Here is a 55839-nt window from a genome sequence, read left to right on the forward strand (position 1 = left end):
GCCTCGCGCAGGTCGACGCCGGTGAGGTCGAGGCGCGCCAGGCTCCCGCCCCGGACCGTCACCCCGAGCCAGGACCCGCCGGTGACGGTGAGCGGGCGCAGGGTGCACTCGGCGAAGGTCGAGCCGACCAGCTTGCAGCCGTCGAGGGTGGCGTCGAAGAACGACGTGCGCCGGAAGTCGCAACCGACGAACGCCGTCGCGGTGTGCGTGGAGGCGTTGAACCTGCCGCCGTGGAAGGTGCACCGCTCGAAGACGGCGCCGGAGGTGGTGGCCTCGGAGAGGTCGACGTCGGTGAACGTGCAGTCGGTGAACCGGGCGGCGCCGAGGTCGTCGCCGTACCAGTCGTCGCCGCGGAAGTGCTGGTCGGTGGCGTTCTGGGGCTCGGTCACGCCGGACACCGTATCCGCGCGGCGACGGCTAGGGTCTTCCCGTGATCGCGTCCCACCTCCACCGCTTCATCTTCCTCAAGACCCGCAAGACGGCGGGCACGAGCGTGGAGATCGCGCTGTCGCAGGTGTGCGGCCCCGACGACATCATCACCGAGATCAGTCCCGAGGACGAGGCGCTGCGCGCGGCCGCCGGCGGCCGCGGACCGCAGAACTTCCAGTCGCCGCCGCTGCCGCGCAAGGCCTACAACCACATGGGCGCCAAGGCCACCCGTGACCTCGTCGGCGCCGACGCGTGGCGCGACTACTTCACCTTCGCGATCGAGCGGAACCCGTGGGACGCGGTCGTGTCGCTCTACTTCTGGAAGTACAAGGACCGCCCGGAGCTCCCGGACTTCGAGACCTACGTCCAGGAGATCTGGATCGAGCAGCTCTCCAACAACCGTCGGCTCTACCGGATCCGCGGGAAGATGGCCCTCGACCGGGTCCTGCGCTACGAGAACCTCGACGCGGAGCTGACCGACGTCTGGCAGCAGCTCGGCCTGCCCGGTGAGCCGGACCTGCCGCGCGCGAAGGGCAACGCCCGCCCGGCCGGCCACTACCGCGAGCTCTACACCGACGTCTCGCGCCAGCGGGTCGCCGACGTCTTCGCCGACACCATCGAGGCCTTCGGCTACGAGTTCTAGGCCGGCACCGCCGCGAGCACCCGGTCACACTCGGCGAGCAACCGCGCCCGCAGCGGTGCGCCCCGCTCGGCGAACCCCCTCTGTGCCTCGACGTAGGCCGCCTTGCCGGCGCTGGTCTCGATCCGCACCGGCTCGAACCCGAGGTCGGCGAGGTCGTACGGCGAGGCGCGCATGTCGAGCACCCGGATGTCGCGCGCGAGCTCGAAGCAGTCGGCCACCAGCTCGCTGGGGACCATCGGGGTGAGCCGGAAGGCGTGCTTGTAGAGGTCCATCCCGGCGTGCAGGCAGCCCGGCTGCTCGAACGCGGGTCGGTCGTCGCGGCCGGGCTGGAGGGTGTTGAGCGGACGCGCGGTCGGGGTGAAGAAGCGGAACGCGTCGAAGTGCGAGCACCCGATCCGGTGCGACTCGACGACCTCGTCGGTGCCGGCCGGGCCGAGCCGCAACGGCCAGTCGTGGCGGGTGCCGTGCTCCACCGAGCGGTGGACCATCGCCCACTCGTGCAGGCCGAAGCAGCTGAGCTGTGGTGCCCGCGCCGCGGTCGCGGCCAGCAGGCCGCGCAGCTGGCGCAGCAGCCGCTGCTGGGAGACGACGTACGCCGTCGTCACGGCGACCGGGTCTCGTGACGGGCGCGGGGCGTCCTCCTCGACCAGCGACACCGGGCCGTAGCCCTTGAGGGCGGCGTGCTCGGGCGCGTCCTCGAGCGCGACCCCGGCGCCCGGGTGCCAGCGCCGCAGCTGGGCGGGGCGCTGGGAGTAGTAGGTGAAGAGGAAGTCGTGGACCGGGTGCTTCACCTGGTCGGCGCGGCGGGCGAGGTGGGGCGCGACCAGCGCATCGACCCGCGCGGCGTGCGCCTCGTCACGAGCGCGCCACGTGTCGCGCGAGAGCACCTCCATGACGCTTGACTCTAGAGAGGGCCTCGGACGGGCGTCGGGTGGGGGAGCGTGTGCCACAGCACCACCGCGGACGTCCGCGCCGGTCTCGATGCGCTGGGGCGTGCGGCCGCTCGATAGTCTCGGCGCATGCGCATCTGCAGGTTCAGCACGGGCGAGGAGCCACGCTTCGGCGTCGTGACCGGCGAGGTCGACGAGCACGGCCAGCCGGCCGAGGACTCGGTGGTGGTGGCGCTCGCGGGCGACCCGCTCTACGTCGGGGTCAAGCTGCTCGAGGAGGAGCACCGGCTCGCCGACGTACGCCTGCTCGCGCCGGTGATCCCGCGCAGCAAGGTGGTCGGTATCGGCCGCAACTACGCCGCCCACGCCGCCGAGCTCGGCCACGACCTGCCCGCCGAGCCGCTGATGTTCCTCAAGCCCAACACGACGGTCGTGGGGCCGGGCGACCCGGTCTACTACCCGTCGCAGACCAGCGACCTGCACTACGAGGGCGAGCTGGCCGTCGTGATCGGCCGGATCTGCCGCGACGTCCCGCCCGAGCAGGCCACCGACGTGATCTTCGGCTACACGATCGCCAACGACGTGACCGCGCGCGACCTGCAGAAGTCGGACGTGCAGTTCACCCGCGCGAAGGGCTTCGACTCCTTCTGCCCGCTCGGCCCCTGGATCGAGACCGACCTCGACCCGCAGGCATTCGCCGACGGGCGCGAGGTGCAGACCTACCTCAACGGCGACCTCGTCCAGGACGGCTCGACGTCCGACATGATCTTCGACGTGCCGACCCTGGTCGCCCACGTCTCCTCTGTGATGACGCTGCTCCCGGGCGACGTCATCCTCACCGGCACCCCCGAGGGTGTCGGTCCGATGCAGGTGGGCGACGAGGTCGAGATCTCGGTCGCCGGCATCGGATCCCTGGCCAACCCCGTCGCGAAGAGGAACTGAGCATCCCGATGACCACCCCCGTCCGCGTTCGCTTCTGCCCGTCCCCGACCGGCTCGCCCCACGTCGGCCTCGTGCGTACGGCCCTGTTCAACTGGGCCTTCGCGCGCCACCACGGCGGCCAGATCGTCTTCCGGATGGAGGACACCGACAAGGAGCGCAGCACCCGGGAGTCCTACGACGCGATCCTCGAGCTGTGGCGCTGGCTGGGCCTCGACTGGGACGAGGGCGTCGAGGTCGGCGGGCCGCACGGGCCGTACCTGCAGAGCGAGCGCGGCGACATCTACCGCGACGTGCTCGACCGGCTGCGCGCGTCGTCCTACACCTACGACTGCTACTGCCGCAACGAGGAGGTCGACGCACGTCGCAAGGCGGCCGGCTCCAAGGTGCAGGGCTACGACGGCTTCTGCCGCGACCTCTCCGACGAGCAGCGCGACGCGTTCGTGGCCGAGGGCCGGGCGCCGATCGTCCGCTTCCGGATGCCCGACGGCTCGATCACCTGGGACGACGCCGTCCGCGGCGACATCACCTTCGAGACCGAGAACGTCCCCGACTACGCGCTCTCGCGCGCCAACGGCGACCCGCTCTACACCCTGGTCAACCCGGTCGACGACGCGATGATGCAGATCACCCACGTGCTGCGCGGTGAGGACCTGCTGTCCAGCACGCCGCGCCAGCTCGCGCTCTTCGAGGCCTTGGTCGAGCTCGGGATCGCGACGAGCGTGCCGGTCTACGGCCACCTGCCCTACGTCATGGGCCAGGGCAACAAGAAGCTCTCCAAGCGCGACCCCGAGGCGCACGCGCTGGCCTACCGCGAGCAGGGCTTCATCCCCGAGGGCCTCCTCAACTACCTCGCGCTCCTCGGCTGGTCGATCGCCGGCGACCGCGACGTGTTCTCGATGGCGGAGATGGTCGAGGCGTTCGACATCAAGGACGTCAACCCCAACCCCGCGCGCTTCGACCTCAAGAAGGCCGAGGCGATCAACACCGCGCAGATGCGGCTGCTGTCGCTCGACGAGATCACCCACCGCGCGCTGCCGTTCCTCAAGGAGGCCGGCGTCGTCGGCGACCCCGTCTCCGACGCCGACGCGCAGCTGCTCGAGCTCGCGATGCCGCTGGTCGGCGAGCGGATCAACAAGCTGGGCGAGGCGGTGCCGATGCTGGGCTTCCTCTTCGTCGACGAGGCCGACTTCGAGCGCGACCCCGACGACGCCGCCAAGGCGTTCGACGAGCAGGGACTCGCGGTCGTGCAGGCCGCCCACGACGCGCTGGCGGACGTCCACGAGTGGTCCACCGCCTCGATCGAGGAGGCGCTGCGGGTCGCGCTGATCGAGGGCATGGAGCTCAAGCCGCGCGTCGCCTTCGGCGCGGTCCGGGTCGCGGTGAGCGGCAAGCGGGTCAGCCCGCCCCTGTTCGAGTCGATGGAGCTGCTCGGGCGCGACCGCAGCCTGGCGCGGCTCCGGTCCGCGCTCGGCTGAGGGGCGTACGCCGTGGCCGCGCCGCTCAGCCCCGACTTCCGACCGCAGTACCACCAGCTGCACCGGGTCGGCCGGCCCGGCGTGTGGCGCTCGCTCGTGGGCTCGGTGCTGGTGCTGGTCCTCGTGTTCGCCCTCGTACCGCTGCTGGCGGGCCTGGTCGCGTTCGCGCTGCTGATGGCGACCGGCCGCGACGCGGCCAGCGCGCAGGCCGCGCTCGACGTGACCCAGGAGGCGACGCCGACCGGGCTGGCGCTGCTCAACGTGGTGATCGCGATGGCGATCCCGGTGACCTTCCTCGTGACGTGGTGGCTCCACCGGCTCAAGCCGCGCTGGGTGTCGTCGGTCACGCCGCGCCTGCGCTGGCGCTACCTCTTCGCCTGCCTCGGGGTGTCGCTCGTCGCGCTGCTCGCCTCGCTGCTGGTCGGGATGCTCCTGCCGCTGGCGCCGGGCGAGGCGCCGGTCGGGCAGGTCAACGAGTTCACCACTCGCACCCGCGACTTCCTGCTCGTGATCCTGCTGCTCACCCCGCTCCAGGCGGCGGGGGAGGAGTACCTCTTCCGCGGCTACCTCACCCAGGCCTTCGGCTCGCTGATGTGGGGACGACGCGCCTCGCAGGCTCTCGCCGTGCTCGGGCCGGCCTTCATCTTCGCGCTGTTCCACGGCCTGTCGCAGGACGTGCCGGTCTTCTTCGACCGGTTCGCCTTCGGCGTGGTCGCGGGCATCCTGGTGATCCGCACCGGCGGTCTCGAGGCGGGCATCGCGATGCACGTGCTCAACAACTTCCTCGCCTTCGGCCTCGCCCTTGCGTTCGGTGACCTCACCTCCGCGCTCAACGCGACCGGCGGCAGCAGCTGGTGGATGATCCTGTCCACGCTGACCCAGTCGCTGGTCTACCTCGCGCTCGCGTCGTGGGTGGCGAAGGCGATGGGCCTGGTCAACGAGGGACCGCCGGTCGGGGGCGCGCTGCCGCCGCCGACGGGGCGCCCCGAGTTGGTCGGCCAGCCACCTCGCGTGTAACGTTCGGGTCCGGTTCCCCCGGGAACCGCGTGGGTGGTCGGAGACGATCCGATACCCCCATGGGGTATGGTGTAATTGGCAACACGGCTGATTCTGGTTCAGTTGTTCTAGGTTCGAGTCCTAGTACCCCAGCAAGATCCGGGCCCTCGGGCCAGGATTTGGAGCAGCACTCCGGCACCGCTAGAGTTTCGCTCCGTTGCTCACCAGAGCAGCACTGCAAGCCCCCGTTGTGTAGCGGCCTAGCACGCCGCCCTCTCAAGGCGGTAGCGCCGGTTCGAATCCGGTCGGGGGTACAGCACAGAGAAGCGGCCCTGACCAGCGGAAACGCTGGGAGGGGCCGCTTCGTCGTTGTCGGGCGACATCGCTTCGGGCAACGCTCGGGCAACACGAAGCAACACATCGCGACGCTGTCTGGCGTTCTCGCGTGCCCGGTCCATCGCCTCCCCCACCTCGTCGAGCCGGTCCTCGAACAGGTGGCCGTAGGTGTCGAGCGTCATCGTCGCCGAGCTGTGCCCGAGCATCTGCTGGACGACTTTCACGTCGGCCCCGCTGGCGATCGCCAGGCTGGCGGCGGTGTGCCGGAGCTGGTGCGGGTAGAGATCCGGGACCCCGATGACGCGCGCGGCCGCCCCGAAGGCCGTGCGGAACGTGCTGACCCGCAGCGGCTGGCCGTTGCGGATGCCAGCGAAGACGAGGTCATCTGGTGCTTTGTCGGCCACGTGGTCGGCCAGCTCGGCGACCAGGAAGCGGGGGATCGGCACTTCGCGACGATCGTGGGTCTTGGGGGTGCCCCACACCAGCCCCTGTCCCTGAACCGGCGTCACGGACTCGGCGATGACGGCACGGTGGCGTTGCAGGTCCAGCCGGGCGACGCGCAGTGCGGCCATCTCTCCGAATCGCACTCCGGTGTAGGCCAGGAAGAGCACGACGAGCCGGTAGGTCTCGTTGGTGCGAGTGTCGAGGCTGCTGAACTTGCTCGCCCCGGCCGGGTAGCCGGTTGCCGTGGCCAGGTCATCGACCTGGTCGTGGGTCAGGTAGCGGTGCTCGTGCTTGACGGTCCGAGGCAGGTTGACTCCGGCGGACACGTTGCGGACCAACCGGCCGTCCTTGACCGCGAGGTCGAGCACCAAGCTGAGCACGCGATGGATCTTGTGGACGGTGGCGGGGGAGTGTGAACCTGCGAGGTCGGTGATCCAGGCCTGGACGTCGCCGTGGGACACGTTGGCGAGCTTCACCCGCCCCCACCGCGGCTGCAGGTGCTTGCTGATGATCCCGGCGTACCGGGATCGGGTGGTCGGCTTGAGATGCGTCTGCCCCGCGAGCCACTGCTCCGCCCAGTCGCCGAGGGTGATCTGGGAGAGAGACGGGTCGACATAGGTGCCCACGACCTTGGCGTTCTCGACCCCAGCCAGGAACCTCTGGGCGTCGACCTTTCGGGCGAAGGTCTTGTTGCGCTGGGCGCCCGCGGGCGTGCGGTAGTGCGCCCGCCAGGATGTTTGGCCGTCCCGGACCCGCTTCTGGATGCTGGCCATGGGCTCATCGTGCCCACGTGGACGAGCGACTGTCGACGCTCATCTCCCGTCCTGTGGACGGTTGGTCTGCTCGGAGAGCCAGAGCGTGAGGTCGGCGCGCCAGTAGCGGACGTGGCGGCCGACCTTGAAGCTGCGGGGGCCGCAGCCGAGGTGGCGCCAGTAGCGCAGCGTGCCCTCGGGGACGCGCAGGAGGCTGCAGGCTTCTTGGAGGGTGAGCATGTCGTCGCCGGGGCTCCGGCGAGGATTGGGTGTCTGCGGTTGGGCGGTCACGGGATGCTCCTCGCTGATGGCGGTAGTCGGGATGTGCGACGTCGGTTGGTGCGGCTCGGCCACGGACGGCATTGCCGCGTCGCGGGTGGTTGATGTCGACCAGCGTGGACGCTGAGGTTTACCGGGTCACGGTGCCGTCGGCGAGGAAGGCTGAGGGGGAAGCCTGCAAACGCGCAGGTCAGCAGGTTTCCCCAACTTTCTGGCGGAGGGGGTTGTCAGAGCCCGATTCCGGAGGGTCGAGCGGCGGTCGGGCTGCTGTGGTCGATGGGGGAAGGGTGACCGTTCGGTCGCGGAGAGTCAGGTCCGTAGCGGTCGATGGCGTCGAGTGCGAGGTAGCGCAGGTGGGCGGGGCCGAGGTCCGCGCGGTCGCGGGTGAAGACCTGGCTCCACTGCTGGCGGGCTTCGTCGAGGGTTGCGGCGACGAGGTGCGCGACGTTCGATTCTCGTCCTCGGGTCATGGCGACGTACGCCGCCGCTGCTCCGGTGGTCTCACCGATGGCGACGTGGGCGTGGTCGACGGTCTCGCCCTGTGCGCCATGGATGGTCGTGGCGTAGGCCAGTTCGACGTGGTCGCGGACGTACGCCGCTGGCAGTTGCCGGTCGATGTGTCGGTCGGGGGAGTGGACTATCAGGTCGCCGGCGGTAGTGGTTGCGGTGACGGTCCAGGTCTGCCGGTTGGTGACGCCAAGGGTTGGGTCGTTGCGGCGGGTGGCAACGCACGCTCCGACGTCGAGTTGCTCGCCGCGGTGCGTGATCACACTGACGGACCGTGAAGAGTGCTCGTGCCCCAGGTTGTTGCTGATGGCGGCGTTGAGGGCGGCGACCTGTTCGCGGGTGTCCGCGACCACGAGTGCGCCACCGGCTCCGGCCTCGGTGAGTGCGGCGGTGCGTTCGGCTTCGGAGGGGTGGACGACGATCTGGCCGCGTTCGGCGAGCTGGTCGAAGACGGCGTCGGGGTCTCGGCCGTCGCGCATGCGGAGGCTGAGGTCGGCGTAGTCGGGGTCGGTGAAGCGGTGGATGCGTTCCAGCGTGAGGACGGCGCTGGGGTGTGCGCAGGCGAGGGCGTGGTCGAGGACGCCGCCGCGACCGACGGCGGGGAGCTGGTGTCGGTCACCGAGAAGCGCGATCCGGGCACCGGCTTCGTCTGCCAGGGTCAGCAGCGCCAGGGCGTCGTCCTGGGTGACCATGCCCGCCTCGTCGACCAGCAGCAGGTCCCCGCGCCGCAGGCGCGCCTCCGGGCACGGTTCGCTGGGCTGCCGGTTCCAGTGGCCGTCGTCATCCCAGCGCCAGCCGTGCTGGTGGAGCAGCCATGCGATCGACTGGCCTGCTGCGCCTGTTTCACGTGAGGCGACGTCGGCGGCCTTTCGGGTCGGGGTCACGACCATCAGTCGGCGACCGCTCCGCGCAAGCTGCGTTCGGACCTCGGAGAGGGTGGTCGTCTTGCCGGCGCCGGCAGCGCCCTCGATGACGACCAGCGGACTCCGGCCGGTCAGGGCCGCAACCACCCGCGCCTGCTCCGGCCCCAACCGAGCCAGGGTCGCGCGGTCCATCCGAGGGTGCTGGGCATGCTCGGAGCGTCGCATGAGCCGTTCGAGGATCTGGGTCTCGACGGCGAGCACCGCTGGTGAGGTCAACGCGCGTACGTGTTCGGGGACGTCGGGACGCAGCAGCAGGGAGGTGCAGCAGGCGGACGCGCGTTCGGTGAGGTCCTCGGCGAGCTCGAGCCGGACGCCAGGGGTGGTGACGACGCCGGACTGAGCGATCAGGGTCTCGACCTGCCCTCGGATGTCGGCGGTATTCCAGGCGGACCGTCTTGCACCCAGGCGCGCGAGCACGAGTTCGGCCGCCCGGTCGCGGTCGATGTCCGAGATCGACGCCGCCTTCAACGGGGCAGCGGCGATCGGGTCTCGGTATCCGAGCGCGTGCAGGTCCATATTCCACCCCTGGATCACTTGGGTGCCGTCAGTCGGGACGGCCTTGTCGGGTCGGGCTTCGGCCCACGCACGCCGGTCCCAGACCTCCCGCAGCTGCGGTCGTGGCTCCTCGCCGGGGTGCTCGGACCGCCAGGCGGCTTCGTACCGGTCGGCGTTGGCCCGGATCTGGGCGCTGCGGGCGCTGAACGCGCCCGAGAACGGTTCGAGCTCCTTAATCTCGCCGGACTCGGGGTCGACCGTGAAGCCGGCGTCGGCGAGCGCGGTGCGGAGCTCGGGGTCGGTGGCGACGGCGGCGTGGCCGATCCCGTTGATGGCCTCGATCATGTCGCGCACCCCGACCGAGTGGAGCCCGCGCCATCGGCCGGCCGCGAAGACACGGGCGTTGATCTGGAGGTGCAGGTGGCGGTGCGGGTCGCCAGCGCGAGACGTGTAGTGCCGGATCACGGCTGCCTCGAGCTGCTCGACAGGTACCTGCACCTGGCGTCCGCGTGGCCCGATCCGGGTGGTGGCGTGTGCGGTGAGGTAGGCGATGATCTGCTCGGCGGCACGATCTTGTGCGGCATCCAGCGCGGCGGAGACCTCGGGATGCAGAGCGGCAGCGAGGGACCAGGTCTTGGGCCCGTTGATGGTGACCTCGACGAACCGCAGCCCGTTGGCGTCCGTGCGTAGGCGTCCCTTCGGCTCGCCGGTCTCGACGTCCATACCCGCGACCCAGATCTCGTAGGCGGCGCCGTCGAGGTTCGGTCGTCTGGTGACTCTGCTCAGACCGTCCGGGGAGCGCGCGCCCGTGAACCGCTTCGCGATGCCGGCGCCTTCGGCCAGGTAGTAGTCGTCGTAGCGGGCGCAGTCCTGCTCGACGTAGGTACGCGCGGCCTTCGGGGTGCCGCGGTAGAACTTCACGCCACCATGCACCGAAGTCACCGTCCTCGACGTCGTCCGTCGACAACCAACGGACCCCCAGAAATGCCGCGTGGGCCGCTCCAACTGGAGCGACCCATCTACGGACCTTCGTAGCATGCGTGCCGCTTGGTAGGTAGGGGTTGGAAGCCGGCGACGAGAGAAAGGAGGGGTCAGATTGTGGGTGCTGGGGCTGTCCGGTGGTGTTCAACGTTCTGGGACAGTCCGGGCATTCTGGAGGACTGGGCTGAGCGGCTTGCCGGTCAAAGCGGTGTCGGGCGTGGGTCGTGGGACGACGCGGGGCTCAGCCTCGAGCCCAGAACTTCGGACCGCCCGGAAGGAGAAGCCAACGGGCGGTGACGACGGATGCGTCTCCCGACGAGACCTCCTCGAGCCTGCGCAGTAGCCAGCTCAACAACGCGCAGTCGACGGAGTAGGGCCACTCTGCAACGAGTGGCTGGCCGAGCTCGTGCCACGGTCCCAGTTCCATGTCGTCGATCGCGCTCGGAAGATCGCCGTGGACTGCCTCCTCACCCCCATAGACCACGGCGTCGTGGATCCTTCGCATCAACTGCATCGCGGCGCTGAACAACTCGTCCTCGTCGAACGTGGTGAAGAGCTCAAGCTGCTCGTCAAGTGTCATGGCGCCATCACAGGCAAATGTGTTTGTGTTCGCTCGCCATACGGTCGCTAGTTGTGAATGGAGTCCACTTCGCGTGCACATTGGCTCGCGAGTGAACGGCAGGGGCGGACGTCCGGATCTGGCACCAGATGCGGTCTCAGCGGCCGCGCTGAAAGAGTGGCAGCATCGGCGCGTGGCTCCTGTATCGCGTCGCGTGGCGCGACGGATTGAGCAAGACTTCAACCCGGACGTCGCAGAGACTGTCACCCGGGTTGTCGCACGTACTTCGCGGTCCGAGAGGGTGCAAGCAGCGATCGTGCTTGCCGCCGACGGCGACGCGCGGGAAGTTTTTCTGTTGTCAGGTCGGTGGTGCGACGCCGATGTTTCGCAGTTCGGGGGTGGTGCGGAGCTGGTCGGCTGTCAGTGGTGGCGGGTTCTGGCGCAGGGTGTCAAGGGTCATGATCGCGCTTGCGAAGTCTGCTCGGGCGGCTGCGAGGACGTGTGGGTCGGTCCAGTCCGGCCAGGGGCTGTTGAAGTCGCTGACGTAGTGAGGATCCGGATGGAGCCAAGGCATGGGGTCGACCGCAGTGACGAGGTATCGGTCGTGTGCGAGGTCTCGAATGTTCCAACGCTCGGCGGGCAGCGTGGTCTTCGCGAGCTGGCTGGTGGTGAGGACCTGGGCGACGCCGGCATCGAAGACGTAGTCGGGTTCAAGGTGCTTGAAGGTGTGCGGGTGGGTCACGTCGTCGAAGAACGGGGTCTTCGGGAAGATCCGCGCTGTCATGCTGATGGCAATCATCTGGATGCCTAGCTCGCGGATCAGCGCGTACGCGAGGTCTGGCGCGAGTCGGGTGGCAAGGTCGGTGAGCGAGTCCAGCTGTTCAGCGCGCGGCTGGTCGGGGTCGTAGTCGCAGACGATGACCTCGGACTCGGCAAACCGCACTTGTCGTCTGGTGCGCCGGTCGGGACTGGTGGCACTGATCCCGAGGAGTGGTTCATCGCGAAGTGCCCGGGTGAGGTACGGGACCAGCGCGTCCGGGGTCGCTTCGATTGTCGCGGTGGTGTGGATCAGGACCGTCCCCTGGACATGGGTGACCCAGTCGACGAGCGCTGTGATGACGCGACGGTGTCGTGCTTCGTCGACCCATGAGCCGCGGTTTCCCGGGTGCTTGCGCCAGTCATCGAAGGCGGCGTACATGGCGTCGGTGTCGTTGAGGGGGCTGAGCAGCATGCCCAAGGCGGGAAGTGCGTTGTTGCCGAAGGGGGAGTCGTCCTTGAACGTCTTGGCCGGAACCAGCCGGCCGGTGATGCCGCGCGAGGCGAGGTCGGCGGCAAGGTGGTCGAGCATCAACGGCAGTGCCTTGGCGGGTTCGCAGTCCCGTACCCGCGCGATCGGTCCTGCCGGGGTGGGGACGGCCCCGTCGAGGGAGATGTAGGCCTCGTCGCGGTGCTCGTACTCGAGCAGCTCCTCGGTGACGGCGTTGGTCGCCGCCTGCAGTGCGTCCAATGCCGTGTGCGGGTCTTGGTCGGCCATCAGCAGCAGGTGCTGGTCGCCGCCAACGAACCCGGCGCGCTTGAAGGCCGAGAGCGTGTAGGTGACGCCTGGCTGGTCGGTGGTCACGAGAAGGCTCCGGTCGCGTTTGGTGAAAGTTTTGCGGCAACTGTAGAGGTCCCCCTAGGGTCGGACCGCATCATCCCGTCAGGGATCGGTTGACTAGGGGGAGTCATCGTGTTGCTGCTGGGTTGTCATGGTGTCGTGACGCGTTCCGTCGTGCTAGCGATCGTCCTGACCGGAGTGCACACGTTGGCTCTGCCGCCGACTGCCACGAACATGGCGAATGCAGCAACTACCGCGACCGAGCCCTGCAGCACCGATCGCACTCAGCCCGGCTGCTCAGGCAAGAACTACCGTCCGGCCTGGAGCAGGTAAATGAACTTAGCGAGAACTCGTCGTTCAACTACGAGCTGGCAGAAGGAGTTGCAGCCGGATTCAACAAGGTGAGTGTGCCTGGCGTGCGGCGCGACCTCTCGGACCCGGATGACCCGCGTCTGACGCGTGCGCGACTGGCACGAGATTGCCTCACGCCGGAAAGCCTTGCGTCGATCTCGGTGTACTTGTGGTACCAGTGCGGGTCGGGTCCGGGGCGCGGCGTCGAGGCCATCGCTCAGGCCCGGTTCATTGCTGCCAACAACGATGACGAACGCCTCGGGCACGTCTCGCCGAACATTCAATGGGAAGTTCAGACCTCGGCAGGAACAGCAGACATCGTCCTCTATCCCGTGCAGAACCCCGTGGAATCGTCGTACCCGGCAACGGACGGCCCTGCTGAGGTGATCGAGGTAAAGCAGGAGGGGACCAAGAGTGAAGTAGAGACGCAGAGTCAGGCGAACCGCTATCGCCTTGCACTGACTTCACGTCGAGGACTTGCGGAATTTCGGAACTTTGCGGCTCATCCGTACTCCGACACGTTCAAGATCCTGCACCGGCGCGGCGGTCAGGGCTTACAAGTCGGGGACACTCGATGTGTCGGTGCTGAAGCGATGTTGGCCACGTATGACGCCAAGGGACTGGGCGGTGTTCCCGGTGTGTTGTGGGTGACCGAGGACAAGGACGAGCGCCAATGCCTTGATGCCGAGGCAGCCGAAGCACCATTCAAGGAGGCCCTCGCCGGCATCGAAGTTGAGCGACTTGAGAAGGCGGCCGCGGTTGAAGCGGAGGGCTTCAATGGCTCTATCGACGAGCTGATCGAAGTACTCGCACAGATGATGCAACGCGATCTTGCGAGGATCCTACGGAACCACGCCGGCCTGTTGACCGCACGTCAGGAGGTCCTCCATCTGACAGCTCGTCAGGTCTACATTCTCGCGCAGAACACAGAGATCCTCCTCCGGAACCTCGTCCGCCGCGAAGGCGCGGCAGTCGGAGGGGCTCGGGTCGTCACGACACTCGAAGGCAACCTGCTCTCGGCATTGAACGCAAGCGCCAAGGTCGGCGCCCGCGGTGGCCCTGGAATGTCGGCGGCCGTGGTCGCGAACTTCAGCGCCGTCGAGGCTCGTACTGCCGCAGCGGCGGCAGCGCGGGCACCCTTCACCAATGCCATGGTGGGAGCCCTTGAACGCGCGCTCCTGCGTCACCAAGCGTTCGTGCGATTCGCGGGGCTCGCAGCACGCTACGTGGGTATCGGGGTACCGATCGTCGGGTGGGTAATGACGGCGTGGTCTGCCTGGGAAATGTATCAGCTCGCGCGTGACTCGACCGAGATCGTGTCTTGGGGTGATCCGCACCTGGTGACCTTGGACAAGCGAACCTACGACCTGCAGGCCGTAGGTGAGTTCACTCTGGCGGCGAACAAGGCAGCGACCTTCGAGGTCCAAGGCCGATACGTCTCGCTGCCGGGCCGCCAGGCCTCGGTCATGGACGCCCTGGCAGTGCGGACCGGCGAGAACACGTTCGAGATCGACGTCCGCGGGCGTCTGCTCGTCGACGGCGAAGAGACGACCATGGACGAGCTGGACTCGGTCGTGCTCGACGACGGGTCGGTCCTGTTCCGCAAGAACGGCGAGTACGGAATCGTCACCGACGAGGACATCACGCTGCTCTTCGATACCCGTGATGCCACCCTGCGGATGGGCGACCCCAACCATCAGATCAGTGGCGGGTTGCTGGGCAGCCACGACGGCGACCCGGGCAACGACATCGCCTCTTCGAGCGGTGTGGTCTACGACAATGCCACCCCGGGACAGATCCACGGGCCGTTCGCGAATTCGTGGCGTGTCACGGACGAGTCCAGTCTGTTCACCTACGCCGAAAGCGAGTCGACCACAACATTCACGGATCTCTCCCATCCCGACAACATCGTGACGGCCGCGGACTTCGCGCCGGTTGACATCGAGTCCGCGACCGACTCGTGCCGCAACGCTGGGGTGGAGATGGGTCCGCAGTTCGACGACTGTGTCTTCGACTTGCTGGTCACCGGGCAGACCGACTGGGCCGACGTCGCAGCCGGCGTCACCGGTGACCTGAGCGACCCCAACACCAGGCAGTTCGACCCTGCCGGCGTGCTGGTCGAGGACTTCGACGCCACGGTGGCACCCAACTTCGCGCACCCGTTGTACCTCGACGACCCCGCGACCAGCCGGGTGGCCGGCCCCTTGTATGACCGGTCCAAGTACGGGTTCTACGTCGTGGACGTTCCTCGCCACGAGGACGTGAGCATGTCTCTGCGCCTGGTGGCGTACGGGGATGTCGATTCCGATCCCGAGGTGCAGAGCGTCGACGTCATCGTCGACGGCCGCGCGCTGGGCACGGCAGAGCTCGAAGGGACCGCCCCGGCATGGTCGGGACCCGGCACCTTCACTGTGGCCGACAGCGGGAGCACGGCTGAGGGTCGCCCGTTCCGGATCTACGAGTTGAGCGCGCCGCTGGACAACTTCGGAGACGCCGTCAAGGTCAGGCTCTCCACCCGCGGTTTCACCGGAGCCAACGGGCTTGCAGCGGGTCTGGACCAGGTCGCTCTGACGCTCATCACCACGCCGAGCCAACCGCACGCGATCTCACTCCCGGTAGAGATCAGCGACGGCATTCCGACCACGGGTGCCGGCAACATCGAGACCCGTGGCGGCCAGGACGAGTACCAGTTCTCGGCGGCTGAAGGTTCGTCTGTGTATGTCGCCAAGCGTGACGTCGGCACCGGGATCAAGACGATCCTCCTCGACTCGTCTGGCACGAGGATCCCCGCAACCGGTCAAGACGACCGGCATGAGCGTTTTGACGAGCTGTCTGCGGGGACCTACACCCTCGCCGTTCGTGCCACCACGGGCCCAACTGAGTACAAGATCGGCCTCAGCCCAGTTCCCGAGGACGCTACCGCCGTCTACCAGGTCGGCGGCACCGCGGCGAAGGTCACCACCACTGCCCCGGGTCAAGAAGCGTGGGTCGTCGTCCCTGCCGTGCAGGGCCAGCAGTTGATGCTGCAAATCTTCGATTCCACGTTCGCCGAGGGGACGCAGTGGACGCTGATTCGTCCAAGCGGCGCACCGCTGCTCAGCCGCGACACCACCGCGGACACGGGACTATTCACAGTTACTGAAACCGGAGACTGGCGAATCCAGATCCGTCCCCGCGGGCCCTCCACCGGATCAGTCAAGATCGCAGGGTGGGAACTGCCGGCCACCGATACCTACGCTCGCCATCAACTCGATGATCCGGTGCGGGTTGTCGAGACGACGGCGCCGGGGCAGAACGCGGTGGTGACGTTCCACGGCGAGGCTGGGCAGCGGGTGCAGATGAAGACGACGGAGTCGACCTATGGGTCGGACCGGTTGCAGTGGCGCCTGATCCGTCCTGACGGTAGGGGGCTGGTCGATCGGTGGGACAACCAGCTGCTCGACACCACCACGCTGGACCAGACGGGTACCTGGCGGGTGGAGTTCAACCCCTCGTACGAGGTGACCGGGTCGGTGAAGTGGCGTGCCTGGACGGTGCCCGCGGATGTCGAGGCCAGCGCGGCGCTCGATGATCCGGTGCGGGTTGTCGAGACGACGGCGCCGGGGCAGAACGCGGTGGTGACGTTCCACGGCGAGGCTGGGCAGCGGGTGCAGATGAAGACCACGGAGTCGACCTATGGGTCGGACCGGTTGCAGTGGCGCCTGATCCGTCCTGACGGTAGGGGGCTGGTCGATCGGTGGGACAACCAGCTGCTCGACACCACCACGCTGGACCAGACGGGTACCTGGCGGGTGGAGTTCAACCCCTCGTACGAGGTGACCGGGTCGGTGAAGTGGCGTGCCTGGACGGTGCCCGCGGATGTCGAGGCCAGCGCGGCGCTCGATGATCCGGTGCGGGTTGTCGAGACGACGGCGCCGGGGCAGAACGCGGTGGTGACGTTCCACGGCGAGGCCGGGCAGCGGGTGCAGATGAAGACCACGGAGTCGACCTATGGGTCGGACCGGTTGCAGTGGCGCCTGATCCGTCCCGACGGTAGGGGGCTGGTCGATCGGTGGGACAACCAGCTGCTCGACACCACGACCCTGGACCAGACGGGTACCTGGCGGGTGGAGTTCAACCCCTCGTACGAGGTGACCGGGTCGGTGAAGTGGCGTGCCTGGACGGTGCCCGCGGATGTCGAGGCCAGCGCGGCGCTCGATGATCCGGTGCGGGTTGTCGAGACGACGGCGCCGGGGCAGAACGCGGTGGTGACGTTCCACGGCGAGGCTGGGCAGCGGGTGCAGATGAAGACCACGGAGTCGACCTATGGGTCGGACCGGTTGCAGTGGCGCCTGATCCGTCCTGACGGTAGGGGGCTGGTCGATCGGTGGGACAACCAGCTGCTCGACACCACGACCCTGGACCACACGGGTACCTGGCGGGTGGAGTTCAACCCCTCGTACGAGGTGACCGGGTCGGTGAAGTGGCGTGCCTGGACGGTCCCCGACTGACGTCTAGTCCCGACGGGACATTGGACCAGTCCGCATGCAGTCAGCAAGGAGTTCGGCCGAGACCGACGATCACCGACGAGGTTCAATAACTCGGAGAACGCGTTTCCGCCGGTTAGACGGGAGTTCCGGTGCTACCCCGCTCGGATAAGCGACACCCGAAAACCCGCATGATCACTCCGCTTCAACGTTCGACGCCGGGTTTCAGACGACCGCGAGGTTGCGTAGCTTCTCGGGCCTTCTGCGACTTGACTAGTTCCGCCTCGCGCCGCTTCAGCGGCGAAAGGCGGTGGTCTCGCAGGGCTGGCGCGCGACAACGAGCAGACTGCGGCGACCTACTCACCTGCAGCCCGCCGTCGTGCTGAGTAGGGTCAGGTGCTATAGGGCCGAGGCGCCCGGACTCTCAGAGTCAGTGTCAGAGTCTGCTTGGGCAACATTGGGGCAACACAAGGTCCGAGAACTGCCCCAAACGGCCAACGGCGCCCAATCTCACATGGTCCTTCTGACCTGCGGTTTCACCGATTTCCAACGTCGCCCGAGGAGGCCCAGATCCCTCTCTCAAGGCGGTAGCGCCGGTTCGAATCCGGTCGGGGGTACAGCACAGAGAAGCGGCCCTGACCAGCGAAAACGCTGGGAGGGGCCGCTTCTTCGTTGTCGTGCGACACAGCCTGGCAGCGCACGTGCTGATCGGTCACACGTGTCCGACGTGTCGCCCTCCGCCCATCAGGTCGCGGGCCAGAATCGCGGACACGTGTACGACGCCGGCGCCCCGCCGCCGCACGTGCGGCGATTCTCGCCCTCGCCGACGGCCACGCGGGGCCACCTCCACCGCACGTGCGCTGCCGTGCCGCATCCGCCGGCCAGCAGCACCACGCCCGCCACCCCGACGGTCGGCACCGTCACTGCGGGCGGCGCATGTCGAACCGGTTGCCGGTGTCGATCCCGAAGTAGGCCGTCGGTCCGCCCGCCCGCAGGATCGGCTGCGCCCGGACGGTGTCGTAGACACCGTCGACCAGCAGGTCCTCGTCGATGTGCACGCCGACCACCTCACCGACCGTGAACCACGAGCCGCTGGCCTCGCCCGTCGCGGTCTGCAGCTCGATGATCTGGGTGACCCGGCACTCGAAGGTCACCGGCGCCGCGGCAACGCGAGGCGCATCGACCTCGACCGAGGCGACGGCCTCGAGCCCGGCCGCCTCGAACTCGTCGACGTCCTCATCGGTGGACGTCGCGTTCATCTGCTCGGCCAGCGAGCGGGTGGCGAGGTTCCAGGTGAACTCGCCCGTCGCCTCCGCGTTGGCCACCGTCCCCTTCCAGCCGATGCTGCTGAACCCCACCAGTGGCGGGACGTAGTTCAGGGCGTTGAAGAAGCTGTACGGCGCCAGGTTGCGACGGCCGTGCGCATCGAGCGTCGCGATCCAGCCGATCGGGCGCGGGGCGACGATCGAGTTGAAGGGGTCGTGTCGCAGCCGGTGGCCGTCCGCAGGGCGGTAGAAGTGTTCGCTCACCTGGCCATGACATCAGAGCGTGCCTCGTCGTCGGTACGGGCAGGCGGAGCGTGAGGGGGATCCCGAGGCCCGGGAATACCCCTCACGCACCGCTCGGGGGCTCAGGCGGGCGGCTTCACCGCCAGCACCGCGCAGTCGGCGCCGAGCAGGATGCGCTGCGCGACGCTGCCCATCAGCAGCTTGCCGACGGGGGAGCGGCGCCGCAGGCCGATGACGACGAGGTCGGCGCCGACCTCGCCCGCCACCGCCAGCACCTGGTCGCCGACGTCGGCGCCCATCGAGCGGCGTACGTCGACCTCCAGGCCGCTGTCCGCGAGTCCGGCGGTCAGCCGGTCGAGCTGGTTCTCGTCGGCGTAGCGCTCGTCGACCAGGGCGTCGCCGCGCGTGGCGTTGACCACCACGACCCGCCCCTCGCGCAGCCGCGCCTCCTCGACCGCACGCCGCAGCGCGGCCTCGCCGAACTCGTCCGGGCTCCAGCCCACCACGATCGTGGTCATCGCACGCTCTCTTCCTCGTCGGTACGGACGTCCTGCTCGGTGGCGACCGCGGCCGGTGCGGGGCGCACCCTCCGCAGCACCTGGGGCGCGACCACGGCGAGGACGACGAGCACGTAGATCGCCACGGCCAGCGGCTCGCTCCACAGGCCGGAGACCTCGCCGCCGGAGATCGCCATCGCCTCACGCAGCTTGAGCTCCATCAGCGGGCCCAGGATGACGCCGAGGATCAGCGGCAGCACTGGGAGCGCGAAGCGGCGCATCGCCAGGCCCAGCAGGCCGAGCAGCACCAGCAGGAACAGGTCGAAGGCCTGCAGGTTGGTGGCGTAGGCCCCGAGCGCGGCGAAGAACAGGATGCCGGCGTAGAGCTGGGGGCGGGGGATCCGCAGCAGCTTGGCCCAGACCGGCGCCAGCGGCAGGTTGAGCACCAGCAGCAGGGCGTTGCCGATCAGCAGGCTGGCGAGCAGCGCCCAGACGAGCTCGGGCTGGTCGTTCATCAGGCTGGGTCCCGGCTCGATGCCGTAGCCCTGGAGGGCCGCGAGCATCACCGCGGACGTCGCCGTCACCGGCAGGCCGAGGGCCAGCAGCGGCACGAACGTGCCGGCGGCGGAGGCGTTGTTGGCCGCCTCGGGGCCGGCGACGCCCTCGATCGCGCCCTGGCCGAACTCGTCCTGGCCCTTGCGTGCGGAGAGCCGCTTCTCGGTGATGTAGGACAGGAACGTCGGGATCTCCGCGCCGCCGGCCGGCAGCGCGCCGAACGGGAAGCCGTACGCCGTGCCGCGCAGCCACGGACCCCAGGAGCGGCGCCAGTCGGAGCGGTCCATCCACGGGCGTCCGACCGGGATCACTCGGACCGGGCTGCGGCGCAGGTGGGCGGCGACCCAGAGTGCCTCCCCGAGGGCGAAGATGCCCACCGCGACCACGACCACGTCGATCCGGTCCGCCAGCAGCGGCTGGTCGAAGCTGAGCCGCGGCTGGCCGGTGTTGAGGTCGAGCCCGACGAGGCCGATCGTGAGGCCGAGGAACAGGGCGACGAAGCCGCGCAGCGGCGAGCCGCCGAGCACGCTGGTCACCATGATCATCGCGAGCACCATGAGCGCGAAGTAGGACGGCGCGCCGATCTCGACGGCCACCGACGCCAGCGCCGGGGCGAAGAACACCACGAGCAGGGTGCCGATGGTGCCGGCGATGAAGGAGCCGATGGCCGCCGTGGCGAGCGCCTGGGCGGCGCGGCCGGCTCGGGCCATCAGGTTGCCCTCGAGCGCGGTCATCACCGACGCCGACTCCCCGGGGGTGTTGAGCAGGATCGAGGTGGTCGATCCGCCGTACATGCCGCCGTAGTAGATGCCGGCGAACATGATGAACGCCGGGATCGGGTCGAGCCCGTAGGTCACGGGCAGCAGCAGCGCCACCGCCATGGCCGGGCCGATGCCCGGCAGCACGCCGACGAAGGTGCCGAGGAGCACGCCGATCGCGGCGAAGAGCAGGTTCTGCGGGGTGAGGACGGCGCCGAAGCCGTCCATCAGCAGGGAGAGGTTGTCCATCACAGCACCCCGTCCAGGATCCCGGCCGGCAGGATCACGCCGAGGCCCTCGTGGAAGGCGTACCAGCTGCCGACGGACAGCACGAGGCCGACGAGGACGTCACGTACGAGCGTGCGGCTGCCGAGCGACCACGCCGACCCGGCGAACAGGATCGCGCCGCTGATCGCCCAGCCGAGGAAGGACACCGTCAGGACGGTGACCATCAGCACCCCGACCAGCTTGAGCACGGTGACCCAGTCGGCGGGCTGCCGCAGGTCGACGTCCTCGCCTCCCTCGGCCTCGGGCACGTCGCCGCGGAGGGTGACGAGGGCGAGCAGCACGCCGAGCAGCACGGTGCCCGTGCCGATGACGTAGGGGAAGACGCGCGGGCCGACCGGGTCGCCGAATCCGATCCGCAGCGTCGTGGCGTCGTAGAAGGTGTAGGCGCCGACCAGCACGAGCGCGGCGGCGAGACCGAGCTGGGCGAGGTCGCGCTCGGGCGGCGCGGTGCCGTCCGTGGACGTGGGGCGGGTGTCGAGTGGTGTGCTCACAGCAGGTCCAGCTCCTCGAGGGTGGTGGCGACGCGCTCGTCCTGCTCCACGAGGAACTGGGTGAAGTCGTCGCCGGTCTTGAACTCGTCGATCCAGCCGTTGTCCTCGAGGGCCTGGCGCCACTCGGGGGTGTCGTGCATCTCCTCGAGCATCGCGATCAGCTCGTCGCGCCGCTCCTCGGAGATGCCGGGCGGGGCGAAGACGCCGCGCCAGTTGGTGAAGACCAGGTCGATGCCCGACTCGGTCAGCGTGGGCGACTCGCTGATGCCCTCACCCTTCAGCCGCTCCTCGCCGGAGACGGCCAGCAGCCGCAGCTCGCCGGAGGACAGCTGGCCGGTGAACTCGCCGACGCCGGAGAAGCCGACGTCGATCTTCTTGCCGAGCAGCGCGCTGGTGAGCGGCCCGCCGCCGTCGTACGGCACGTAGCGCACGTCGCGGGGCTCGACACCGATCGCGCTGGCGAGCTGCATCGGGAACAGGTGGTCCGGGCCACCGGGCGACGACCCGCCGCCGACGACGATCGAGCCGGGGTCCTTCTTCCACGCCGCGACAAGGTCGTCGATGGTCACGTAGGGCGAGTCCGACGGGACGAGCACGCCCTCCTGGTCCTCGATCAGCTGGGCCAGGGGAGTGGCGTCGTCGAGCTTGTAGGGGGCGCCGAAGGAGTAGAGCGACCCGACGACGCCGAGCCCGGCGGTCATCATGGTGCGCTCGTCGCCCTCGGCGTTCATCAGCCGCGTCATCGCCACCGAGCCGCCGGCACCGATGACGTTGGTGACCTCGAAGGAGCCGCCGGTGATGTCACCGTGGTCCATCACGGCGACGGCCGCGCGGCCGGTCTGGTCGTAGCCACCGCCGGGGCTGTTGGGGATCAGCATCGTGAGGTCCCGGCTCTGGTCGCCGCGGGTCACCCCGCAGCCGGTCGCCAGCACCAGCGCGCTGCCGAGCGCCACCGCGGTGGCGATGGCCCTCGTCGTCCTTCGGCGCCTCATGCGCCCTCCGATCTGTAGGGGGATCTCTCGGGGGTTCGGGGACGGTCCGCGCACGGACCCGTCCAGACGATGGTGGAGACTGCCTGTGGTGCTCGTCACGCTTGGGAAAGCAATGGAGGTTGTGGAACTTGTGGTCACGCTCGCGGTGGTGGCCGGCGACGCTCGCCGGCCAGTTCCTGGTGCTCCAGGTGAGCGTGATGCTGGTCGTCGTGGTGGTGGCGAGCGTGGTCTCGGTGCAGCAGAGCGACGCCGACTTCCGCGCCACCCAGGGCGCACGGCTGCGGGAGGCGGCGGAGAGCCTCGCCAACACGAAGTTCATCCGGCTGTCCTTCCGCACCGGCACGGTCGCCGAGAACCGGGCGTCGCTGGCCACCATCACCCAGCAGGCCCGTTACAGCGCGCAGGCGAGCGGGGCCTACCTCGCCGATCCCGACGGGACTGTGCAGGTCAGCAGCGACTTCGCCGGCCGCGGCGAGCGGCTCGACCTCCTCGGGAGCGCGACGCAGCGCCTCCGCCCCTGGACCGGTGACGTCGACGACTTCGGCACCCCGTCCATCGCCGCCCAGGTGCCGATCATCAACCGTGGGGGAGACCTCGTCGGCATCGCGATGGTGGCCGAGGAGTACCCGACGTGGGGCGAGCGGGCGCGGGGGGTCCTGCCCGACCTCCTGCCCGTCGCCGGCCTGGGTCTCGCGCTGGGGATGGCGGGGTCGTTCCTGCTGTCCCGCCTGATCCGACGGCGTACGCGCGGGCTGGAGCCGGCCGCGATCGCCGCGCTGGCCGACCAGCGCGAGGCCCTGCTCCACTCGATCCGCGAGGGCGTGGTGGCGGTGTCCGACGACGGCACGGTCACCGTGCTCAGCGACAGCGCGCGCGAGCTGTTGTCGCTGACGGGTGACGTCGAGGGCCAGCGCGTCGACGACCTCGACCTCGACCCGGCGGTGCACGACCTGCTCGCCGACCCGGCCGAGATCCGCGACCAAGTGGTGGTGCTCGGCGAGCGGGTGCTGGTCGTCAACCGCAACCCGGTCGTGGAGCGGGGGAGGAGGGTCGCGTCCGTCACCACCCTGCGCGACCGCACCGAGCTGCTCGCTCTGCAGAGCGAGCTCAGCGCGCGCCAGTCGATCACGAACACGCTGCGCGCGCAGACCCACGAGTTCCACAACCAGCTGCACACCATCTCCGGGCTCGTGCAGCTCGGGGAGTACGACGAGGTGTCGCGGCTGGTCGGCACCCTCAGCCGTCGCCGCCGCGAGATCTCCGACGCCGTGCTCGCGCACGTCGGGGACCCGGCGGTCGCGGCGCTCCTGATCGCCAAGACCAGCCTGGCCGCCGAGCGCGGCATCGACCTGCGTGTCGGCGCCGGGAGCCACCTGCCCCGCCTAGACCCGGAGGCGTCCACCGACGTCGGCACGGTGCTGGGCAACCTGGTCGACAACGCCGTGGACGCGTCGGTGTCGGTGGGCGGCACCGCCGTCGAGGTCGGGCTGGCGCTCGACGAGGACGTCGTGCACCTGACCGTGAGCGACACGGGTCCCGGGGTCCCGGCCGAGCGGGTCGGCGAGATCTTCCGCCGCGGGTGGAGCACCAAGACGTCGCCGGCCGAGGGACGGGGTGTCGGACTGGCGCTGGTGCAGGTCGTCTGCGAGCGTCGGGGCGGCGCCGTGACCGTGGGTCGCGGCGCCGACGGCGGCGCCGTGTTCGAGGCCCGCCTGCCCGGCGCCGAGGTGGCACCGGAGCCGGTGTCCGGGAGGGAGGCGCGATGAGCGAGCTCGACGTGCTCGTCGTCGACGACGACTTCATGGTCGCCCGCATCCACACCCAGTTCGTCGACCGCACGCCCGGCTTCCGCGTCGTCGGCGTCTCCAGCACCGGGCAGGCCGCCCTCGACGACGTGGCGCGGCTGCGCCCCGACCTGGTGCTCCTCGACGTGCACCTGCCCGACATCACCGGCATCGACGTGCTGCGCCGGTTGCGCGCGAGCGGCGACGACGTCGGCGTGCTGGTCGTCACGGCCGCCCGCGAGGCCGACACGGTGCGCGCGGCAGCTGCCGGGGGAGCCGCCCACTACCTCGTGAAGCCCTTCGACTACGACGACCTGCGGGTGCGGCTGGAGTCGTTCCGGGCGGCGCACGTCGCGCTCGCCTCGGGGGCGCCGCGCCAGGACGACATCGACGCCGTCTTCGGTGCCGCGACGTCGGCGCCGACGGCGGCGCTGCCCAAGGGACTCAGCCCCGAGACCGCCGACGCCGTCGAGACGGCGCTGGCCGAGCGGGGCGAGCTCTCCGCGACCGAGTGCGCCGAGGCCGTCGGGATCTCCCGGGTCTCCGCCCGCCGCTACCTCGAGCACTTCGTGGCGCGCGGCAACGTCACGGTCCGCCTGCAGTACGGCGGCGCCGGGCGACCCGAGCGCCGCTACCGACGGGCCTGACCGGGTCGGGTCTGCTCAGGTGCGGCGCGGGTCGCCGACGACGACGTCGCTCACGGTGACGTCGACCACGGGGCGCGTACCCGCCCCGAGCAGCGCCACGGCCACCGACTCGACCGCGAGGCGCGCCTCCTCGGCCGCCGCAGTGAGCACCGTGCCGTAGGCGCACACGATGTCGACCTCGACCTGCGTCAGCCGGTCGTCGTCACCGATCGTCAGGTCGATGCGCTCGGCGGTCAGGTCCGGGCGCTCGCGCAGGACGTCGCGCAGCGCGCCGCGCAGCACGCGTGAGGCGACGTAGGTCCGCGACCCGTGGGCGTCCTGGTCGGTCGTGCCGTCACCCTCGACCACCACCACGGGTCGGGAGGGAGTGATCGTGGCCCGGATCTTCTGCTTCACCGAGTCCGAGACGCTCTGCCAGTCGTCGGGCTCCTCCGCACGCGCGGCCTCTACGGCTCGCTCGAGGGGGCCGGTGGGACTCAACGCCATCGTGCCATCCTCTCTGCAAGTTGGCGCCGGCCGCGGTGCAGCTGTCCGCGCACGCTGCCGACGGTGGTGCCCAGTGCCTGGGCGATCTCGTCGTACCCCAAGCCCTCGACCTCACGCAGGAGCCAGGCGGCACGCTGGTTCCACGGTAGTTCATCCAGCGCCTGCTGCAAGGCCTCGAGCAGCTCGCCGTCCAGGAGGTCCTGCAGGGGGTTGTCGTCGGCGGCCCGCACCATCCGCGAGAGCAGCTCGTCGTCGATGGGGGTCGGGCGGCGGTGCCGGTTGAGGTCGACGGCGCGGCGGTGGACGAGGCGGAAGAGCCAGGTGCGCAGCGACGACTCGCCGCGGAACGTCTCCAGGCCGCGCCACGCGGAGATGAACGCCTCCTGCACGGCCTCAGCGGCGTCGGCGTCGCTGCCGCCCACCAAGCGCCGGGCGTAGCGCAGCATGCCCGGTCCGTAGCGGTCGACGATCTCCCCGAACGCGTCCTCGTCGCCCAGCCGCGCGGCGCGCACGAGGGCGGCGTCGGTGGTCTCGGGGAGGTCATCGGTGGACACACGGCGAGTCTGCCGGGGCTGCGCAAGGGATCTCACCCCCTCGGGTGGCGGTGACGGGGGTCACAGCGATTGGGCGTGACGATCGCTGCGCTGGGCGCGACCAACACTCGTACCGGCTCACAGCGGGTCGGAGAAGGAAGGAACGGAGAGACCATGTCCGAGAAGCAGCAGACCTCCACCGCGACCCCCGCCACCACCGGCACCGGGGCGCTCGTGTCCGAGCAGGGCAAGACCTCCATCGCCGACACCGTCGTCTCCAAGATCGCCGGCATCGCCGCCCGCGAGATCTCCGGCGTGCACGACCTCGGCGGTGGCGCCGCCCGCGCCGTCGGTGCGATCCGCGAGCGCATCCCGGGCTCGCGCACCAACCTCAGCCAGGGTGTCGCCGTCGAGGTGGGTGAGCACCAGGCCGCCGTCGACCTCGACATCGTGGCCGAGTACGGCGTCGCCATCGCCGACCTCGCCGCCGCCATCCGGCGCAACGTCGTCGACGCGGTCGAGCGGATGACCGGCCTCGAGGTGACCGAGGTCAACATCACCGTGCACGACGTGTTCCTCGAGTCCGACGAGGACGAGACCGAGGAGCAGACGACGCGTGTCCAGTGACGACGACCGCCGACTGACCACGGTCGTCCCGCTCGACTCGCAGGACGAGAAGCCGGCCGAGACCGCCGACCGGGTCGCAGCCTCCGTGCTCGCGGTCCCCGGCGTGCACGACCTGCACGGCGGCGTGCTCGGGGAGGTGGCCACCTACCTCCCCGGCCGCCGGGTCAACGGCGTGCGCCTGCGAGACGGCGAGACCCAGATCCACCTCGTGCTGGCCTGGGACGCGCCCGTGGCGATCACCACCGCCGCGGTGCGCGACCAGGTCGCCGCGATCGTCCCCGGCGCGGTCCACGTGACCGTCGAGGACGTGGCGGCCCCGTCCGCCGGGCCCGTCCAGGTCCCGACCCCCAGGAGCTGACAGCACCATGCGTCCCACATCCACCGACGACGACCGGGAGCGTCGCGCCGCACGGCGCGCCGCCCTGCGCGCCACGCACCCCGACCTCGGGGGAGACGTGGACGACTTCATCGCGGTGATGCGGACCTTCGAACGTCCGAAGGCCGCTCCGACTGCCGCGGCGCCCGCAGGGGGTGCGGGCGCCGCGGCCCGGGTCTCCGGGCCCCGACCGACCATCACGACCACCCGCCGCTCGCGGATGGCCCGCAGCGCCCGGCGCTCCCGTCGCCGGTTCGCCTCGCTGGCACGGCGCCGCCTCCGCGGCTGGCCCGTCCGGCACTACGCCCACCTGATCGAGGAGACTTCATGACCACCTCCACCGTCGGCCTCGTCGCCGGCCTCCTGCTCACCCTGGCCATCACCACCGGTGGCTTCACCGGACTGCTGCTCGCAGTCGTCCTCGGCGCCGTCGGCTACGCCGTCGGCGGCCACGTCGACGGTGAGATCGACCTCCGCGCCCTGCTGCGGGGACGTCGTGAGTGAGACCACCCTCCCCCCGACCCCGACGTCGGTCGTGGCGGAGACGGCAGGGGGACACGAGACGTCCACCGACACAGGGCTCGCGCCTGCCGAGGCCCGTGGTGGCCTCCAGGTCAAGGCGCACGCCCTGCGCCACATCGTCGAGGCCGCCGCCCTCGAGGTGCCGCGCGTCCAGGCCACCGACGGCGCGCTCGGCGGTGTCCGCTCGGGCACCCCGCACGCCTCGGTCACCGTCCGCGGCACCACCGCGCGGGTCGAGCTCGAGGTCGCCTGCACCTGGCCGGCTCCGGTGAGCCAGGTCGCGGCCGACGTCCGCGACCGCGTGCTCCTGCGCGCGGCCCAGCTCAGCGGCGTACGCATCGCCTCCGTCGACGTCACCGTCACGGTGGCCGGAACCGACGACAGGAGGACCTCGTGACCAGCCACACCGACCGGGTGCTCGCGCGCCCGCCTGCCCTGCGCCACCGCTCCGTCCCGCTCGCCGTGCTCTACGGCGTGCTGCTCGTGGCCGTCGCCGTGGTCGCCGTCCGTGACCTGGCGGTCAGCCAGGGCTGGGCCCAGGGAGACCCGTGGCTCGCAGCTGCCGTCCGCTCGCTCGACGGTCTCGAGGCGGACACCGCGACGCTGGTCGTCGGCACCGTCGTCGGCCTCGTGGGGCTGGTGCTCCTCGTGATCGGGCTCAGCCCGGCCCAGCGACGCTACGTCCGCGCCACCGAGGCGACCCAGCTGTGGTCGACCCCGGCCGCCATCGGCGAGGTGTCGCGCACCGCCGCCGACCGCGCCCCCGGCGTGCTCGCCGCGCGGGTGACGCGTGCCGGCCGCCGCCGGATCGTGCTCCAGGTGACCACCCGGGGCGACGCCGCCCGTGACGACGTGAGCCTCTCGGGTGCCCGCGAGGTCGCGACCGCACCGGCCACCGCGCTGGGCGCCCGCCGCATCGACGTACGACTTGCCGAGGAGGACTCATGACCACCCGACGCACCCGCTCGATCGACCGTCTCGCCACCGTCGTGGTCGGTCTGGCGCTGCTCGCCGCCGGCCTGCTGGCGTGGGAGTGGCGACTCGACCTGACCGGCTGGTTCCAGCAGACGCTGCGCACGAACGGCGCCGACGGCGTCCTCGACAGCAGCTGGTTCCCCTGGGCCGAGGCCGCCGTCGGCGTGCTCCTCGGTGTGGTCGGACTGGCGTGGCTCCTGGCCCACCTGCCCCGCCCCACCCGGGGCCGCAGCCGGATCGACGGCTCCGACGCCACCGGTCGTCTCGAGGTCGAGGTCGCCCCGCTGGCCAGGACCCTCGCCGACCGCTGGGCCGAGCTCGCGCCCGTCACCGGCGTGCGCGGTCGGACCGCCCCGGACGCGAACGACCTCGTCGAGCTCGTCGGCCACGTCGACGTCGAGGCCGACGCCGACGCGCTGCTCGTCGGCACGGAGCAGCTCGAGACCGAGGTGGAGCAGGCATTCCCCGACGGCAGCGTCCGCGTGCGGTTCCTGCTCCAGGGGCCCGGCCGCCAGCCGCGCACCCGACGTACGACCGACATCACCGTGGACGCCTGACGGCGTCCGCACACCGCCCGGCCGCCGTGTCCGTTTTCCGCTGGTACGGCGACCGGGCGATTGTCATGATCGGAGCATGACACCGACCGGACACCTCGACCCGGACTCCTGCTACCGGGCCGTGCAGAGCCGGGACCGGCGCTTCGACGGCGTGTTCTACACCGCCGTCAGCACCACCGGCATCTACTGCCGTCCCTCGTGCCCGGCCCGCACCCCGGCCGCCCGCAACGTCACCTTCCACGCCACCGCGGCCAGCGCCCACGCCGCCGGCTACCGCGCCTGCAAGCGGTGCCTGCCCGACGCGACGCCCGGCAGCCCGGAGTGGGACGTCGCCGCGGACGTCGCGGGCCGGGCGATGCGACTGATCGCCGACGGACTCGTCGACCGCGAAGGCGTCGACGGACTGGCCCGTCGGGTCGGCTACACGCCGCGCCACCTCGGTCGGCTGCTGACCCAGGAGCTCGGTGCCGCGCCGCTCGCGCTGGCCCGCGCGCGCCGGGCGCAGAGCGCGCGGGTGCTCATCGAGACCACCGACCTCCCGCTCACCGACGTCGCCTTCGCGGCCGGCTTCACGAGCGTGCGGCAGTTCAACGAGACGCTGCGCGAGATCTACGCCGCCTCACCGTCCGAGCTGCGCGGGCGTCGCGGCGGCACCGACTCCCACGGCACCGTGACGATGCGCCTCCCGGTCCGCACGCCGTTCGCCGGCGCCCGCCTGCTCGACTTCCTCGCCTTCCACGTCGTGCCGGGTGTGGAGGCCGCCGGCCCCGGGTGGTACGCCCGCACGCTCGACCTGCCGCACGCGCCCGGGACCGTACGCCTCGAGCTCGTCGACCTGCCCGAGCCCGGCACCGGCTTCGTCACCGCCGAGTTCCGGCTGCAGGACCTGCGCGACACGGCCGCCGCGAGCGAGCGGGTGCGCCGGCTGCTCGATGCCGACTGCGACCCCCGCGCCGTCGACGAGCACCTGCGTCCCGACCCGGTCCTCGGCCCGCTCGTCCGGGCCACGCCCGGGCTCCGGGTGCCGGGGCAGGTCGACGGCGACGAGACCGCGTTCCGCACGGTCGTCGGGCAGCAGGTCAGCGTCACCGGTGCGCGCACCGTCGGCGGTCGGATCGTCGCCGCCCACGGGCGCCCCGTCGAGACCGGGATCCCGGGCCTGACCCACCTGTTTCCCGACGCGACGACCCTGGCCGCGGTCGATCCGGAGACGATGCCGATGCCGCGGGCGCGCGGGCGGGCCATGGTCGGCCTCGCGGCCGCGCTGGCCGAGGAGCGGGTCGTGCTGGACCGCGGGCCCGACCGCGACGACGTGCGTCGCGCGCTGCTCGAGCTCCCGGGCATCGGCCCCTGGACGGCCGACTACGTCGCGATGCGTGCCCTCGGGCACCCCGACGTCTTCCTGCCCACCGACCTCGCCGTGAAGAAGGTGCTCGCCGGCCTCGGCGGCACCGTGGAGGACGCCGAGCGCTGGCGTCCGTGGCGCTCGTACGCCCTCATGCACCTGTGGAACACGCTGATGCCCGCGACCGGGCCGGAGGCACCGACTGTGGAGGATGACTGACATGTGGACCGTGATGCCCTCGCCCATCGGCGACCTGCGGATCGTGGAGCGTGACGGCGCGATCGTCGCGATCGAGTTCTCGCCGTTCCAGCCGCCGGTCGACGGACGGCCGCTGGGGGAGCGCGCAGACGACGCCCCCGTGCTGGCCGAGGCGGTGCGCCAGCTGACCGCGTATTTCGACGGCGGGCTCACCGCGTTCGACCTGCCGCTCGCGCCGGTCGGCACCGACTTCCAGCAGCGGGTGTGGCGCCAGCTCTCCCAGATCGGCTACGGGGAGACCGCGTCCTACGGCGAGATCGCCGGCCGGCTCGGGATGACCAACGCCGCGTCCCGCGCCGTCGGCCTGGCCAACGGGCGCAACCCGATCCCGATCGTCGTGCCCTGCCACCGCGTGATCGGCGCCAACGGCACCCTCACCGGCTACGCCGGCGGCCTCGAGCGCAAGCAGCAGCTGCTCGAGCTCGAGCAGGATGCCTTGTTCTGAGCGGATCGCGAAGCGATTCGCTCAGAGATGCGCAGCGGCGCCAGCCCGGTCAGTCGGCGGCGGCGCGGCGCAGCGACTCCGACAGCCGGTCGGCCGCGGCGAGCACGGCAGGCGCGTGCATCCGGCCGGGCTGGCGGGACAGGCGCTCGAGCGGGCCGGAGACCGACACCGCGGCGATCACCTTGCCGCCGGGGGAGCGGACCGGGGCGGACACCGAGGCGACGCCCTGCTCGCGCTCGCCGACCGACTGCGACCAGCCCCGGCGGCGGATGCCGGAGAGGGCGGTGGCCGAGAACGCGGCGTGCTGGAGGCCGCGGTGCATGCGCTCCGGGTCCTCCCAGGCGAGCAGGATCTGCGCGGCGGACCCGGCGTTCATGGTGAGCTGCGAGCCCACGGGGATGGTGTCGCGCAGGCCGGACGGTCGCTCGGCAGCCGCGACGCAGACGCGGTGCTCGCCCTGGCGGCGCCACAGCTGGGCGGACTCGCCGGTGATGTCGCGCAGCCGCGCGAGCACCGGGCCGGCGGCGGCCAGCAGGCGGTCCTCGCCAGCGGCGGCGGACAGCTCGGCCAGGCGGGGTCCGAGGACGAAGCGCCCCTGCATGTCGCGGGCGACGAGACGGTGGTGCTCGAGGGCGACGGCGAGCCGGTGCGCGGTGGGCCGCGCGAGTCCGGTCCCTGCCACGAGGCCGGCGAGCGTGGCCGGTCCCGCCTCCAGAGCGGCGAGCACGAGGGCCGCCTTGTCGAGCACGCCGACGCCAGATCCGTTGTCCATATTCCGATATTCTCATCTCAGCCAGTGGGATGCAAGATGTACCGTCGTCCCACAGCCCGAGGTGAAGGAGAGTGCGTGATGGGCAAGACCCTGTCGGAGAAGGTGTGGGACGAGCACGTCGTCCGCAGCGCGGCCGGAGAGCCCGACCTGCTCTACATCGACCTCCACCTGCTGCACGAGGTCACCTCGCCGCAGGCGTTCGACGGGCTCCGCCTCGCCAACCGCACCGTCCGGCGCCCGGACCTCACCCTCGCCACCGAGGACCACAACGTCCCGACGGTCGACTGGGACAAGCCGATCGCCGACCCGGTGAGCCGCACGCAGGTCGAGACGCTCCGCAAGAACTGCGCCGACTTCGGCGTCCGGCTGCACCCGCTCGGCGACGTCGAGCAGGGCATCGTCCACGTCGTCGGACCGCAGCTCGGGCTCACGCAGCCCGGCATGACGATCGTGTGCGGCGACTCGCACACCTCCACCCACGGCGCGTTCGGCGCGATCGCCTTCGGCATCGGCACGTCCGAGGTCGAGCACGTGCTCGCCACCCAGACGCTGACCCAGGCGCGGCCCAGGACGATGGCCGTGACCGTCAACGGCAGCCTGCCCGAGGGCGTCACGGCCAAGGACCTCGTCCTCACGCTGATCACCCACACCGGCACCGGCGGCGGTCAGGGCTACGTCGTGGAGTACCGCGGCCAGGCCATCGAGGAGCTCTCGATGGAGGGCCGGATGACGGTCTGCAACATGTCGATCGAGTGGGGCGCCAAGGCCGGGATGATCGCGCCGGACCAGACGACCTTCGACTACATCGAGGGCAAGCCCGAGGCGCCGAAGGGCGCGGACTGGGACGCCGCCGTCGCGCACTGGAAGACCCTGCGCACCGACGACGACGCCGTCTTCGACGAGGAAATCGTGCTCGACGCCTCCACGATGACGCCGTTCGTCACGTGGGGCACCAACCCCGGGCAGGGCGCGCCACTGGGCGCCACCGTCCCGAGCCCGGACGACTTCGACGAGCCCAACGACAAGGTGGCGACGGAGAAGGCCCTGCAGTACATGGGTCTCGAGGCCGGCACCCCGCTGCGCGAGGTCAAGGTCGACACCGTCTTCGTCGGCTCGTGCACCAACGGCCGGATCGAGGACCTGCGACTGGCGGCCTCCATCCTCGAGGGTCGGCACGTCGCCGACGACACCCGCCTGCTCGTGGTGCCCGGCTCGGTGCGCGTACGCCTCCAGGCCGAGGCGGAGGGACTCGACAAGGTCTTCCTCGCCGCCGGCGCCGAGTGGCGCGGCGCGGGCTGCTCGATGTGCCTGGGCATGAACCCCGACCAGCTCGCGCCCGGTGAGCGCAGTGCCTCGACGTCGAACCGCAACTTCGAGGGACGCCAGGGCAAGGGCGGTCGTACGCACCTCGTGTCCGTGCCGGTCGCGGCCGCCACCGCCGTGCGCGGCACCCTCTCCTCGCCCGCCGACCTCACGCCACTCGGTGGTTGAGGTGCGAGCGCAGCGATCCTCGAAACCACTTCGGACCAGGAGCCTCAGCTGATGGACACGTTCACCACCCACACCGGCATCGGCGTCCCGCTCAAGCGCAGCAACGTCGACACCGACCAGATCATCCCGGCGGCCTACCTCAAGCGCGTGACCCGCACGGGCTTCGAGGACGGGTTGTTCGCGGCCTGGCGCGGCGACCCGGGCTTCGTGCTCAACGACCCGACGTACGCCTCCGGCTCGGTGCTCGTCGCCGGCCCCGACTTCGGCACGGGCAGCTCGCGCGAGCACGCCGTGTGGGCCCTGCAGAACTACGGCTTCAAGGTGGTCATCTCGTCCCGCTTCGCCGACATCTTCCGCGGCAACGCCGGCAAGGCCGGACTGCTCGCCGCCCAGGTCGACGAGAAGGTCGTGCAGCGCCTGTGGGACTGGCTCGAGGACCACCCGGGCGGTGAGGTCACCGTCGACCTCGAGAGCCGCACGGTGCGCGCGGGCGCCGGCAAGGACGCGGTCGAGGACTCCTTCGACATCGACGACTACACCCGCTGGCGGCTGCTCGAGGGCCTCGACGACATCGGCATCACCCTCGGCCACGAGGACGACATCGTCGCGTTCGAGTCGGGCCGACAGTCGTGGAAGCCTGTCACTGCTTGAAAAAACCGCCACAAAGAGGGCCGATGGTGATTGTCCTCACCCTTCCTTGTGCCTAGCGTGCCCAGCAGAGGGTCGAGCACGAGCTCGGCGTCCAGGGTTCATTGGAAGGGAAGCTAGTGAACAAGACAGAGCTCATCGACGCGCTCGCCGCGCGTTACGAGGGGAACCGCAAGCAGGCGGCCCACGCACTGGAGTCGGTGCTCGACACCATCACCCGTGAGGTGGCCAAGGGCGAGAAGGTCGCCATCACGGGCTTCGGCTCGTTCGAGAAGGCGGTGCGCAACGCGCGCTGGGTCCGCAACCCGCAGACCGGCGAGCGGATGAAGTCCAAGAAGAAGGCCGTGCCGAAGTTCTCCGCCGGCAAGGAGCTCAAGGACGTCATCTCGGGTGCGAAGAAGCTGCCCAAGCTCACCGCAGCGACCATGCCCAAGCCGCCCGCCAGCGTGCGCGCTGCGGCAGCCGCGGTGACCGGTGCGGCCACGAAGTCGACCCCGGCCAAGAAGACCACCACGAAGTCGACCGCCTCGAAGTCGGCTCCGGCCAAGAAGACGAGCGCGAAGAAGGCCACCCCGGCCAAGAAGACCGCCACGAAGTCGACCGCCACGAAGAAGTCCAGCGCGACGAAGTCCGCGCCGGCCAAGAAGACGAGCACGAAGAAGGCCGCCCCGGCCAAGAAGACGTCGGCCGCGAGGACGACCGCCGCGAAGACGACCGCCGCCAAGAAGGCGCCGGCGAAGAAGGCCGCGGCCACGACCACAGCGGCCAAGAAGGCGCCGGCGAAGAAGGCTCCGGCCAAGAAGACCGCGAAGAAGTCCTGATCCTCGGCAGTCCGCGGATCGTCGGAGGCGGGTCACCCCTGGTGGGTGGCCCGCCTTCCGCTTGCCCGGGCGGTGTGCTCGCCCAGGCCCAGCACCATGGCGACCCCGAGGTCGACGAGGTCGTCGACGTCGGCGCGGAGGCTGTCCCGCTCGGCACCGACCTCGGCTGCCCCGCCGGAAGCGTGCCGCTCGGCCGACCCGGTCCCGAAGGAGGGAGCGAACGCCGCGCTGGTGGCGGCGTACAGCGTCGTACCGGTGCCGGCACGGTCGCGCACGAAGGTCGCCCGGCCGCGTGAGACCTGCTCGACGACCTCGGCGAGCACCGCGTCCAGCTCGTCGGCGCGCAGGGCCGGCAGGTCGGCGCACAGCGCGACCGGGACGGCTCCGGGCCAGCGTCGCTCGACCTCGGCCGCGCCCTGGACCAGGGTGGCATTGAGGTCCTCGCTGACTCCGTCGGGCACGACCTCGCAGCCCTGCGCCCGCAGCGCGGCAGCCAGGCGGAAGTCGTCGGTCACCACGAGCACGGCCTGCACCCGCGACGCCGCACGGGCGGCCGCGACCGTGTCGAGGGCGAACGCCTCGGCCAGCGACCGTCGCTGCTCGTCGTCGAGGCCGACGAGCCGGGACTTCCCGCGCGTCGGCGGCTTGACGGGGACGACGACCACGCAGGACGGGGGCACGGGATCCTGGTTCATCGCGCCGATCCTCCCACCGCCCACCAGCGTGCCGGTGCGGACCCCGCGCCGGTGGGACCGAGTAGCCTGCTCGCGACGCACGGCGCGTCGCGGGCGCAGCCCGGGAGCTGGACCGAACCCTCGGTCCGGGAGGGGAGACGGGTGCGCGTCCGCAAGCTCGAGCAGAAGCGCGGCTGGGCCATGACGGTCGCGGCGGTGATCCTCAAGCCGACCCTGCTCTCCGCCACGTCTCGCACCTGGATCGACGGCGAGAAGATCCCCGCCACCGGCGGCTGCATCGTCGCGATCAACCACATCTCCCACGTCGACCCGCTGCTCTCCGCGCACTTCCTCTACGACCACGGCCGGCTGCCGCGCTACCTCGCGAAGTCGGGCCTGTTCTCCAACAAGTACCTCGGTGGCTTCCTCACCTCCGCGGGGCAGATCCCGGTCGAGCGGCTGAGCCGCAACGCGGTGGGCGCGTACGACGCGGCGGTGCGCGCCATCCAGCGCGGCGAGTGCATCGTGATCTACCCCGAGGGCACGCTGACCCGCGACCCGGACCTCTGGCCGATGAAGGGCAAGACCGGCGCGGCCCGCATCGCGCTGGCCACCGGCTGCCCGGTGATCCCGGTCGGCCAGTGGGGCGCGCAGGAGGTCCTGCCGCCCTACACCAAGAAGCCGCTGCTGGTGCCGCGCAAGAACATCACCATGAAGGCGGGCGACCCGGTGGACCTCAGCGACCTGGTCGCCGCCCCGCAGGGCGCCGCCACCACGGCGGCGGCCACGGACCGGATCATGGCCGCGATCACCGGACTGGTCGAGGACGTGCGCGGCGAGACCGCGCCCGCCGAGCGGTTCGACCCGCGCCAGCGCGGTCTCCGCGAGACCGGCAACCCGAACGACGATGCCCGCCGGGCGAGGAGGAAGCGCACCCGATGACCAAGATCGCCGTGTTCAGTGCTGGCTCGTGGGGCACCGCGTTCTCGCTGGTGCTCGCCGACGCCGGCAACGACGTGGTGCTGTGGGGACGACGCGACGACGTCGTCGACGCCATCAACACCCGACGCGAGAACACCGACTACCTCCCGGGCATCGAGCTGCCGCCGTCGATCAGCGCGTCGACCGACCCCGAGCAGGTCGCCGCCGACGCGGACGTCGTGGTGCTGACCGTCCCGTCGCAGACCCTGCGCGACAACCTCACCGCCTGGGCGCCGGTGCTGCCGGAGAAGGCGACGATCGTGTCGCTGATGAAGGGCGTGGAGCTCGGCTCCCTGATGCGGATGAGCGAGGTGATCCACGAGGTCACCGACGCCGACCCGCGCCGCATCGCCGTCGTCAGCGGTCCCAACCTCGCGCGCGAGATCGCGCGCCGTGAGCCCGCCGCGTCCGTCGTCGCCTGCCTCGACGAGGACCGCGCCAAGCAGGTCCAGGCCATCACCCACGGCCCGTCGTGGCGGCCGTACACCTCCGTCGACGTGCTCGGCTGCGAGATCGGCGGTGCCTACAAGAACGTCGTCGGCCTCGCGGTCGGCATGGCCGTCGGCCTCGGCTTCGGCGACAACACCACGGCGTCGGTCATCACCCGCGGCCTCGCCGAGACCGCGCGGCTCGCGACCGCTCAGGGCGCGAACCCGCTGACCCTCATGGGCCTGGCCGGTCTGGGCGACCTGGTCGCGACCTGCTCCTCGCCGCTCTCGCGCAACCGCACCTTCGGCGAGCGGCTCGGCCAGGGCATGACGACCGAGGAGATCTACGCCAGCACCCGCCAGGTCGCCGAGGGCGCCAAGTCCTGCACCTCGCTGCTCGCCCTCGCCCGGCGCGAGGGCGTCGACGCCCCGATCGCCGAGGCGGTCGACGCCGTCGTCGCGGGCCGGATGACCGCGCTGGACATGATGAGCTCCTTCATCGCCCGCGACACCAAGCCCGAGCTGCACTGACGCCGACTCGGCGCGAATGTCCCCACGATCAGCGCCGAGTCGGCGCGAATGTCCCCAGGATCAGCGCCGAGTCGGCGCGAATGTCCTCAGCCGCCGGTGCCGGGCGCAGCGACCGGCACGCACGGGCCGACCGCCCCCTTCGCGACCTCGGCGGTGAGCGACGACATCGTGCCCTCGACCGCTCGTACGCCGTCCTCCTCGGTCGACGCGTCGAGCTGCTCCTGCGTCATCGGCTCGAGGGACAGCACCATCACGAACGTCTCCCCGTCCCGGACTGCGCCCGGGGCGAGCGTCACGCGGACCAGGTCGTCACCGATCCTGATCCGCATGCCGACCTCGCGGTCGACCTTCGTGAATCGTCCGGCGGCGCAGGTCCGGAGGTCCGGCAGGTATGTCACGTCAGCCGCGATGCCGTGCTCCGCCAGCGCCCGCTCCAGCCCGGCGGCGTCGTCGGGGCGCCGGATCTCCACCTCGACCTCGCCGGCGTTGCCCTCCTGCACCGAGTACGCCGTGGTCGGGCCCAGCCCCGGGACCACGACGACGCCGGCGACGGTCGCGGCGGCGACTGTCGCGGCTGCGGCCAGCAGCCGGTGCCGCGGTCGTCGTCGGGTCGGTGCGACCACCTCGCGCCTGAGCTCGGCGAGCAGCCGCGACTCGAAGGCGTCCAGCTCGGGTCGGGGCTCGTGCGTCGTGGTCATGCGATCACCTCGAAGGGGCTCGGGAGGGCGTCCCGGAGACGGTTGCGCGCCCGGTGGTAGCGCACGCGGGCTGCGCCGGGGGAGATGCCGAGCGCGTGCGCGGCGTCGGTGAGGGAGAGCCCGTCGACCGCGACGAGCTCGACGACGGCGCGCTGGCCGTCGGGCAGCGCGGCCAGCGAGCGGTAGAGCTCCCGCATCATGCGCTCACCCTCGATGCGGTCGGCCAGACGCTCCAGCGACTGGTCGTCGAGCAGCGCACGACCGGACACCCGCGCGGTGGCGCGTGCCTCGCGTGCCCGGCGACGGACGTGGTCGGCCACCACGTTGCGCGCGACGCCCGCCAGCCAGGCGGCCGGCGTACCGGCGGAGGGCCGGTAGCCCGCGGCCCCGTCGACGACCGCCAGGAAGACGTCGGCGGTCAGGTCCGCCGCGGTGTGCGGGTCGTCGACGCGACGGGCGACGAAGCGTCGTACCCACGCCAGGTGCTCGCGGTAGAAGGCCTCGAAGGCATCGGGGTCGCGGCTCACGGCGGCGAGGTCGGGCGGACGGTCCATGCCCCTACTTCGTCGGGCCGGCGTCAACCGTTACACACCGCTCAGGACATTCGCGCCGACTCGGCGTCGTGAGCCGGGACATTCGCGCCGACTCGGCGTCGTGAGCCGGGACATTCGCGCCGACTCGGCCTCGTGAGCCGGGACGTTCGCGCCGACTCGGCGCCGATCCTGCGCACATTCGCGCCGACTCGGCGAGCTCAGCCGACGCAGCCGTCGAGCGCGGCGCGCAGGTCGTCCCAGAGGTCCTCGACGTCCTCGACGCCGACGGAGAGGCGGACCAGCCCGTCGGGGATCGTGGCCGCCTCGCTCTTCCAGCGGCGTCGGCGCTCGAGGGTCGACTCGACGCCGCCGAGCGACGTGGCGTGCACCCACAGCCGGGTCTTGCGGCACAGCAGGTCGGCGGCCATCTCGCCCTGGGCGAGCACGATGCTGACGATGCCGCCGAAGCCGGGGTAGCGGACCTCGGACAGGGCGGGGTGCTCGCCGAGGCGGCGGACCAGCTCCTGCGCGTTTGCCTGGGCCCGCTCGACGCGCAGGTGGAGGGTGCGCAGACCGCGCAGCGTCAGCCACGCCTCGAACGGGCCCGGGATCGCGCCGACGAGGTCGCGGCGGCCCTTCAGCACGGCGTGGAGCTCGTCGTCGCGGGTGAGGATCGCGCCCATCTGCACGTCGGAGTGCCCGGCGAGGTACTTGGTCGCGGAGTGCACGACGAGGTCCACGTCGTGCTCCAGCGGGCGCTGCAGCAGGGGGGTGGCGAAGGTGTTGTCGACGACGACGTAGGCCCCGGCCTCGTGGGCCGCCGCGGTGATCGTCGCGATGTCGGCGACCTCGAGCGCCGGGTTGGTCGGCGACTCCAGCCACACCAGCGCCGCGTCGGCGCACGCCGCGACCATCGCCTCGGTGTCGGTGACGTCGACCAGCTCGGCGCGCAGGCGACCGCGGGCCTCGAGGTCGGCGAGCTGCATGATCGTGCCGGTGTAGGCGTGGCGCGGGACCACCACCTTGGCGTCCGCGCCGACGAGGTCGAGGACGGTCGCGACCGCGGCCAGCCCGGACGCGAAGGTCAGGCACCGGCCGCCCTCCAGCGCGCCGAGGGCGTCCTCGAGCGCCGTCCACGTCGGGTTGCCGTAGCGGCCGTACTCGACGTCGCCGCCGGCGACGTAGGTGGCGGCCATCGTGATCGGGGTGTTGAACGGCGCGTCCGGGGTCTTGTCAGGACGTCCCGCGGTCACCGCGAGGGTGCTCAGCCGGAGGCCGGGCGTGGGGGACGAGCCGTGCGTCGGGTCTGCAACCATGGGCGCCAGCGTAGGTGGATAGGGTCGTGCCGATGAACGACACCTCCCCTGGCACCACCCCGCGCAAGCCCCGCGTCGCCGTCGTGTTCGGCGGGCGCTCCTCCGAGCACGGCATCTCGTGCGTGACGGCGGGCAGCGTGCTGGCCGCGATCGACCGCGAGGCCTACGACGTGGTGCCGGTCGGCATCGCCACCGACGGCCGCTGGGTGCTCGAGGCCGACGAGCCGTCGCGCCTCGCGATCCGCGGCGCCCACCTGCCGACCGTCGACGCCGACCGGTCGCCGGTCGCGCTGATGTCGGCCACCACCGGCACCGACCTGGTGGTCGCCGAGCCGACCGCGGTGCCGTCGGTCATCGGCGAGGTCGACGTGGTCTTCCCGCTGCTGCACGGTCCGTGGGGTGAGGACGGCACCCTGCAGGGGATGCTCGAGATGGCCGGCGTCCGCTACGTCGGCTCCGGCGTCCTCGCCTCGGCGATCGGGATGGACAAGGCCTACATGAAGGTCGTCCTGCAGGCCGCCGGCCTGCCCGTCACGCCCGGGATCGTCGTCACCCGCACCGAGTGGGAGCAGGACCCGGGCGGCGTCCGTGCGCGGGTCGAGGCGCTCGGCTTCCCGTCCTTCGCCAAGCCGGCCCGCGCCGGGTCGAGCATGGGCATCAGCAAGGTCCACGACGCCTCCGAGGTCGCGGACGCGCTCGAGGAGGCGTTCCGCCACGACCCGAAGGTGCTCGTCGAGCAGTCGATGGAGGGAGCCCGCGAGGTCGAGTGCGGCGTGCTCGGCACCCTCGAGGGACCGCCGGAGACCTCGCGGCCCGGCGAGGTCCGCACTGGCGGCGACCACGAGTTCTACGACTTCGAGGCCAAGTACCTCGCCGACCAGCACACCGAGATCGACATCCCCGCCGACCTGCCGGCCGCGACCGAGCAGGAGCTGCGCGCGATGGCGGTGCGGGCCTTCGAGGCGCTGTCGTGCGAGGGCCTGGCCCGCGTCGACTTCTTCGTGATGCCCGACGGCTCACTGGTGATCAACGAGCTCAACACGATGCCCGGCTTCACGCCGACCTCGATGTACCCGCAGATGTGGGCGGCCTCGGGCCTCGCCTACCCCGAGCTGGTCGACCGGCTCGTCCAGCTCGCGCTGCGCCGCGACACCGGGCTGCGCTGAGCCGGAGCGGCGTCCCGACCGGCGTCAGAGGCAGTCGAGCCCCGCGCCGAGGTGCTCGCGCAGCAGCGGGCCGAGCTCGGTGAGGGCGCGGTCGAGGCCGGCGAGCCGGTGCTCGGCCGGCACCTCGAGCGAGAGGTACGGCGAGCGGGTCAGCGCGACGACGGTCGCGTCGTCCTCGGGGTCGGACTGCTGGTCCGCAGGGATCCACCAGCCCACGCCCTTCACGATGCTGCACTCGGCCGTGGGCTCGTAGTCGTCGGGCTCCGGGACCCCGCAGGTCAGGACGTAGGCCGGGTCGCCCCACGCGGCGCCGAGCGCGTCGGCGGGCTCGACGTCGCGCCGGTCCTCGCCGGCGAGGCTGTCCGGGAGGTCGGCGACCAGCGCCTCGCACGCGTCGCGGTCGGCGGCGGAGAGCTCGTACGCCTCCACCTGCGGCACGCCGGGGGAGCAGGCGGCCAGCAGCAGGCAGACGGCTGCCACCACGCCACAGGACGCGACGACGCCCCGGGCCGTGGTCGGACCGGGGCGTCGGCGGTGGTTCACAGGTGGTGCGGGTGAGCGCGGTGGCTCAGATGTGGACGACCGGGCAGGTCAGGGTGCGGGTGATGCCCTCGAGGTTCTGGACCTTCGACACCACGAGCTTGCCGAGCTCGTCGACGTTCTTCGCCTCGGCGCGCACGATCACGTCGTAGGGACCGGTGACGTCCTCGGCGAGGGTGACGCCGTTGACCTGGGCGATCTCGCGGGCAACTTCGGCAGCCTTGCCGACGTCGGTCTGGATCAGGATGTAGGCCTGGACGACCATCGTGGACTCCTCGGTCTCGTTCAGCGGGTGTGACCGGATCAACCTACCGCGCCGCGCGGGCGGCCCGACAGGGGATGCGCGACAGTGGTCACCGACCCGGTCTGGTGGGATGGGTCCATGGCGACGACACCGGATGCAACGCTCGGCGACGCAGGTGAGTTCGGCCTGATCTCCCAGCTCGTGGAGCTCTTCGCCGGCGACGAGAACGTGCTCGTGGGACCCGGTGACGACGCCGCGGTGCTGCGGATCAGGCACGGCCACGTGGTCGTCTCCACCGACCTCATGGTCGAGGGCCGGCACTTCCGCCGGGACTGGGCCGACGCGGTCGACGTCGGCCACCGCGCGGCCGCGCAGAACCTCTCCGACATCAACGCCATGGGCGGCACCGCGCGCCACCTCACCATCGGTCTCGCCGCCCCGGCCGACCTCCCCGTCGCGTGGGCGCTCGACTTCGCCCGCGGGTTCGCGGCGGAGTGCGCCAGCGTCGGCGCGACGGTCGTCGGGGGAGACGTGACGCGCGCCGACCAGGTGGTCATCGCCGTCACGGTCATCGGCCAGTGCACGCAGGCACCGGTGCTGCGCTCGGGCGCCCGCCCCGGCGACGTGCTCGCGCTCGCCGGGCGCCAGGGCTGGGCGGCCGGCGGCCTGGCGGTCCTCGGGCGCGGCTTCCGCTCGCCGCGGGCGCTGGTCGAGGCCTACCGCCGCCCGGAGCCGCCCTACGCCGCCGGGCGCGAGGCCGCCGAGGCCGGCGCCACCGCGCTCATCGACGTCTCCGACGGCCTGCTCGCCGAGGCCGGCCACCTGGCCGACGCGAGCGGGGTGGCGATCGACGTACGCACCGGCGCGTTCGAGGTGCCCGAGCCGCTCCAGGCCGTCGGCGCCGCGCTCGGCGCCGACCCGATGCAGTTCATCCTGTCCGGCGGCGACGACCACGCGCTGCTCGCGACCTTCCCCGACGCGGGCAGCGTGCCCGCCGGCTGGCAGGTCGTCGGCGAGGTGCGCGAGGGCGAGGGCGTTACGGTCGACGGCGCGCCCCACGACGGTCCGACGGGGTGGACGCACTTCTGAGGTCGCGCCGAGCCGCCTGACGGGGAACGACGAAGCCCCCGCCGCGATCAGCGACGGGGGCGACGTAGGCGGTCTGGATCAGGTCAGCGGGAGACCTTGCCGGCCTTGAGGCAGCCGGTGCAGACGTTGAGGCGCTTGGGCGTGCCGTTCACGGTCGCCCGGACGCGCTGGATGTTGGGGTTGAAGCGACGCTTCGTGATCTTGCGCGACCAGGGACGGTTGTTTCCGAAGCCCGGCTTCTTGGCGCAGATGTCGCAGACGGCAGCCACCGTGCACTCCGATCCGTTCGAGGTTGATGTCTTGGATGCTCCACGGACGGCACGAGGCCGCCCGAAGGCAACCGCGCCAGACTAGCCGAGGTCCGTCGAGGAGATGAAATCGGAAGGGGCGTCCCCGGCGGGCACTACCCTGTGGCGCGCACCACACCGTACGCCGCACGACCCTGCAGACGCACCTGCACCGACCCCGGGAGCACACCGACTCGATGGAGCCAGTCACCCACGGCATCACCCTGGACGCGGTCGCCCGGTTCGTCGACATCGCCACCGACGCGCTGTCGGCGGCACGCGAGGAGATCGACGCGCTCAACGTCTACCCGGTCCCCGACGGCGACACCGGCACCAACATGTTCCTCACCGTCTCGGCGGCGCGCGACGCGCTGCGCGAGGCCCGGTCGGCGGACCCCGACCTCGACCTCGCCGCGGGCATGGCGCTGCTGGCCCGGGCGGCGCTGATGGGGGCGCGCGGCAACTCCGGGGTGATCCTGAGCCAGATGCTGCGGGCCTACGTCGGCCACCTCGCCGCGGCCGGGCTCGACGACCGCCGCGCGCAGACGGTCGCCGAGGCGCTGGTGGCCGCCACCGACGCGAGCTACGCCGCCGTCGGGACGCCGGTCGAGGGCACCATCCTCACCGTGTCGCGCGCCGCGTCCGACGCCGCGCTCGCCACCGCCGCCCGGCCCGGCGCCCGCGCGCGTGACGTCTTCACCGCCGCCGCCGCGGCCGCACGGACCGCGCTGGGCCGTACGCCCGAGCAGCTCCCCGTCCTCGCCCAGGCCGGGGTGGTCGACGCGGGCGGACGCGGGCTGACCGTCGTGCTCGACGCCGTCGAGACCACCGCCACCGGTCGCCGGCCCGCCCCCTACACCGTCCCGATCGGCACCCACGCCATCCCGCGCCCGTTCCACGCCGAGCCGGGCGAGGACCTCACCGCCGAGGGTCCCGCCTACGAGGTGATGTACCTCCTCGACACGACCGCGGCGCCCGACCCGGAGGCCGAGGTCGCCGCGGTGGACGCGCTGCGGGCCACCCTCGGGCCGCTCGGCGACAGCCTCGTGGTCGTGGGCGGCGACGGGCTCTGGAACGTCCACGTGCACGTCGACGACGTCGGCGCCGCCGTCGAGGCCGGCATCGCCGCCGGTCGGCCGCACCGGATCCGGGTGACCCACTTCGCCGAGCAGGTGGCCGCGACCCGCCAGCGGGTCCCGACCCGCGATGGTCGTCGCGTGGTCGCGGTGGCGGCCGGGCCGGGCCTGGCCGAGCTGTTCGGCTCCGCCGGGGCGGTCGTGGTGCCGGGAGGCCCCGGGCAGCGTCCCTCCACCGGCCAGCTGCTGGAGGCGATCGTCGCCTGCGGTGCGAGCGAGGTCGTGGTGCTGCCCAACGACGCCGACACCGTGCGCGCGGCCGAGATCGCCGCGCGCACCGCGGAGGCCGAGCACGACGTCGTCGTCGAGGTGATCCCGACCCAGGCGCAGGTGCAGGGGCTGGCCGCGATCTCCGTGCACGAGCCCGGCCGCGCCTTCGACGCTGACGTGCGCGAGATGACCGCGACCGCCCGCCACGCCCGCCACGGCGCGGTGACGGTCGCGGCGCGCCGCGCGATCACGATGGCCGGCCCGTGCGAGCCCGGCGACGCGCTGGGCGTCATCGCCGGCGACTTCGCGGTCGTCGGGTCCGACCTGCACGACGTCGCCTGCGACGTGCTCGAACGCCTCCTCGCCGGCGGCGGTGAGCTCGTGACGGTCGTCGCGGGGGAGGGCGGCTCGGACCTCGCCGAGCGGCTCGCCGCCCACGTCGAGGAGCGGCACCCGCACGTCGACGTCGCGGTCCACGAGGGCGGGCAGCCCCGCTACCCGCTGCTGGTCAGCGTGGAGTGAGCGGGTAGGCATCTGCCATGGTCGCGATCACCCCGGACAGCCCGCTCGCCGCTGTCTTCGGCAACCACCACAAGAAGCGCAAGCTCGCCGAGGAGGGCCTCGGCCTGCGCACCGTGGGCGACCTGCTGCGCCACTTCCCGCGGCGCTACGTCGAGGCCACCGAGCTCTCGGAGGTGGCGACCCCGGCGGTCGGCGACCAGCTGACCATCGTGGGCGAGGTGCGCTCGTGCTCCAGCGCACCGTTCACCGCCGGCAACCGCCGCCAGTGGCGTACGACGATCCGGCTGCGCACCGACGGCCCCGACTTCTCGGTGACGCTGTTCAGCCCCTACCAGGCGCTCGCCGAGCGCCACGAGGGCGAGTTCCGCTCCGGCAGCCGCGCGATCTTCACCGGCAAGGCCAAGCTGTTCCGCGAGAGCTGGCAGCTCGAGCAGGCCCACGGCTTCGCCCTCGACGGGGAGGAGGGCGTGATGCTGAGCAAGCTCATACCGGTCTACCCGCTGACCGCCAAGCTCTACACCTGGGACCTGCAGAAGGTCGTCTCCGTCGCCCTCGACCTGGTGACCGGCGTGCCCGACGTCTTCACCCCCGAGCTGCGCGAGCGCTTCGACCTGCTCGGGATCATGCAGGCGCTGCGGTGGATCCACGCGCCCGACGAGTGGGGGCAGCTCGGCGCGGCCCAGAAGCGGTTCCGCTTCGAGGAGGCGCTGGTGCTCCAGCTGGTGCTCGCCCGCCGCCGCGCGGCGCACCGCGCCCAGGGCGCCCAGTCGCGTCCGGCCCGCTCGGGCGGCATCCTCGACGCCTTCGACGCGAAATTGCCGTTCACCCTCACCGACGGCCAGCGCCAGGTGGGCGAGGAGGTCGCCGCGGAGCTCGCGCGCGACCACCCGATGAACCGCCTGCTGCAGGGCGAGGTCGGCTCCGGCAAGACGCTGGTCGCCCTGCGCGCCATGCTCCAGGTCGTCGACGCCGGCGGCCAGGCGGCGCTGCTGGCGCCCACCGAGGTGCTCGCCCAGCAGCACCACCGCTCGATCAGCGCGATGCTCGGCGACCTGGCTCAGGGCGGCATGCTCGGGGGCGCCGCCGAGGCGACCGGCGTCGTGCTGCTCACCGGGTCGATGGGCAAGGCCGCCCGCCAGGAGGCGATGCTGCGGATCGTCACCGGCGAGGCGGGGATCGTGATCGGCACCCACGCCCTGCTCGAGGACCGCGTCGAGTTCGCCGACCTCGGCCTGGTCGTCGTCGACGAGCAGCACCGCTTCGGCGTCGAGCAGCGCGCCGCGCTCACCGACAAGGCGGGCTCACCGCCCCACGTGCTCGTGATGACCGCGACGCCGATCCCGCGCACCGTCGCGATGACCGTCTTCGGCGACCTCGAGACCTCCGTGCTCGCCGAGCTGCCCGCGGGCCGCGCCCCGATCCAGACCTCGGTCGTGCCGCTGGCCGACCAGCCGGCCTGGATCGACCGGGTGTGGCAGCGCGCCCGCGAGGAGGTGGAGAAGGGCCACCAGGTCTACGTCGTGTGCCCCCGGATCTCCGGCGACGCGGGGGAGGAGGGCGAGCGCGACCAGGTCGACCTCGACGAGGACGGCAAGGAGGTCGCGCCGAAGCGAGCCCTGGCCGCCGTCGAGGAGGTGCACGCGGAGCTGTCGTCCGGTCCGCTCGCCGGGCTCCGCACCGCGGTCCTGCACGGGCGGCTCGCCCCCGACGAGAAGGAGCGCACGATGCGGGCCTTCGCCGCGGGCGAGGTCGACGTGCTGGTCTCCACCACCGTGATCGAGGTGGGTGTCGACGTCCACAACGCCACCACCATGGTGCTGCTCGACGCCGACCGGTTCGGCGTTTCCCAGCTCCACCAGCTGCGCGGCCGGGTGGGTCGCGGCGGCCTCCCGGGGCTCTGCCTGCTGGTCTCCCACGCCGAGATCGGCACCCCTGCGCGCGAGCGGCTCGACGCGGTCGCCGCCACCACCGACGGCTTCGAGCTCAGTCGCGTCGACCTCGAGCAGCGCCGTGAGGGTGACGTGCTCGGCGCCAGCCAGTCGGGCTTCCGCTCGAGCCTGGTGTCCCTGCGGGTGCTGCGCGACGAGAAGACCATCGAGCGTGCCAGGGAGGCCGCGGAGGCACTACTCTCCGAGGATCCCGGGCTGGGGCAGGCCCCGGACCTGGCCGCGGTGGTCGCCGAGGTCGAACGATCCGCAGCGTCGGGATTCATGGAGAAGGGCTGAGCGCGACGAGATGACTCGCATCATCGGGGGAACGGCGGGGGGTCGCCGTCTCGAGACGCCGCGCGGCCAGACGACGCGTCCCACCAGCGACCGGGTGCGCGAGGCCCTGTTCTCGGCGATCGAGTCGCGCACCGGGTCGCTCGACGGGCTGCGGTTCCTCGACCTCTACGCCGGGTCGGGTGCGGTGGGCCTGGAGGCCTGGTCGCGCGGGGCCGGGGTGGTGACGCTCGTGGAGCAGGACCGGCGTACGGCCGCCCTCATCAGCCGCAACGCCGCCGCGCTCGGCTTCGGCCGCGCCAACGTCGTCGCCGGCGCGGTCGCCGGCGTGCTCCAGCGACCGCCGGCCGCGCCCTACGACGTGGTCTTCTCCGACCCGCCCTACCCCCTCGCGGACGACGAGGTGGCCGCCGACCTGACCTCCCTGGTGACCCACGGGTGGCTGGTGCCCGGGGCGCTCGTCGTGGTGGAGCGCGCCGCGAAGCGCAGCGAGGTGCGGTGGCCCGACGGGATCGAGGCCGACCGGACGAAGCGCTACGGCGAGACCGCGCTTTGGTACGGTCACGCCACCCCGGCCCCCTGACCCCGGAAGGAACGACCGTGCGCCGCGCTGTCTGCCCCGGCTCCTTCGACCCCGTCACCACCGGTCACCTCGACATCATCGGCCGCGCCGCGCGCCTCTTCGACGAGGTGGTCGTCGCGACCGGCGTCAACATGAGCAAGAACCGGCTCTTCACGCCCGACGAGCGGATCGCGATGCTCGAGGAGGCGACCGCGTCCCTGCCCAACGTGCGGGTCTCGGGCTTCGACGGCCTGATCGTGGACTTCTGCCGCGAGATCGACGCGGTCGCGATCGTCAAGGGCCTGCGGGGCGCCGGCGACTACGAGTACGAGCTGCCGATGGCGCAGATGAACTCCCACCTGACGTCGGTGGAGACGGTGTTCCTGCCCGGCGCGGTCGGCAACGCGTTCGTCTCCTCCAGCCTGATCAAGGAGGTCGCGGCCCTCGGCGGCGACGTCCACGGCCTCGTGCCCGACGCGGTCCGCGAGCAGCTGGTGCGCCGGCTGGCCGAGCGGCGCGCGTGATGCGCGGGGGAGTCGTTTTGCCCGTCCGGTGGAGCGCCGGATACGATTCCGAGGTTGTGTTGGTGTCCAGACGTGGGAGTTCGTTGTGAACAGCCTGGACCCGAGGGCGCCGCTCGTGCTTGACACTCGCGAGCTCGGCCGCCGCCCGGGGTCCCAGCGTGAGCTCGAGCTCTCCGTCCCGGCGCCGGCACAGCTGGGTATCGAGGTCCTCTCTGTCCCCGAAGGTGCGCCGGTCGAGCTCGACCTGCGGCTGGAGGCGGTCATGGAGGGCGTGCTGCTCACGGGCACGGCCACGGCCGCGCTCGAGGGGGAGTGCGTACGGTGCCTGGAGCCGATCGAGGACGAGGTCCACGTGACGCTGCAGGAGCTCTACGTCTACCCCGACCAGCACGACCGGGCCGCGGAGCACGACGACCGCGACCTGGACGACGAGACCAGCCGGCTCGAGGACGACGACCTGCTCGACCTCGAGCCACTGCTGCGGGACGCGGTGGTGCTCGCACTGCCCTTCCAGCCGCTCTGCATGGACGATTGCCCCGGGTTGTGCACCGAGTGCGGTGCGCGGCTCGCGGACGACCCGGACCACGCGCACGACGCACCGATCGACCCCCGCTGGGCCGGGCTGCAGCAGCTCACGCAGGACCCCCAGGACTGACCACCTCACCGGTACCCCCGGTGGACGCAAGCAACAGGAGACAACCATGGCTGTTCCGAAGCGGAAGATGTCGCGCAGCAACACGCGCCACCGCCGTTCGCAGTGGAAGGCCGTCGCGCCGACCCTCGTGACCTGCGCCAACCCCGCCTGCGGCTCCAAGCACCTCCCGCACCGTGCGTGCGGCTCGTGCGGCCAGTACGGCGCCAAGGCCGACCGTCGCCAGGTCCTCTGACCACCGACGAGCTCCGCGCAGCGCTCGGTGATCCGGTCCTGGATCCCGAGCTGCTGCAGCGTGCCCTGACCCACCGCTCGTACGCCTACGAGAACGGCCAGATCCCGACCAACGAGCGCCTGGAGTTCCTGGGCGACTCGGTGCTCGGGGTCGTGGTCACCGAGACGCTCTACCGCGCCCACCCGGACTTCTCCGAGGGCCGGCTGGCGAAGCTGCGTGCGGCGGTGGTCAACGCGCGCGCCCTCGCCGGCGTCGCGCGCGAGATCGGTCTCGGCCAGCACATCATGCTGGGCCGCGGCGAGGAGACCACCGGCGGTCGCGACAAGGCGTCGATCCTGTCCGACACCGTGGAGGCCGTGATCGGTGCGATCCACCTCAGCGGGGGGATGGGCGAGGCCGCCAAGGTGGTCCACCGCCTCTTCGACCCGGTGATGGAGGCCGCCGCGTCCATGGGCGCCGGCCTGGACTGGAAGACGTCGCTCCAGGAGCTGTCGGCCAACCTCGGCCTCGGCGTCCCGGAGTACCTCATCGAGGACGACGGCCCGGACCACATGAAGACCTTCGTGGCGCGGGTGCGCGTCGGCGAGCTCGTGCTCGGCAACGGCAAGGGTCGCTCCAAGAAGGAGGCCGAGCAGGGCGCCGCCGAGACCGCCTACCGCGAGATCAAGGCCACGCAGGCCGCGCCCGCGGCCGGCGCTGCAGCGGCCGCCGACGGCGCCGCCGCGTCCGACGCCTGATCCGGTGCCCGAGCTCCCCGAGGTCGAGGTCGTCCGTGCGGGCCTCGAGCGCCACGTCGTGGGCGCCACCGTCACCGACGTCGAGGTCCTGCACCCGCGTCCGGTGCGCCGCGACCCCCGTGGCCCGGAGGGCTTCGCGGCCGCGCTGACCGGGCAGCGCATCGACGCGGTCCGGCGGCGCGGCAAGTACTTCTGGCTGGCCCTCGCCAGCGGGGACGCCCTGCTCGGCCACCTCGGCATGAGCGGGCAGATGCTGCTCCACGAGCCCGGCGCGCCCGACGAGCGCCACCTGCGGGTCCGCTTCGGCCTCGCCGTGCCGACGGCTCCCGTCGGTGCCGGGTCGCCGGTCCCGCCGCCCGGCCGGCTCGAGATGCGCTTCGTCGACCAGCGGATGTTCGGTGGCCTCGCCGTCTCGACGGGCGGGGCCGACCTCCCGCCCGAGATCGCCCACATCGCCCGCGACCCGCTCGACGCGGCGTTCGACGACGACGAGTTCGTGCGCCGGGCCCGCCGCCGTACGTCGGGCGTGAAGCGGCTGCTGCTCGACCAGGGGCTGGTGTCCGGGGTCGGCAACATCTACGCCGACGAGTCCCTGTGGCGCGCCCGCCTCCACGGCGAGCGCCCCGGCGACCGGCTCACCGGGCCGGTGCTGCGCGAGCTGCTCGGCCACGTCCGCGACGTGATGGGCCAGGCCCTGGCCCAGGGCGGCACGTCCTTCGACGCGCTCTACGTCAACGTCAACGGCGAGTCCGGCTACTTCGACCGCTCCCTCGACGCCTACGGCCGCGAGGGCGAGCCGTGCCGTCGCTGCGGCACCCCGATCCGCCGGGTGGCGTTCATGAACCGCTCCTCCTACTTCTGCCCGACCTGCCAGCGTCCGCCCCGCGGCACGCGACGCGCCGGCCCCCGTTGACCGCCCGCCACCTCGGTGGGACTCTTGGAGACGGGCCTCGTGGCCCGTCTCCCCGTTCGGAAAGGCTCCCCATGGCCAAGGCGCTGTTGGGTCATGTCAACCACGACGCACGGACCACCTCGGTCCTCACCGTCGAGAACAGTCGGCTCCGTCGTCGCGTCGACGACCTCGAGTCGCTGGTGCTGCGGCTCCAGGCCGACAACGACCGGCTCGCGGCCGCCGTCCGCGAGGCCCGGGCCGCCGAGGACCTCCAGCCCGCCTGACTGACCGTCCACCCTCCACCGCCGTCGGCGGCGATAACCCGCTGCGCGGACGGGGCGGCGCGGCCTAGGCTCCGGTGCTCGTGACCACCCTCGTCGAGACCGTCCTGCCCAGCCGCCTCGGCCGCGGCTTCCGGTGGCTGGTCGCGTCGTCCTGGGTCACCAACCTCGGCGACGGGATGCTGATCGCCGCCGGCCCGCTGCTGGTCGCCTCGCAGACCCGCAACCCGGTCCTCGTCTCGGCCTCGATGCTCGCGCTCACCGTGCCCTGGCTGCTCGTGGGGCTGCTGGCCGGGGCCCTCGCCGACCGGCTCGACCGCCGCCTGGTGATCATGACCGCCAACGCGGTGCGTGGCGTCGTCCTCGCGGGCCTGTGCGCCACGATCGTCAGCGGGCACGTCAACATCGCCGTCGTCCTGGTCGCGATGGTCGCGATGGGCACCGCGGAGACCTTCGTGGACGCCACGTCCGGCACGCTCACGCCGATGCTGGTCGAGAAGGAGGACCTCGGCATCGCCAACTCCCGGCTGATGGCGGGGATGATCACCGGCAACCAGCTCGTCGGTCCCGCGGTCGGGGCGCTGCTCTTCGCCGCCGGGACGGCGTGGCCGTTCGTCCTCACGGTCGTGTGCATCGCCGCGGGCATCGCGCTGGTGTCTCGGATCGGGACCGCGCCCGGCGCGGTGCGCGAGCAGGTCGACACCCACATCCGCCAGGACATCGCCGACGGCGTGCGCTGGCTGTGGGGCAACCCGCCGGTCCGCACGCTTGCGATCATCATCGTGGTCTTCAACGTGACGTGGGCAGCGCCCTGGGCCGTCCTCGTCCTCTGGGCGCTCGAGCGGGTGGGCATCGACGAGGCGGGCTTCGGGCTGCTGACCACCGCGTCGGCGCTGGGCAGCCTGCTCGGCACCTTCGCGTACGGCCGGCTCGAGCGGTCGGTGCCGCTCGCGGTGCTGATGCGCGCCGTGCTGCTGGCCGAGGTGCTGTTCCACCTCGCGATGGCGCTGACCACCTCACCCTGGGCCGCCTACCCCCTGATGTTCTTCTTCGGGGCCTACGCCTTCGTGTGGGGCACCCTGTCGCAGGCCGTCCGGCAGCGGGCGGTGCCGCGCGAGCTGCAGGGCAGGGTGGGCTCGGTCTACATGATCTGCGTGATGGGCGGCATGCTGGTGGGCTCGCTGCTCGGCGGGCTGATCGCCCACGGGTGGGGTGTGGCGGCGCCGTGGTGGTTCGCCTTCGTCGGCTCGGGCGTGACCCTCGCCCTGGTGTGGCGCTCGCTCGCCCTCATCGCGCACGCCGACGAGCAGGTCGTCGCCGACGCCTGAGCGGCGCGGGTCGCGCCCGGATGGTTCGATGGGTAGATGGACGCCCTCGCCGAGCTCGTCGACCAGCTGCCCGAAGGGGTCGTGGTCACCGACCCGGTCCGCACCGAGAAGTACCGCTGGGACCGGTCGCAGGACCCCGGCGCCGGCACGCCCCTCGCAGTCGTCCGGGCGGAGGACGCGGGCCAAGTCCAGTCCGCGGTCCGGTGGGCGGCGCGCCACGACGTGCCCGTCGTGCCGCGCGGAGCCGGCACCGGCCTGTCGGGCGGCGCGAGCGCGGTCGACGGCGGCATCGTGCTCAGCCTGGAGCGGATGACCGCGATCGAGGTCGACCCGGTCGCCCAGGTCGCGGTCGTGGAGCCGGGCGCGCTCAACGCCGCGGTGAAGGTCGCCGCGGCCGAGCACGGCCTGTGGTACCCACCGGACCCGTCGTCCTACGAGATCTGCTCCATCGGCGGCAACGTCGCGACCAACGCCGGTGGCCTGTGCTGCGTGAAGTACGGCGTCACCACCGACTACGTCCTCGGCCTCGACGTGGTCCTCGCCGACGGCACCTTGGTGACCCTCGGCGGCACCCGGATCAAGGACGTCGCCGGGCTGTCCCTGCTCAAGCTCTTCGTCGGCAGCGAGGGCACCCTCGGCGTCGTCACCCGCGCCGTGATGCGGCTGGTCCCGGCCCAGGTCACCGGCGCCACGCTGGTCGCGGCGTTCCCCACCATGCCGGCCGCCGCCGAGGCGGTCGTGGCGATCCGGCGCTCGCTGCGCCCCTCGATGCTGGAGCTGATGGACCAGCCTTCGATCCGCGCCGTCGAGGCGTACCGGGCGATGGGCCTCGACACCTCGGCCGGTGCCCTGCTCGTCGCGCAGAGCGACGCCCCCGGCACGGCGTGCACGGCGGAGGTGGAGGCGATGCGCGCCGCGTGCGAGGCCGCCGGTGCCGCGGACGTCTTCGTCACCGACGATGCCGAGGAGGGCGAGCTGTTCGTCCGCGCACGGCGGATGGTGATCCCGGCCGTCGAGGAGCTCGGCGAGCTGATGCTGGAGGACGTCGGCGTCCCGGTCCCGCGACTGCCGGAGCTGGTGGCCGCCGTCGCCGCGATCTCCGAGCGCCACGAACTGCTGATCCCGGTGGTGGCGCACGCCGGAGACGGCAACACCCACCCGCTGGTCGTCGTGCCGCGCGGCGACGACGCCGCGAAGGTGCGGGCGCTGGAGGCGTTCGAGGAGATCATGCGGGTCGCGATCTCGCTGGACGGCACGATCACGGGCGAGCACGGCGTGGGCCGCACCAAGAAGTCGGCGCTCCCCGAGCAGCTCGGCGACGACGTGATGGCGCTGACCCGCCGGGTCAAGGACGCGCTCGACCCGGCCGGCATCCTCAACCCGGGCGCCGTGCTGTGACGCGACCGGCCGTGGACCGGCTGGCGGGGGAGCGGGACGCGCTCGTCCAGCAGCTCGCCTTCCACCGCGAGACGCTGCTGGAGAAGGTGGACGGACTCGGCGACGACGAGCTGCGCCGACCGATGACCGGGTCCGGGCTGAACCTGCTCGGGCTCGTGCGCCACCTCACGGTGACCGAGCACGGCTGGTTCCTCGTCATCTTCGCGGGGGAGCCCGACCCGTACGCCGACCTCGTGGACGACGCGGAGTTCCGGGTCGACGACGACGTGCCGAGCGCCGACGTGCTCGACCGCTACCGCGAGACCTGCGCCCGCGCCGACGCGGTCGTCGCCGCCGGCGGGCTCGACGACGTGGTCACGACGCCGTGGGGGGCCGAGGTCAACCTGCGTGCCATCCTGACGCACATGATCCAGGAGACGGCGCGCCACAACGGCCACGCCGACCTCATGAGGGAAGCCATCGACGGGACGACCGGCTCGTGACGCGGTCGCAGACAGGAGAACCCATGATCCGCGAGCGCCACCTCTTCGGGCCCGGCCCGTCCAACCCCTACGCCGAGGCCACCCAGGCGCTCGCCGCGCCGCTGCTCGGCCACCTCGACCCCGAGTTCCTGCGGGTGATGGACGAGACGTGCGACCGGCTCCGGACGGTCTGGGGCACCGACAACGCCCGCACGCTGCCGCTCAGCGCGACCGGCTCGGCGGGCATGGAGGCGGCGTTCGTCAATACGGTGCACGCGGGCGACGTGGTCGTCGTCGCCGTCAACGGGCTGTTCGGGCAGCGGATGACCGACGTCGCCGCCCGGTGCGGCGCGGAGGTCGTCGCGGTCGAGCACGAGTGGGGACGCCCGGTGGACGTCGACCGCGTGCTCGCGGCGCACCCGTCGCCCGCGATCGTCGCGGCCGTCCACGCCGAGACGTCGACCGGCGTGCGCTCCGACATCGCCGCCCTCGGCGCCGGGCTCCGTTCCCAGGGGTCGGACGCGCTGCTGCTCGTCGACGCGGTCACCTCGATCGGGGGCATCGAGCTGCGCGCCGACGACTGGGGCGTCGACATCGGCTACGCCGGCACCCAGAAGTGCCTCGGCGTCGCGCCCGGCCTGGCGCCCTTCACCATCGGCGACCGGGCCTTCGAGCGGCGCGTGGAGACGCCCCGGTCGTGGTACCTCGACCTGGGCATGCTCGGCGGCTACGTCGGGGAGGCCGGGGTGCGTGGCGGCCAGCGGACCTACCACCACACCGCGCCGACGGCCATGGTCGCCAGCCTGCACGCCGGCCTGGGCCGGATCCTCGACGAGGGCCTCGACGCCGTGTGGGCGCGGCACCAGGCGGCCGGCGACGCGCTCCAGGCGGGGCTGCAGGCGATGGGCCTGGAGCTGTTCGCCGAGGAGGGCAGCCGGCTCCCCGAGCTCACCACGGTCAAGGTGCCCGACGGCGTCGACTCCGCCGCCGTGCGGTCCCGGCTGCTCGAGCGCCACGGCATCGAGATCGGCGCGGGCGCCGGGGCGTACGCCTCGAGCGTCTGGCGCATCGGCCTGATGGGGCGCAACGCGCGGCCCGACGCGGTGCTGCTGGTCCTCGCGGCGCTCGAGGACGTGCTCGCGGCCTGAGACGGCCTCGGCCCGACCTACCAAAAAAGGGCGATAGCCGCACGAACGGGCCGGCGGGCGGCGTCGGTGCGGCGATGGTCGGTGCATGACTCCTCGTGCGCCGCGCCACCGGCCCTCCCGACGCGGCCCTGCCGCTGCAGCGCGGGCGATCTCGCTCGCGCTCGCGGCCACAGGGCTCGTAGCCGTCGCCCTCCCCGTGGGAGCCGCGTCCGGAGCGGTCACGATGGACCCGCCCACCGGTGCGAGGGCCGGGACCGTGACGCTGAGCGGGACGGTGGGCGCCGAGCCCGGCGCCACCACGTCGGTGCTCTACGTCATCGACGCGACCAGCTCGACCGGCCGCGTCCCCGGGCTCGACTGCTCCGGCAACGGGGCGGTGGGCGCCGAGGACGACCTCAACGGGGACGGCAGCGTCGGTGACGTGCTCGACTGCGAGGTGGCCGGCGTGCTGGCCCTCAACCGCAGCCTCGCCACCACCACGGGGGTGCAGGCGGGCGTGGTCGCCTTCGCCAACCAGGCCGCCGCAGCCGATCTCGACCCCGTCGGCTCGGCGACCTTCCTCGCGCCCGCCTTCACCGGTGGCGACGCCGCGCCGCGGGTCGA

The 55839-nt window shown here is 71.8% G+C and carries 58 protein-coding genes, 2 tRNA genes and 1 pseudogene (2 of these 61 only partly in view); 39 read left to right on the forward strand and 22 right to left on the reverse strand.

Translation table 11 applies throughout. The annotated features are described in order from the left end of the window. A protein-coding gene (locus KDN32_RS23230; RefSeq protein WP_211731199.1) for a pentapeptide repeat-containing protein crosses the window boundary here: on the reverse strand, positions 1-389 show its 5' portion. 220 nt of this gene lie to the left of the window's left edge; only the first 389 of its 609 coding nucleotides appear in the window; its start codon is at positions 387-389; the stop codon falls past the left edge of the window. A gap of 41 nt (positions 390-430) precedes the next feature. Between KDN32_RS23230 and KDN32_RS06295 the strand changes: the two genes are divergently transcribed. Further along, entirely contained in the window at positions 431-1072 is a 642-nt protein-coding gene (locus KDN32_RS06295) for a sulfotransferase family protein (protein WP_211731200.1), read from the forward strand. Here the strand turns inward: KDN32_RS06295 and KDN32_RS06300 are convergent. Continuing rightward, the gene (locus tag KDN32_RS06300) at positions 1069-1965 is read right to left on the reverse strand and encodes a 3-methyladenine DNA glycosylase (RefSeq protein ID WP_211731201.1); all 897 of its coding nucleotides are present in this window, start codon (positions 1963-1965) and stop codon (positions 1069-1071) included. The two genes, KDN32_RS06295 and KDN32_RS06300, sit on opposite strands and share 4 nt — an antisense overlap. Before the next feature lie 126 nt (positions 1966-2091). Here KDN32_RS06300 and KDN32_RS06305 point away from each other — a divergent pair, with 126 nt between their 5' ends. The 5 genes from KDN32_RS06305 to KDN32_RS06325 all read left to right on the forward strand — a co-directional run bounded on the left by KDN32_RS06305 (position 2092) and on the right by KDN32_RS06325 (position 5689). Further along, a complete protein-coding gene (locus KDN32_RS06305; RefSeq protein WP_211731202.1) occupies positions 2092-2904 on the forward strand; it encodes a fumarylacetoacetate hydrolase family protein in 813 nt (270 codons plus the stop codon). Positions 2905-2912: 8 nt separating this feature from the next. Continuing rightward, positions 2913-4379 (forward strand): glutamate--tRNA ligase, encoded by a 1467-nt coding sequence (gltX, locus tag KDN32_RS06310; protein WP_211731203.1) that lies wholly within the window; start codon positions 2913-2915, stop codon positions 4377-4379. Positions 4380-4391: 12 nt separating this feature from the next. After that, positions 4392-5396 carry a CPBP family intramembrane glutamic endopeptidase gene (locus tag KDN32_RS06315; protein ID WP_211731204.1) on the forward strand — a complete coding sequence of 335 codons (1005 nt, stop codon included), beginning with the start codon at positions 4392-4394 and terminating at the stop codon, positions 5394-5396. A 60-nt stretch (positions 5397-5456) separates the two neighbouring features. Continuing rightward, a tRNA-Gln gene (locus tag KDN32_RS06320) sits at positions 5457-5528 on the forward strand. 88 nt (positions 5529-5616) lie between these two features. Continuing rightward, a tRNA-Glu gene (locus KDN32_RS06325) sits at positions 5617-5689 on the forward strand. 234 nt (positions 5690-5923) lie between these two features. Here the strand turns inward: KDN32_RS06325 and KDN32_RS23510 are convergent. The 5 genes and pseudogenes from KDN32_RS23510 to KDN32_RS06355 all read right to left on the reverse strand — a co-directional run. Further along, a pseudogene (locus KDN32_RS23510) lies at positions 5924-6928 on the reverse strand (tyrosine-type recombinase/integrase); the annotation flags it as partial. Positions 6929-6967: 39 nt separating this feature from the next. Then, on the reverse strand, positions 6968-7198 hold the full coding sequence (locus KDN32_RS06340) for a helix-turn-helix domain-containing protein (RefSeq protein ID WP_307853774.1): 231 nt from the start codon (positions 7196-7198) through the stop codon (positions 6968-6970). Positions 7199-7413: 215 nt separating this feature from the next. Beyond that, positions 7414-10032, reverse strand: coding sequence for a MobF family relaxase (gene mobF / locus KDN32_RS06345; protein WP_372446476.1), 2619 nt, complete (start codon positions 10030-10032; stop codon positions 7414-7416). 301 nt (positions 10033-10333) lie between these two features. Next, positions 10334-10672 carry a hypothetical protein gene (locus KDN32_RS06350; RefSeq protein WP_211731207.1) on the reverse strand — a complete coding sequence of 113 codons (339 nt, stop codon included), beginning with the start codon at positions 10670-10672 and terminating at the stop codon, positions 10334-10336. A 337-nt stretch (positions 10673-11009) separates the two neighbouring features. Then, a complete protein-coding gene (locus KDN32_RS06355) occupies positions 11010-12272 on the reverse strand; it encodes a hypothetical protein (RefSeq protein WP_211731208.1) in 1263 nt (420 codons plus the stop codon). 392 nt (positions 12273-12664) lie between these two features. Between KDN32_RS06355 and KDN32_RS06360 the strand changes: the two genes are divergently transcribed. Then, complete coding sequence (locus tag KDN32_RS06360) at positions 12665-17089, forward strand: VWD domain-containing protein (RefSeq protein WP_211731209.1); 4425 nt, start codon at positions 12665-12667, stop codon at positions 17087-17089. An 896-nt stretch (positions 17090-17985) separates the two neighbouring features. Here the strand turns inward: KDN32_RS06360 and KDN32_RS06365 are convergent. The 5 genes from KDN32_RS06365 to KDN32_RS06385 all read right to left on the reverse strand — a co-directional run bounded on the left by KDN32_RS06365 (position 17986) and on the right by KDN32_RS06385 (position 22154). Then, entirely contained in the window at positions 17986-18594 is a 609-nt protein-coding gene (locus tag KDN32_RS06365; RefSeq protein WP_211731210.1) for a flavin reductase family protein, read from the reverse strand. A gap of 101 nt (positions 18595-18695) precedes the next feature. Then, positions 18696-19091 carry a universal stress protein gene (locus KDN32_RS06370; RefSeq protein WP_211731211.1) on the reverse strand — a complete coding sequence of 132 codons (396 nt, stop codon included), beginning with the start codon at positions 19089-19091 and terminating at the stop codon, positions 18696-18698. Next, positions 19088-20632, reverse strand: coding sequence for a tripartite tricarboxylate transporter permease (locus tag KDN32_RS06375; RefSeq protein WP_211731212.1), 1545 nt, complete (start codon positions 20630-20632; stop codon positions 19088-19090). Before KDN32_RS06375 ends, KDN32_RS06370 begins: the two co-directional genes overlap by 4 nt. Continuing rightward, a complete protein-coding gene (locus KDN32_RS22825) occupies positions 20632-21162 on the reverse strand; it encodes a tripartite tricarboxylate transporter TctB family protein (RefSeq protein WP_211731213.1) in 531 nt (176 codons plus the stop codon). The genes KDN32_RS06375 and KDN32_RS22825 overlap by 1 nt, the downstream gene beginning before the upstream one ends. Continuing rightward, positions 21159-22154, reverse strand: a complete 996-nt coding sequence (locus KDN32_RS06385; RefSeq protein WP_211731214.1) for a Bug family tripartite tricarboxylate transporter substrate binding protein — start codon at positions 22152-22154, stop codon at positions 21159-21161. The genes KDN32_RS22825 and KDN32_RS06385 overlap by 4 nt, the downstream gene beginning before the upstream one ends. A 128-nt stretch (positions 22155-22282) precedes the next feature. Between KDN32_RS06385 and KDN32_RS06390 the strand changes: the two genes are divergently transcribed. Further along, positions 22283-23920, forward strand: a complete 1638-nt coding sequence (locus KDN32_RS06390) for a sensor histidine kinase (protein WP_211731215.1) — start codon at positions 22283-22285, stop codon at positions 23918-23920. Further along, entirely contained in the window at positions 23917-24585 is a 669-nt protein-coding gene (locus KDN32_RS06395) for a response regulator (RefSeq protein WP_211731216.1), read from the forward strand. Before KDN32_RS06390 ends, KDN32_RS06395 begins: the two co-directional genes overlap by 4 nt. 15 nt (positions 24586-24600) lie before the next feature. Here the strand turns inward: KDN32_RS06395 and KDN32_RS06400 are convergent, their stop codons facing one another. Together KDN32_RS06400 and KDN32_RS06405 are read right to left on the reverse strand one after the other, a co-directional pair. Then, the gene (locus KDN32_RS06400; RefSeq protein WP_211731217.1) at positions 24601-25071 is read right to left on the reverse strand and encodes a hypothetical protein; all 471 of its coding nucleotides are present in this window, start codon (positions 25069-25071) and stop codon (positions 24601-24603) included. Then, positions 25062-25625, reverse strand: coding sequence for an RNA polymerase sigma factor (locus KDN32_RS06405; protein WP_211731218.1), 564 nt, complete (start codon positions 25623-25625; stop codon positions 25062-25064). Before KDN32_RS06405 ends, KDN32_RS06400 begins: the two co-directional genes overlap by 10 nt. 153 nt (positions 25626-25778) lie before the next feature. Between KDN32_RS06405 and KDN32_RS06410 the strand changes: the two genes are divergently transcribed. The 9 genes from KDN32_RS06410 (at position 25779) to KDN32_RS06450 (ending at position 30709) form a co-directional block, all read left to right on the forward strand. Further along, entirely contained in the window at positions 25779-26231 is a 453-nt protein-coding gene (locus KDN32_RS06410; protein ID WP_211731219.1) for an Asp23/Gls24 family envelope stress response protein, read from the forward strand. Then, positions 26221-26589 (forward strand): hypothetical protein, encoded by a 369-nt coding sequence (locus tag KDN32_RS06415; protein ID WP_307853777.1) that lies wholly within the window; start codon positions 26221-26223, stop codon positions 26587-26589. Before KDN32_RS06410 ends, KDN32_RS06415 begins: the two co-directional genes overlap by 11 nt. A gap of 7 nt (positions 26590-26596) precedes the next feature. After that, positions 26597-26938 (forward strand): hypothetical protein, encoded by a 342-nt coding sequence (locus KDN32_RS06420; RefSeq protein WP_211731220.1) that lies wholly within the window; start codon positions 26597-26599, stop codon positions 26936-26938. Next, a complete protein-coding gene (locus KDN32_RS06425; RefSeq protein WP_211731221.1) occupies positions 26935-27111 on the forward strand; it encodes a DUF2273 domain-containing protein in 177 nt (58 codons plus the stop codon). Before KDN32_RS06420 ends, KDN32_RS06425 begins: the two co-directional genes overlap by 4 nt. Continuing rightward, the gene (locus KDN32_RS06430) at positions 27104-27526 is read left to right on the forward strand and encodes an Asp23/Gls24 family envelope stress response protein (RefSeq protein WP_211731222.1); all 423 of its coding nucleotides are present in this window, start codon (positions 27104-27106) and stop codon (positions 27524-27526) included. The genes KDN32_RS06425 and KDN32_RS06430 overlap by 8 nt, the downstream gene beginning before the upstream one ends. Then, positions 27523-28077 carry a hypothetical protein gene (locus KDN32_RS06435; protein ID WP_211731223.1) on the forward strand — a complete coding sequence of 185 codons (555 nt, stop codon included), beginning with the start codon at positions 27523-27525 and terminating at the stop codon, positions 28075-28077. The genes KDN32_RS06430 and KDN32_RS06435 overlap by 4 nt, the downstream gene beginning before the upstream one ends. After that, on the forward strand, positions 28074-28661 hold the full coding sequence (locus tag KDN32_RS06440) for a hypothetical protein (protein ID WP_211731224.1): 588 nt from the start codon (positions 28074-28076) through the stop codon (positions 28659-28661). Before KDN32_RS06435 ends, KDN32_RS06440 begins: the two co-directional genes overlap by 4 nt. A gap of 76 nt (positions 28662-28737) precedes the next feature. Continuing rightward, the gene (locus tag KDN32_RS06445) at positions 28738-30225 is read left to right on the forward strand and encodes a DNA-3-methyladenine glycosylase 2 family protein (RefSeq protein ID WP_211731225.1); all 1488 of its coding nucleotides are present in this window, start codon (positions 28738-28740) and stop codon (positions 30223-30225) included. Position 30226: 1 nt separating this feature from the next. Next, complete coding sequence (locus KDN32_RS06450) at positions 30227-30709, forward strand: methylated-DNA--[protein]-cysteine S-methyltransferase (protein ID WP_211731226.1); 483 nt, start codon at positions 30227-30229, stop codon at positions 30707-30709. A gap of 49 nt (positions 30710-30758) precedes the next feature. Here the strand turns inward: KDN32_RS06450 and KDN32_RS06455 are convergent, their stop codons facing one another. Then, positions 30759-31481 carry an IclR family transcriptional regulator gene (locus KDN32_RS06455; RefSeq protein ID WP_211731227.1) on the reverse strand — a complete coding sequence of 241 codons (723 nt, stop codon included), beginning with the start codon at positions 31479-31481 and terminating at the stop codon, positions 30759-30761. Between the two features lie 78 nt (positions 31482-31559). Between KDN32_RS06455 and leuC the strand changes: the two genes are divergently transcribed. The 3 genes from leuC to KDN32_RS06470 all read left to right on the forward strand — a co-directional run bounded on the left by leuC (position 31560) and on the right by KDN32_RS06470 (position 34441). After that, positions 31560-32972: a 3-isopropylmalate dehydratase large subunit gene (gene leuC, locus KDN32_RS06460; RefSeq protein ID WP_211731228.1), complete on the forward strand. Its 1413-nt coding sequence runs from the start codon at positions 31560-31562 to the stop codon at positions 32970-32972. 51 nt (positions 32973-33023) lie between these two features. Further along, a complete protein-coding gene (leuD, locus tag KDN32_RS06465) occupies positions 33024-33623 on the forward strand; it encodes a 3-isopropylmalate dehydratase small subunit (RefSeq protein ID WP_211731229.1) in 600 nt (199 codons plus the stop codon). Between the two features lie 116 nt (positions 33624-33739). Continuing rightward, entirely contained in the window at positions 33740-34441 is a 702-nt protein-coding gene (locus KDN32_RS06470; RefSeq protein WP_211731230.1) for an HU family DNA-binding protein, read from the forward strand. Positions 34442-34473: 32 nt separating this feature from the next. On the opposite strand, the gene cofC is transcribed toward KDN32_RS06470, so the two are convergent. After that, positions 34474-35136 carry a 2-phospho-L-lactate guanylyltransferase gene (gene cofC / locus KDN32_RS06475; RefSeq protein ID WP_211731231.1) on the reverse strand — a complete coding sequence of 221 codons (663 nt, stop codon included), beginning with the start codon at positions 35134-35136 and terminating at the stop codon, positions 34474-34476. A 141-nt stretch (positions 35137-35277) separates the two neighbouring features. Between cofC and KDN32_RS06480 the strand changes: the two genes are divergently transcribed. Both KDN32_RS06480 and KDN32_RS06485 read left to right on the forward strand, forming a co-directional pair. Continuing rightward, the gene (locus KDN32_RS06480; RefSeq protein ID WP_211731232.1) at positions 35278-36057 is read left to right on the forward strand and encodes a lysophospholipid acyltransferase family protein; all 780 of its coding nucleotides are present in this window, start codon (positions 35278-35280) and stop codon (positions 36055-36057) included. Further along, positions 36054-37055 carry an NAD(P)H-dependent glycerol-3-phosphate dehydrogenase gene (locus KDN32_RS06485; RefSeq protein WP_211731233.1) on the forward strand — a complete coding sequence of 334 codons (1002 nt, stop codon included), beginning with the start codon at positions 36054-36056 and terminating at the stop codon, positions 37053-37055. The genes KDN32_RS06480 and KDN32_RS06485 overlap by 4 nt, the downstream gene beginning before the upstream one ends. 86 nt (positions 37056-37141) lie before the next feature. On the opposite strand, the gene KDN32_RS06490 is transcribed toward KDN32_RS06485, so the two are convergent. From KDN32_RS06490 to KDN32_RS06500, 3 genes are all read right to left on the reverse strand, one after another. Next, complete coding sequence (locus KDN32_RS06490) at positions 37142-37753, reverse strand: hypothetical protein (protein WP_211731234.1); 612 nt, start codon at positions 37751-37753, stop codon at positions 37142-37144. Beyond that, positions 37750-38307, reverse strand: coding sequence for an RNA polymerase sigma factor (locus KDN32_RS06495; protein ID WP_211731235.1), 558 nt, complete (start codon positions 38305-38307; stop codon positions 37750-37752). The genes KDN32_RS06490 and KDN32_RS06495 overlap by 4 nt, the downstream gene beginning before the upstream one ends. Before the next feature lie 197 nt (positions 38308-38504). Continuing rightward, positions 38505-39602: a trans-sulfuration enzyme family protein gene (locus KDN32_RS06500; RefSeq protein ID WP_211731236.1), complete on the reverse strand. Its 1098-nt coding sequence runs from the start codon at positions 39600-39602 to the stop codon at positions 38505-38507. 32 nt (positions 39603-39634) lie between these two features. Between KDN32_RS06500 and KDN32_RS06505 the strand changes: the two genes are divergently transcribed. Beyond that, positions 39635-40768 carry a D-alanine--D-alanine ligase family protein gene (locus tag KDN32_RS06505; protein ID WP_211731237.1) on the forward strand — a complete coding sequence of 378 codons (1134 nt, stop codon included), beginning with the start codon at positions 39635-39637 and terminating at the stop codon, positions 40766-40768. A 24-nt stretch (positions 40769-40792) separates the two neighbouring features. Here KDN32_RS06505 and KDN32_RS06510 read toward each other — a convergent pair whose 3' ends face one another. Next, positions 40793-41311, reverse strand: a complete 519-nt coding sequence (locus tag KDN32_RS06510; RefSeq protein ID WP_307853778.1) for a DUF3515 domain-containing protein — start codon at positions 41309-41311, stop codon at positions 40793-40795. A 25-nt stretch (positions 41312-41336) separates the two neighbouring features. Beyond that, positions 41337-41573, reverse strand: a complete 237-nt coding sequence (locus KDN32_RS06515; protein ID WP_211731239.1) for an Lrp/AsnC family transcriptional regulator — start codon at positions 41571-41573, stop codon at positions 41337-41339. A gap of 117 nt (positions 41574-41690) precedes the next feature. Here KDN32_RS06515 and KDN32_RS06520 point away from each other — a divergent pair, with 117 nt between their 5' ends. Continuing rightward, on the forward strand, positions 41691-42641 hold the full coding sequence (locus KDN32_RS06520) for a thiamine-phosphate kinase (protein WP_211731240.1): 951 nt from the start codon (positions 41691-41693) through the stop codon (positions 42639-42641). 83 nt (positions 42642-42724) lie between these two features. Here KDN32_RS06520 and rpmB read toward each other — a convergent pair whose 3' ends face one another. Next, positions 42725-42910, reverse strand: coding sequence for a 50S ribosomal protein L28 (rpmB, locus tag KDN32_RS06525; protein ID WP_056602600.1), 186 nt, complete (start codon positions 42908-42910; stop codon positions 42725-42727). A 215-nt stretch (positions 42911-43125) separates the two neighbouring features. Here rpmB and KDN32_RS06530 point away from each other — a divergent pair, with 215 nt between their 5' ends. The 14 genes from KDN32_RS06530 to KDN32_RS06595 form a co-directional block, all read left to right on the forward strand. Further along, complete coding sequence (locus tag KDN32_RS06530) at positions 43126-44796, forward strand: DAK2 domain-containing protein (RefSeq protein WP_211731241.1); 1671 nt, start codon at positions 43126-43128, stop codon at positions 44794-44796. Positions 44797-44813: 17 nt separating this feature from the next. Next, the gene (locus tag KDN32_RS06535) at positions 44814-47021 is read left to right on the forward strand and encodes an ATP-dependent DNA helicase RecG (RefSeq protein ID WP_211731242.1); all 2208 of its coding nucleotides are present in this window, start codon (positions 44814-44816) and stop codon (positions 47019-47021) included. 10 nt (positions 47022-47031) lie between these two features. Next, complete coding sequence (gene rsmD, locus KDN32_RS06540) at positions 47032-47601, forward strand: 16S rRNA (guanine(966)-N(2))-methyltransferase RsmD (RefSeq protein WP_211731243.1); 570 nt, start codon at positions 47032-47034, stop codon at positions 47599-47601. A 17-nt stretch (positions 47602-47618) separates the two neighbouring features. Continuing rightward, the gene (coaD, locus tag KDN32_RS06545; RefSeq protein ID WP_211731244.1) at positions 47619-48104 is read left to right on the forward strand and encodes a pantetheine-phosphate adenylyltransferase; all 486 of its coding nucleotides are present in this window, start codon (positions 47619-47621) and stop codon (positions 48102-48104) included. A 115-nt stretch (positions 48105-48219) separates the two neighbouring features. Continuing rightward, positions 48220-48759, forward strand: coding sequence for a YceD family protein (locus KDN32_RS06550; RefSeq protein WP_307853779.1), 540 nt, complete (start codon positions 48220-48222; stop codon positions 48757-48759). A 46-nt stretch (positions 48760-48805) separates the two neighbouring features. Next, on the forward strand, positions 48806-48991 hold the full coding sequence (rpmF, locus tag KDN32_RS06555) for a 50S ribosomal protein L32 (protein ID WP_121138958.1): 186 nt from the start codon (positions 48806-48808) through the stop codon (positions 48989-48991). Next, positions 48946-49728 carry a ribonuclease III gene (rnc, locus tag KDN32_RS06560; protein WP_211731246.1) on the forward strand — a complete coding sequence of 261 codons (783 nt, stop codon included), beginning with the start codon at positions 48946-48948 and terminating at the stop codon, positions 49726-49728. The genes rpmF and rnc overlap by 46 nt, the downstream gene beginning before the upstream one ends. A 4-nt stretch (positions 49729-49732) precedes the next feature. After that, entirely contained in the window at positions 49733-50641 is a 909-nt protein-coding gene (mutM, locus tag KDN32_RS06565) for a bifunctional DNA-formamidopyrimidine glycosylase/DNA-(apurinic or apyrimidinic site) lyase (RefSeq protein ID WP_211731247.1), read from the forward strand. Between the two features lie 71 nt (positions 50642-50712). Beyond that, positions 50713-50904, forward strand: a complete 192-nt coding sequence (locus KDN32_RS06570; protein WP_211731248.1) for a hypothetical protein — start codon at positions 50713-50715, stop codon at positions 50902-50904. Between the two features lie 80 nt (positions 50905-50984). Then, positions 50985-52229 (forward strand): MFS transporter, encoded by a 1245-nt coding sequence (locus KDN32_RS06575; protein ID WP_211731249.1) that lies wholly within the window; start codon positions 50985-50987, stop codon positions 52227-52229. A gap of 36 nt (positions 52230-52265) precedes the next feature. Beyond that, a complete protein-coding gene (locus tag KDN32_RS06580) occupies positions 52266-53627 on the forward strand; it encodes an FAD-binding oxidoreductase (protein WP_211731250.1) in 1362 nt (453 codons plus the stop codon). 11 nt (positions 53628-53638) lie between these two features. Continuing rightward, entirely contained in the window at positions 53639-54109 is a 471-nt protein-coding gene (locus KDN32_RS06585; protein ID WP_211731251.1) for a DinB family protein, read from the forward strand. A gap of 23 nt (positions 54110-54132) precedes the next feature. Continuing rightward, entirely contained in the window at positions 54133-55236 is a 1104-nt protein-coding gene (locus KDN32_RS06590; protein WP_211731252.1) for a pyridoxal-phosphate-dependent aminotransferase family protein, read from the forward strand. Between the two features lie 256 nt (positions 55237-55492). Next, positions 55493-55839: the 5' portion of a hypothetical protein gene (locus KDN32_RS06595; RefSeq protein WP_211731253.1), read on the forward strand. 1120 nt of this gene lie beyond the right edge of the window; the window shows 347 of its 1467 coding nt (coding positions 1-347); the start codon lies at positions 55493-55495; its stop codon lies off the right edge, out of view.

This window comes from Nocardioides palaemonis (assembly GCF_018275325.1).
Classification (GTDB): Bacteria; Actinomycetota; Actinomycetes; order Propionibacteriales; family Nocardioidaceae; genus Nocardioides; species Nocardioides palaemonis.

Coding starts and splice junctions, on each gene's coding strand:
- KDN32_RS06300 (WP_211731201.1), bottom strand. CDS start 1,965: ATGGAGGTGCTCTCGCGCGACACGTGGCGCGCTCGTGACGAGGCGCAC.
- KDN32_RS06305 (WP_211731202.1), top strand. CDS start 2,092: ATGCGCATCTGCAGGTTCAGCACGGGCGAGGAGCCACGCTTCGGCGTC.
- gltX (WP_211731203.1), top strand. CDS start 2,913: ATGACCACCCCCGTCCGCGTTCGCTTCTGCCCGTCCCCGACCGGCTCG.
- KDN32_RS06350 (WP_211731207.1), bottom strand. CDS start 10,672: ATGACACTTGACGAGCAGCTTGAGCTCTTCACCACGTTCGACGAGGAC.
- KDN32_RS06370 (WP_211731211.1), bottom strand. CDS start 19,091: ATGACCACGATCGTGGTGGGCTGGAGCCCGGACGAGTTCGGCGAGGCC.
- KDN32_RS06375 (WP_211731212.1), bottom strand. CDS start 20,632: ATGGACAACCTCTCCCTGCTGATGGACGGCTTCGGCGCCGTCCTCACC.
- KDN32_RS06385 (WP_211731214.1), bottom strand. CDS start 22,154: ATGAGGCGCCGAAGGACGACGAGGGCCATCGCCACCGCGGTGGCGCTC.
- KDN32_RS06395 (WP_211731216.1), top strand. CDS start 23,917: ATGAGCGAGCTCGACGTGCTCGTCGTCGACGACGACTTCATGGTCGCC.
- KDN32_RS06400 (WP_211731217.1), bottom strand. CDS start 25,071: ATGGCGTTGAGTCCCACCGGCCCCCTCGAGCGAGCCGTAGAGGCCGCG.
- KDN32_RS06410 (WP_211731219.1), top strand. CDS start 25,779: ATGTCCGAGAAGCAGCAGACCTCCACCGCGACCCCCGCCACCACCGGC.
- KDN32_RS06420 (WP_211731220.1), top strand. CDS start 26,597: ATGCGTCCCACATCCACCGACGACGACCGGGAGCGTCGCGCCGCACGG.
- KDN32_RS06425 (WP_211731221.1), top strand. CDS start 26,935: ATGACCACCTCCACCGTCGGCCTCGTCGCCGGCCTCCTGCTCACCCTG.
- KDN32_RS06440 (WP_211731224.1), top strand. CDS start 28,074: ATGACCACCCGACGCACCCGCTCGATCGACCGTCTCGCCACCGTCGTG.
- KDN32_RS06445 (WP_211731225.1), top strand. CDS start 28,738: ATGACACCGACCGGACACCTCGACCCGGACTCCTGCTACCGGGCCGTG.
- KDN32_RS06450 (WP_211731226.1), top strand. CDS start 30,227: ATGTGGACCGTGATGCCCTCGCCCATCGGCGACCTGCGGATCGTGGAG.
- KDN32_RS06455 (WP_211731227.1), bottom strand. CDS start 31,481: ATGGACAACGGATCTGGCGTCGGCGTGCTCGACAAGGCGGCCCTCGTG.
- leuC (WP_211731228.1), top strand. CDS start 31,560: ATGGGCAAGACCCTGTCGGAGAAGGTGTGGGACGAGCACGTCGTCCGC.
- leuD (WP_211731229.1), top strand. CDS start 33,024: ATGGACACGTTCACCACCCACACCGGCATCGGCGTCCCGCTCAAGCGC.
- cofC (WP_211731231.1), bottom strand. CDS start 35,136: ATGAACCAGGATCCCGTGCCCCCGTCCTGCGTGGTCGTCGTCCCCGTC.
- KDN32_RS06485 (WP_211731233.1), top strand. CDS start 36,054: ATGACCAAGATCGCCGTGTTCAGTGCTGGCTCGTGGGGCACCGCGTTC.
- KDN32_RS06490 (WP_211731234.1), bottom strand. CDS start 37,753: ATGACCACGACGCACGAGCCCCGACCCGAGCTGGACGCCTTCGAGTCG.
- KDN32_RS06495 (WP_211731235.1), bottom strand. CDS start 38,307: ATGGACCGTCCGCCCGACCTCGCCGCCGTGAGCCGCGACCCCGATGCC.
- KDN32_RS06500 (WP_211731236.1), bottom strand. CDS start 39,602: ATGGTTGCAGACCCGACGCACGGCTCGTCCCCCACGCCCGGCCTCCGG.
- KDN32_RS06505 (WP_211731237.1), top strand. CDS start 39,635: ATGAACGACACCTCCCCTGGCACCACCCCGCGCAAGCCCCGCGTCGCC.
- KDN32_RS06515 (WP_211731239.1), bottom strand. CDS start 41,573: ATGGTCGTCCAGGCCTACATCCTGATCCAGACCGACGTCGGCAAGGCT.
- KDN32_RS06520 (WP_211731240.1), top strand. CDS start 41,691: ATGGCGACGACACCGGATGCAACGCTCGGCGACGCAGGTGAGTTCGGC.
- KDN32_RS06530 (WP_211731241.1), top strand. CDS start 43,126: ATGGAGCCAGTCACCCACGGCATCACCCTGGACGCGGTCGCCCGGTTC.
- KDN32_RS06535 (WP_211731242.1), top strand. CDS start 44,814: ATGGTCGCGATCACCCCGGACAGCCCGCTCGCCGCTGTCTTCGGCAAC.
- rsmD (WP_211731243.1), top strand. CDS start 47,032: ATGACTCGCATCATCGGGGGAACGGCGGGGGGTCGCCGTCTCGAGACG.
- rpmF (WP_121138958.1), top strand. CDS start 48,806: ATGGCTGTTCCGAAGCGGAAGATGTCGCGCAGCAACACGCGCCACCGC.
- KDN32_RS06570 (WP_211731248.1), top strand. CDS start 50,713: ATGGCCAAGGCGCTGTTGGGTCATGTCAACCACGACGCACGGACCACC.
- KDN32_RS06580 (WP_211731250.1), top strand. CDS start 52,266: ATGGACGCCCTCGCCGAGCTCGTCGACCAGCTGCCCGAAGGGGTCGTG.
- KDN32_RS06590 (WP_211731252.1), top strand. CDS start 54,133: ATGATCCGCGAGCGCCACCTCTTCGGGCCCGGCCCGTCCAACCCCTAC.